The sequence below is a fragment of the Halorubrum sp. SS7 genome, from assembly GCF_005435055.1.
Lineage (GTDB): Archaea > Halobacteriota > Halobacteria > Halobacteriales > Haloferacaceae > Halorubrum > Halorubrum salinarum.
Genome location: NZ_SGXV01000011.1, coordinates 1 through 57671 on the forward strand (window position 1 = coordinate 1; position 57671 = coordinate 57671).

Below are 57671 nucleotides of genomic sequence, written 5' to 3' on the forward strand. Positions count from 1 at the left end.
CGCGGACCAGCCGCGAGAGCAGCCCCTTCTGTCGCCGAGCGGCTCGTCGACGCGTTCGCCGCGGCGGGGCGGCGCGTGGCGACGGTGAAGTCGATCCACCACGCCATCGAGCCGGACGAGCCGGGGACCGACACCCACCGCCACCGGACCGCGGGCGCGGCGGCGACGGTCGGGATCACGCCGCGACACGCCTTCGAGGTCCGCCCGCACGACCGCGGCGAGAGCGGCGACGAGGGTGAGAGCGGCGACGGCGGCGCGGACGCCCGGAAGCGCGCCGCGCTCCGGGACGCGCTCGACCGCTTCGCGGCGGCGGGGTACGACCTCGTGGTCGTCGAGGGGTTCGCCGAGGTGGCCGTCCCGACGGTCCTCGTCGGAAACGCCGACCCCGAGCGCGTCGCGGGCGAGGTCGTCGCCGACGGCGACGAGCCGTTCGACGCGGTCCGCGAGGCGGTCCGCGCCGTAGGCCCGCCGGAATCGCTCGGCCGAGCGCAGGCGGCCGAACCGACCGCGACCGACACCGACCACAGATGAACGACGACACGCGCGACGAGACGGAGGCACCGGACGTGACGAACGACGAGTCGGAGCCCGAGGCCGACGGCGCCGACGGCGGGCCGCCGGGCGTCGAGACCCGCGAGGCGCCGCCGACGGACGACCCGAACCGGAACTACCGCCCGATCGACTTAGAAGAGACCGGGAAGGGCGCACTCCCGCGGAACCACCCGGCGCTGGGGGAAGGGGGCGGTCCGCAGGGGGGCAGTCCCCCGGGCGGCGCGAGCGGCCCGGGCGGCGGGTCGCCGCCCGACGCTCCGGTCGAGACCGACCTCCCGGACGCGGAGCGGATCCGGAACCGGATGGTCCGTGAGATCCGGTCGATCGACACGCCGCGCGGCGACCCCGTCTCCGCCGAGGTGCTCGCGGACCTCGACGTCGGCGACGGCGTGGTGACGGCGACGCTCGACGCCGGTGGTCTCGACCCCGCGGTCGCGACCGCGGTCGGCGAGCAGGTCCGCGGGGCCGGGCTGGCTATCGACGGCGTCGACCACGTCCGGATCGAGAGCCCGGAGCGGAGCCGCGTCGAGGGCGAACTCAGCCCGGAGGGGGTCGAGCACGTCCTCGCGGTCGCGGGCGCGAAGGGCGGCGCGGGCAAGAGCACCGTGACGATCGCCCTCGCGCGGGCGCTCCGCGACGCCGGCCTCGACGTCGGCGTGTTCAACGCCGACTTCCAGGCGCCGGACCTCACCGAGTACCTCGGCGCGAGCGACCCGGTGGTCTCGACGCCCACCGGGCGCCCCTCGCCCGCGTACGCCGACGGGATGCGGATCGTGAGCATCGACCTCGTCTCCGGGGACCGCCCGACCGCGTGGCGGGGCGCGATGACCCACGACGCGCTCGCGGACCTGCTCGGCGAGGCCGTCTGGGGCGACCTCGACGTGCTCCTCGTCGACCTCCCGCCGGGCGTCGGCGACGTGGCGCACACGGTGTTCTCGCGCGTCCCCGTCGACGGCGCGGTCGTCGTGACGACCCCCTCGGACGTGAGCGTCCGGAACGTCACGCGGACGGTCGGCCTGCTCGACGCCCGCGAGGTGCCCGTCGCCGCCGTGGTCGCGAACAAGGTCCGCGCGGGCGACGCGGTCGACGACGACGGCGGGGCGGCGGGCGACCGCGACCCGGCCGACCTCGTCGCGGAGGCGACCGGCGACCCGCCGCTCGTCTCGCTCCCGTTCGACGGTGCCCTCCGCGACCCGGCCGGGTTCGCGTTCGACGCGCTCGGCGAGGCGACCGCGGGCGGCCTCGACGACCTCCGGAGCGCGGTGACCGGGTTCCTCGACGAGGCCGGTCCGGACGTGCCCGACGACGCCGTCGACATCAGCGGCCTGCCGGACCGCCTGCGCGAGCAGCAGGCGCTCATCGAGGCGGGCGCGGCCCCGGACGGCCCGCGGCCGCTCCTCGTGGACCGCGGCGACGACCGGGTCGGCGAGGCGCTCGGCGACGAGTTCGCGGTCGAGGTCGAACCGGTCGACGACGACCGCTCGGTGGTCCGAGTCGAGGGCGAAGCCGGGTCGGTCTGAGCGGCCCGCGGGTGTCTTTTCGCGTCGCGTGTCCTCGGGAGGCAAGCGAGCGAGGAACTCCCGGACTGAAGCGAGAAGCGACGCGGACCGCGGTGCGACGCGCTCGATCGTTTAAGTGATTCACCCCGAAGGGATTCGCCGGAGTGTAGGGGAGTAGGAACGCGAGAGCCGTTATAATCGCCCGGCGGCCCATCTTCCGGGCGCGATGACCAGGAACCGATCGGTCCGGTACGGGGGGCGACGATCCGACACCCCGGCGGTTCGATGGGGGTGGTCCGGATGAGTCGCGCCGACGACGAGGAGAGCGACTACGAGGTGAGCCGGCGCGACGTGTTGACCGCGGCCGGCGCGGTCGCGGGCATCGGCGCCGCCGGCTACCTCGGGAGCACTCGACTCACGATGGGGGACGACCCCGGGCCGTTCCCGGGCCGGCGGAGCCCCTTCGAGGCGTACCCGAACGAAGAGTGGGAGTCCCACTACCGCGAGGTGTGGGACCGCGACGACTCGTTCATGCTCACCTGTACGCCGAACGACACGCACAACTGCTACCTGGAGGCCGCCGTGAAGAACGGCCAGATCACGCGGCTGGGCCCCTCGATGAACTACGGCGAGGCGACCGACCTCCAGGGGAACCAGGCCTCACAGCGGTGGGACCCGCGCGTCTGTAACAAGGGGCTCGCGATGGTCGAGCGGTTCTACAGCGACCGCCGCGTCCAGGCCCCGATGGTCCGCGAGGGGTTCCGCGAGTGGGTCGAAGAGGGGTTCCCCCGCAACGAGGACGGGTCCATGCCGGAGGAGTACGCGAACCGCGGCGAGGACGCCTTCGTCGAGGTCGACTTCGAGGAGGCGTACGACCTCGCGGCCCGCACGTTCGTCGAGTTGGCCGAGCAGTACAGCGGCGAGTCCGGCGCGGAGCGCCTGCTCGAACAGGGGTACGACGAGCGCATCGTCGAGGAGATGGACGGCGCCGGCGTCCGGTCGATGAAGTTCCGCGGCGGCATGCCGCTGCTCGGGCTGATCAAGCTGTTCGGGCAGTACCGGAACGCCAACTCGATGGCGCTTCTGGACAACTACGTCCGCGACGTCGACGAGGACGAGGCGCTCGGCGCGATGGGGCTGGACAACTACTCGTTCCACACCGACCTGCCGCCGGGCCACACGATGGTCACCGGGCAACAGACCGTCGACTTCGACCTCGCGAACGTCGAGCACGCCGACCAGCTCGTCGTCGCGGGGATGAACTACCTCACCTCGAAGATGGCGGACTGCCACTGGCTCACCGAGGCCAAGGTGAAGGGCACGAAGCTCACCGGCATCTTCACCGACTACAACGCGACCGCCTCGAAGTGCGACGAGGTCGTCACCGTCCGCCCCGCGACCGACTCGGCGCTGTTCCTCGGCGTCGCCCGCGAGCTGATCGAAAACGACCTGTACGACCCCGAGTTCGTCCGGGCGAACACCGACCTCCCGCTCCTCGTCCGGATGGACGACACCGAGCTGCTGCGCGCGAGCGACGTCTTCGCCGACTACGAGCCGGCGGACTTAGATAAGACCGAGACGGTCGCCGACGACGAGGAGCGGCCGACGGCGGGCCGTACCGACATCGCCGACCAGGTGATAGACGAGCAGCTCCGCGAGGAGTGGGGCGACTTCGTCGTCCGCAACGAGGAGACCGGCGAGCTGGAGCCGGTCACGCGCGACGACGTGGGCGACGACTTCGACGTGCCGGCGACGGTCGAGGGCGCCTTCGAGGTCGAGCTCGCAGACGGGGAGACGGTCGAGGTCCGGACCGTCTTCGACCTGATCCGCGAGCACCTCGCGGAGACGTGGGACCCCGAGAGCACCGCCGAGGTGACCGGGACCCAGCCGGAGGCGATCGAGAACCTCGCGAACGACGTGGCCGACAACAAGGAGGAGACGCTCATCCTCACGGGGATGGGGCCGAACCACTACGCGAACGCGGACCTGAAGGACCGGGCCGTGTTCCTCGTGGCGTCGCTCACCCGGAACGTCGGCTACCAGACCGGCAACGTCGGCTCCTACTCCGGCAACTACCGCGCCGCCTACTTCAACGGGCTCGAACAGTACACGAAGGAGAGCCCGTTCGACGTCGAGGACGACCCCGACGCGGACGCGACCGTCGACCAGCGGTACGACATGCACTCGGCGCACTTCTACACCAACCTCGACAAGCCGCTGAAGGTCGACGGGGAGTACTTCCAGGGCGACTCGCACATGCACACGCCCACGAAGTCGATCTGGGTGTCCGGGTCGAACTCCATCCTCGGCAACGCGAAGGGCGCGTACAAGGTCATCGAGCGGATGCTCCGGAACGGGAAGATAGAGGCGTTCTTCACCAACGAGTGGTGGTGGACGATGACCTGCGAGTACTCCGACATCGTCTTCCCCGCCGACTCGTGGGCGGAGCACAACGTCCACGACATGACCGCCTCCGTCACCAACCCGTTCATCACGACGATGCCGGAGTCGGAGATCGACCGGATCTACGACACCCGCAACGACGCCCAACACTACAAGGGCGTCGCGGAGCGGCTGGCGGAGATCACCGGCGACGACCGCTTCGTCGACTACTGGCAGTTCATCGACGAGGACGAGCACCGCGCGAAGCCGTACCTCCAGCGCATCGTCGACCACTCGAACACGGTGAAGGGGTACGACGTGGAGAACTTACTCGAAGACGCCCGGCAGGGGACGCCCGCGATCATCATGACGCGGTCGTACCCGAAGCACGTCGGCAACGAGCAGACGCTCGACGACGACCCCTGGTACACGAAGACCGGGCGGCTGGAGTTCTTCCGCGAGGAGCCCGAGTTCACCGAGGCCGGCGAGAACATCCCGCTCCACCGGGAGCCGATGGACGCGACGCCGTACGAGCCGAACGTCATCGTCGACGACAGCGACAGCCCGGTGATAGACCCCGAGACGCCGGACGACCGCGGGTGGGACGGCGACGAGGTCGAGGACACCAACGACCGGCAGGTCCGGAACGTGGTGCGCTCGCCGAACGAGCTCACCGACAGCAGCCACCCGCTCAACGACCTCGACCAGGGGTACGAGTACGTGTACATGACGCCGAAGTACCGCCACGGCACCCACTCGTTCGGCAGCGACCTCCCGAACATCGCGGTGTGGTGGTCGAACTTCGGCGACATGACCCGCCGCGACCAGCGGCAGCCGTACTTCGGCGAGGGGTACATCGAGATGAACCCCGCCGACGCGCTCGCGGAGGGGCTCACCGACGGCGACTACGTGTGGGTCGACGCCGACCCGCAGGACCGCCCGTACCCCGACTGGGAGGCGAGCGACGACTCCTACGACGTCGCCCGCGCGATGATGCGCGTCCGGTTCCAGCCGAGCCTCCCGCAGGGGGTCACCCGCAGCTGGATGAACGTGACCAACGCCTCCCACAAGTCGGTGGCGGCGACCGAGAGCCGCGACGACGGGATGGCGAAGGCCGAGGACACCAACTACGTCGGGATGTACCGGCAGGGGGGCCACCAGTCGGCGACGACGACGTGGCTCCGCCGCACGTGGCTCACCGACACGATGCCGCGGAAGAACCTCGCCGGGCTCAACCTCGACGACGGGTTCGAGCCCGACGTCCACGCCGCCAACGGCGCCCCGAAGGAGGCGTTCGTGAAGGTCGAGAAGGCCGCGGACGGCGGCGTCGACGGCGAGGGCGACTGGCGCCCGGTCGAGGAGGGCGTCCGCCCGACGAACGAGGACGAACGGATGGAAGAGTACCTCGCGGGCGGCTTCGTCGGCCGCTCGGAGTCCGACTGACCGACCACACACCGACACCACCACACCAGACCAATGCCAACCGTCTACAACTGGCAGATCGGCCGCGAGATGGAGTACCCCTACGCCGAGAACCGCCCGGACCGACAGTGGGGGGCCGTCTTCGACCTCAACAAGTGTATCGCCTGCCAGACGTGTACGCTCTCGTGTAAGACCACCTGGACCCACGGCGAGGGCCAGGAGCACATGTTCTGGAACAACGTCGAGTCGAAGCCGTACGGGGCCCACCCGCTCGGCTGGGACCAGGAGATCTTAGACCGGCTCGGCGTCCAGGAGTGGGGCTCCGACGGCGTCTACGACGGCGACACAATCTGGGAGGCGAACGACGTCGACTGGGAGGAGACGAGCCCGACCGAGGAACACGTCGCCAACGAGGGCCACGTCGCGAGCTACATGCCCGACGACGCCGACTGGGCGCACCCGAACCTCGGTGAGGACGAGCCCGCGGGCGAGGCGTTCGCGGGCGACACCCACATCGAGGGCGAGGAACACCCGATGTGGTTCTTCTACCTCCCGCGGGTGTGTAACCACTGTACGTACGCGGGCTGTGCCGGCTCCTGTCCGGTCCAGGCGATCTACAAGCGACAGGAGGACGGGATCGTCCTCATCGACGAGGAGAGCTGTCAGGCGCAGCTCCAGTGCGTCCAGGCGTGCCCGTACAAGAAGTCGGTGTTCAACCAGGCGAAGGGGAACTCCCAGAAGTGCGTCGGCTGTTACCCCAAGGTCGAGCAGGGGCTCGTCCCGCAGTGCTTCGAGAACTGCCTCGGGAAGATCCGCCAGCACGGCTGGGTGAACCCGCCGGAAGAGGCGGACCCGACCAACCCGATCGACTACCTCGTCCACGAGGCCGAGGTGGCGCTGCCGCTGTACCCGCAGCTGGGCTTGGAGCCCAACGTCTACTACATCCCGCCGATCAACGTCCCGGACGACTACCTCTTCCAGATGTTCGGGCCCGGCGTCGAGGAGGCGAAGGAGACGTACCGCCGCGCCCGCGACGGCCGCGCCGACCAGCGCAAGCTCCGCGGCCTGCTCCACCTGATGGGCAGCACGGAGTGGCGCATCGAGGAGTTCGAGGTGACCGAAGACCAGGCGATCGGCTACGACGCCGACGGACGGACCGTCGCGAAGGTGCCGATGGAGGAACCGCGCGCCGAGCGCCCCAAGTTCGAGCAGGGGGTCGACGCCTACCGGCTCGACGTGACGTGATCCACCCATGAGCGATACCGACGCGACCCACGACGATCCGCCCGTGGGCTGGGGCGGGAACCTCTCCTCCGCCTCGGAGCGCGACGTCCACCGCGGGCGGCTCTACGAGGCGCTGGCGACCGCGTTCGACCGCCCGCGGGGGACCGCGGCCGACGCGGAGCGCGACCCGGACCCGACCGTGCTCGGGGAGGTGATCGGCGAGGCGGCCGCGGCCGTCGCGGACGGCGACGCCGACGGCGACGACGGCCGATCGGATCTGACCGGCGCCGCCGCGGCGGTGGCCGACCGCCTCCCGGACGACCCGACGGCGCTCGAACGCACGTTCGCGCGGACGTTCGGCGTCGAGACCGACGGCGCGGTCGACCGGTACGAGGTGGCGTACGCGCCCGGCGGCGTCACGGTCAACACCGATCGGATGGCGGACGCCGCCGGCTTCTACCGGGCGTTCGGCCTGGAGAACGCCGACGGCGCGCGCGACCGGGCCGACGCGATATCGGTCGAACTGGAGTTCTGCTCGCACCTCGCGGCCCAGCGCGCGTACCTCCGCGAGGAGGGCGACGGGACGGGCGTCGAGCGCGTCACGGACGCGACGGCCGCGTTCATCGAGGACCACGTCGGCCGGTGGGTGCCGCGGTTCGCGGCCGACGTGCGCGAGGCGGCCGACGGGGGCCCGTTCCCCGCGCTCGCGGACGTGCTGGAGGCGTTCGTCGACCGGGAGGCCGACCGCTTCGGCGTCGATCCCGAGGTGTTCGAGGCGCGGCCCGACGGCCCCGTCGAGAGCCTGACCGGCGTCGACACCGACGCCGACGGGCGGCTGAACGTCAGCTGCGGCGCCGGCGGCGGCGCCGACGCGAGCGGGCCGGCCGACCACCCGGCGGCGACCGGCTGCGGCGCCGCCGGCCGCGAGGACTTCACCGGCTCGCCCGGCCAGCGCGCCGCGACGCCGACCGCGGGCCGGGGGACGCCCGAACCGAGCGACGGGGCGTCGGAACGGCCGGGTGGCACCCCCGATCCGGAGCAAGAAGGGACCGCCGGCGCCGCGGACGACGACCGCTCGGCCTCGGAGGGGCTCCCGAGCGAGCCGCCGTCGGGGTGAGCGCCGCGAAAGTCCGTGCTACTCACCCCCATGGTAACGAACTTTTAAGTTAAACCGATTGGATAGCATATAAATGCGATGACACGGCCCACCCGGCAACGGGATCACGACCGGCAGCGCGTGGGGGACGAGGACGCCGAGGAAGCGGAGATAGACATCGAGGACGTCGACGAGTTGGACCCCGAGGACTTCGATCCGGAGGACCTCACCCGGACGGCCGACGGGGAGCTGATACACGAGGAGACGGGGATGATCATCGAGGACGAACAGATCGATCCCGGCCCGGAGTGGCGCGCGTTCAACCACTCGGAGCGGCAGGAGAAGTCGCGCGTCGGCGCCCCGACGACGAAGACGATGCACGACAAGGGGCTGACGACGACCATCGACTGGAAGGACAAGGACGCCTACGGCCGCTCCATCTCCTCGAAGAAGCGGTCGCAGATGCACCGCTTACGGAAGTGGCAGGAGCGAATTCGGACGAAGGACGCGGGCGAGCGAAACCTCCAGTTCGCGCTCTCCGAGATCGACCGAATGGCCAGCGCGCTCGGCGTGCCGCGCTCGGTACGCGAGGTCGCCTCCGTCATCTATCGCCGCGCGCTCAACGAGGACCTCATCCGGGGGCGCTCGATCGAGGGCGTCTCCACCGCCGCCCTGTACGCCGCCTGCCGCAAGGAGGGGATCCCCCGCAGCCTCGAGGAGATCTCGGAGGTCTCGCGGGTCGACCGCAAGGAGATCGGCCGGACGTACCGCTACATCTCCCAGGAGCTCGGCTTGGAGATGCGGCCGGTCGACCCGAAGAAGTACGTCCCGCGCTTCTCCTCGGAGCTGGAGCTCTCCGAGGAGGTCCAGTCGAAGGCCAACGAGATCATCGAGACGACCGCCGAGCAGGGCCTCCTCTCCGGGAAGTCGCCCACCGGCTACGCCGCCGCCGCCATCTACGCCGCGTCGCTGCTCTGTAACGAGAAGAAGACCCAGCGGGAGGTCGCCGACGTGGCGCAGGTCACCGAGGTCACCATCCGCAACCGGTACCAAGAGCAGATCGAAGCGATGGGCATCCACAGTTAGGCGGCCTCGGTCCCGCGGTCCCTCTACTTTCCCCTCTCTGCCGTGCTGAACGGCGCCCGCGCCGGAAACGTTCAAGCCGGTGCGCCGCCAACGCCGATCCGAATGCGGCTCGACGAGTTCATCGAGTTCGAGGCGAACGAGCGCGCCGAGCGGCGGCGCCTCGCCGCGGAGAAGGACTACGGCATCCTCGATCACCTCGACTCCTTCGAGCGGCGCTTCGACGAGCACGTCTCCGACGACGCCGTGGTCGGCAGCGTCTCGCCCTCCATCTTCGTCGGCCGCGCGGACTACCCGAACGTCTCGACGGGGCTGCTCTCGCCGGTCGGCCGCGAGGAGCGCGCGGAAGCGTTCGAGACCTCCGCGGCGTGGTACGACGAGGGCGTCTCGATTTCGGACGTGTTCGACCGCCGGACCAGCCTGCTCAACTCGACCCGCGGCGTCGACGTCGCGGACGCGGGCGCGACGGGCGGGGCGAAGTCGGTCGGCACGGGGGACGGCCCGGCCGAGAGCGTCCACGACGCGTGGGACGGCTGGCTGGGCGTCCAACGCGAGGTCGCCATCGCGGACCGCCCGGTCGACGTGGAGATCGGGCTCGACGGCAGCCCGGACCTCGACTTCGAGGTGGGGACGGAGGACATCAAGACGCCGACCGGGCCGCGCGCCGCGGCGCAGCGCGCCGACCTCGGCGAGAACCCGCACGTGCCGCGCCCGGTGAAGAAGACGCTCGAAGACGACGACTGGCGCGCCGAGGGCGCGATGACGTACCTCTACCGCCGCGGGTTCGACGTGTACGAGATCAACACGATCCTCTCGGCGGGCGCGCTGGGGCGCGGCGAGAACCGCCGGCTCGTCCCGACGCGCTGGTCGATCACGGCCGTCGACGACACGGTCGGCCAGTTCCTCCGCGGCTCGATCCGCGACAACCCCGCGGTCGATCGGATCGAGGTCCACCGCAACGAGTACCTCGGCAACGCCTTCTGGGTGATCTTGGTCCCGGGGCGCTGGGAGTACGAGCTCGTCGAGATGAAGTCGCCCGGCTCCATCTGGAACCCCGACCCCGAGGCGGGGGTGTACCTCGCGGCCGCCAGCGAGGGGCGCGAGGGCCGGACCGGCTACGTCGAGGAGACGGCGGGCGCCTACTACGCGGCCCGGCTCGGCGTCTTAGAACACCTCGACGACCGCGGCCGGCAGGCGAAGGCGCTCGTCCTCCGCCACGTCTCCGACGACTACTGGGGGCCGGTCGGCGTCTGGCAGGTCCGCGAGGCCGTCCGGAACGCCTTCGACGGCGAGTTCGGGGCCGCGGAGACATTCGGCGAGGCGGTCCGCGGCGTCGCCGACCACCTCCCTGTCTCGCTGGGTCGCCTCCGGCGGAAGTCGACGCTCGCGGCCGGGCTCCAGGCGAACCTCGCGGACTTCGTCGACGCGGACTGAGCCGCGGAGCGACCCCTCCCCCGATCAGCTTTAGTCGCGCCGTCGAGTGGACGGCACATGGTCTCTCTCGTCCCCGCGTTCGGCGGCGTGCCCGGCGGTCCGGAGCTGATAATCATCATGATCATCGCCGTGCTCCTCTTCGGCGTGCCGCTCGTCCTCGTCGCGGGCGCGGTGGTGTACCTCACGACGCGCTCCGACGACGGAGGGGCGGACGCCGACCGAATCGCCGAACTGGAGGCGGAGGTCGAGCGCCTCCGCGAGCAGGTTGGCGACGAGGGGGACGACCTCGAGGAAGAAAAAGAGAGCTCGTGAGCGGCCGAAACGGTCGGCGCGTGCCTGCGAGGTCGCCTTGCGGCCGAGCAGCACGCGCGAGGGAGTCGGTGGCCCGGAGCGAAGCGGAGGGCCAGCGACGAGGCTGGGGAGGCGTGAGGCGCTGTGCGGGGCGGGACTCGAAGGGGCAGTCGCGAGGGCGCCGCAGACGACGTAAGCACCGCAGGGAGCGAACGGAGTGAGCGACTGAGGAGCGCAGCGAGTGTGCGGCGCCCTCGCGGCTGGGGCTTCGAGGGTGTCAGCACTGTCTACGAGGTCAATCAATTATAAGTAGATGACAGGGAAACGAGGTCGCTTCCCACGGCCGTCCGCTCAGTCCTCGGCCCAGTAGTACAGCTCCTCGCGGGGCGCGTCGCAGTTCGGGCAGTTCGCGGGGAGCTGGTCGCCGATCTCGCCCATTTCGCCGCACTCCCAACAGCGCCACATGACGTACGCGGTGCCGAACACGTCGCGCGCGTCGGTGAGCGTCAGCGTGTCCGTGCCCGACGGCGACGCGACGTAGAAGCCGTCGTCGTCGACCCCGCGGATCGAGCCGAGCCGCTCCCCGTCCTCGTTGTACACCGCCTGTCCGATGCTCACGTCGGCGAATACGGGTTTTTCGGAGGCCATACGCGACCGTACGTGTTTATCACTTATAATTGTGATAGTAGGGGGCACGACGCGGACAGGATATCGGACCACTACTCGATGGAGAACACCGTCAAAGCCCCAGCCGGGAGGACTCGCGCGGCTTGTTGCGCTCCTCGTCACTCGCTCCGCTCGTTCCTGCGGTGCTTACTGCGCCGTGCTTCGTCCTCCCGACTGCCCCTTTGAGTCCCGCCCCGCACAGCACCGCGGCCTCACGCCTCCCCAGCCTCGTCAGTCGCCGTCGCTCCGCTCGGCGACTGACTCCCTCGCACGCGCTGCTCGGCCGCAGGGCGGCCTCGCAGGCGCGCGCCACCGCCGTTCCTGCGGGTAAGCACCGGGAATCTTCGTCAGAAGAATCGGACCGCGCCCGCTCAGGCGACCGGGGTGCGCTCGACGACCGTCCCGTCGACGGTCGGGTACTGCTCGACGATCTCGCCCTCGTCGAGGTCGCCGTCCTCGACCATCTCTTCGAGCAGCCACCACGCCACCTCGACGTGGTTCGACTTCACCGTGTAGAACTCCTCGGGGACGCCGAGCGCCTCGAACCGCTCGGGGTCGGCGAACGCCTTCCCGTAGACCAGAGTCCCGTCGTCGGTCACCTCGTCGAACTCGCGGCGGATGTTCCGCGCCATCCGCTTGAGGCGGTTCCGGTGCTGGGCGGCGTCTTTGAACACCGACGTACAGAAGTACACCTTCTCGTGGCTCGCCATCTCTTCGAGGATGGCGTCGTCCTTCGACCCCTCGACGGCGGACATGTGGCCCTCCTGGAGCTCGAACCCCTCCTCTTGCATCCGGCGGTAGTTCCCGTCGGACATCTCGAACTCGTTGATGTTACAGAACTCCGCGGCGCCCTCGTCTAAGAACTCCAAGAACTCCGGTTCCGCGCGGATGCCGGGGATCTCGAAGGCGGGCGTGAGCCCCTCCTCGCGGGCGATGTGGAGGATCTCCTCCCACTCGGTGCCGTGCATGTCGCCCCACATCTCCAGCGGCGGGTGGAAGCGGATCTCGTCGAGGCCCGCCTCCGAGAGGCGACGCATGTTCTCGCGGCCGCCCGTGATCCCGGTGTAGAGGTGGGTGTGGTGGTCCTCGCCGAACTCGTCTTTCAGGAGTTCGAGGTACCGGGTCGTCTTCGCCATCGCCTCCTGCGGCTCGCCGCCGGTGATCGAGGTGCCGAGCGCGCTCATGCGCTTTGCCTCCTCGATCACGTCCTCGTCCGACTCGACTTTCCGCTCGTTGGCGTACACGTCGGTGACGTTCTTCCGGTTCTCTCCGAGGGGGCAGTAGAAGCAGTCCCGCTGGTCGCAGTACCCGTAGACGAAAAGCACCATCTTCCCGCCGTTGGCGCACTGTTCACAGCCCTTGGAGATCATCTATCCCCCTCTACCGGCCGCGACGTGAAAAAGCGTGCGAAGCGCGGAGTCGGGCGAGAGCGGTTGTCACGGCGGCGTGACGGGACGACCGAACGGGCGGCGGTCCGACCCGCCCGAACACAAAGTATGTACCCCCGCCGCCGTCAGTGACGGCCATGAACCGAGACCCGACCGCCGAGCACGACGCCGAGAACAGCGACGCGAGCGACGCCGTCACCCGTCGCCGGGCGCTCGCGGCGGGCGGGGCGGTCGGCCTCGCGAGCCTCGCCGGCTGTACCGCGTTCGAGGTCGCCACCGGCGAGGGGCCGGCGGAGTTCGCGGCCGGCACGGCCACGGTCGCCGACGCCACGCTCTCGGAGAGCGGGTACGAGCTCAACGAGGTCTCGGAGGAGACCCTCTCCCGGGAGGTCGAGGCGGCCGGGCAGACACGCGAGGTCCGCGTAACGAACACGGTCGCCGAGTACGACAAGGCCGTCGAGCTGTTCGGCGAGCGCTACCAGGCCGCGGTCTTCGCCGCGGTGACGACGCCGCAGATCGAGGTGCTCGGCGAGGCGCTGAACCCGATCGCCGAGTTCAGCACCCGCGAGCGCGCCGAGCTCATCCTGAGCCGCTTCGAGGGCGTCGGGGACCTCGAACGCGGCTCGGAGTACTCGACCGAGGTCCTCGGCTCGGACGCCGGGGTCGTCGTGTACACGGCCGACGCGGAGATCGAGGGGACGGGCGTGACCACCGAGCTGGAGCTCCACATCGGCGAGCCGGTCGGCGTCGGGAGCGACTTCGTCCTCCCGCTCGCGGCGTACCCGAGCGCGTTCAGCGACGGCGAGAACGTCCGCCGGATGATGAACGGGATCGAACACGAGCCGAACGAGGAGAACTGACGGACGCGGCGGCGCGGGGCGACGCGCACAAACGCGGCCGCGCGCATCGGCCGCGCGGGCCGACGCGGTCGCCGGGTTCGACGCGAGCGAGCCGAGCCGAAAACATATGCCGTCCCCCCGCGTAGCCTCGACCGATGCTGCTCGTCCTCTGCGTCGACCTCGACGACGACCTCGGCCGCAAGACGGGGATCCCCACCCCCGTCATCGGCGACGAGGACGTCACGGAGGCCGCGGTCGCGCTCGCGACCGCCGACCCGGAGGACTCCGACGTGAACGTCCTCTTCCAGGGCGTCAACGTCCACGACGAGCTCGCCGCGGAGGGCGAGGCCGTCGAGGTCGCCGCGGTCACCGGCGTCGACGGCCCCGACGTGAAGGCGAACCGCGCGGTCGGCCAGGAGGTCGACCGCGTCCTCGCCGAGCTGTCGACCGGCGAGGAGGTGTCGGCGGTCGTGATCACCGACGGCGCCCAAGACGAGTCCGTCCTCCCCGTGATCCGGTCGCGGATGCCGATCGACGGGATGCGCCGCGTCGTCGTCCGCCAGGCGCAGGACCTCGAGTCGCTGTACTACACGATCAAGCAGGTCCTCGCGGACCCGGAGACCCGCGGGACGATCCTCATCCCGCTGGGCGTGCTCCTCCTCATCTACCCGCTCGTCGTCGTCGCGAACCTCTTCGACGTCGCCGGCGCGGCCGTGCTGGGGATCCTCTCGGGCGCGGTCGGGCTCTACTCGCTGTTCCGCGGGCTGGGGCTCGAAGAGAGCGTCGACGGCGCCGCCGAGAGCGTGCGCAACGTGTTGTACACCGGCCGCGTGACGCTCGTCACCTACGTCGTCGCGCTCGCGCTGATCGTCGTCGGCGGCGTTCAGGGGGTCGACACCGTCGACACGGTCCGGACCGCGCTGGGGAGCCCGCTCGCCGCCGGCACCGCCCTCGCGGCGTTCGTCCACGGGTTCGTCCAGTGGCTCGGCGTCGCGGGCGTCACCTCCAGCCTCGGCCAGATCACCGACGAGTACCTCGCCGGTCGGTTCCGGTGGCGCTACCTCAACGCGCCGTTCTACGTGGCCTCGATCGCCGTCGTGCTGTTCGCGGTCTCCGGCTTCTTCCTCCCGGACGCGCCGGGCGTGACGGCGCTCGGCCTCTCGGAGTTGGCGTTGGCGCTCGCGGCGGGGACGCTCATCGGCGTGTTGAGCACGCTCGCGTTCGCGGTCGCGGAGTCGCAGCTCCCGTCCGCGGAGCCGGTGTAGGGCGGGGAGAAAACGGGCGTCCGTCGCCTACCGCGGCGTCCAGGAGTCGCACGCCTCCATGTCGTCCATCAGCTCGTCGTAGTGCGCGCAGTAGGGGCGCATCCCGTCTTCGGTCCGGACGTAGTCGAACTTCTCGCAGTTGCCGCAGTAGGCGTCGCCGGGGCCGTCGCGCGCGGCGGGGGAGCCGGGGGAAGGGGTCGACGGCGAGGCCGGTCCCTCCGGCCCGGAGCCGTCGAGCGGGGAGCTGATGTCGGTCTCGGCGCTGCCGCCGTCGCTCACGCCCGCCGAGCCGGGGCCGGGGGCGCCGCCCGTGCCCGACCGGCCCGACCCGGACGGTCCCGTGCCGTTCGACCGGTCGCCCGCGGCGGAGCGGTCGTTCGACCGACCGCCCGATCGGTCGGACGCCCCGGAGGCGACCGTCGTACCCGACCCGTTGGTCGCACCCGATCCGTTCGTCGCACCGGTGCCGGCCGCCGCGCCGGCGGGGTCTCGATCGGCCGGCCGGGACGCGCCGGGCGTCGGTCGGTTCGCGTCGTCGGGGCGGTTCGTCTGCGTCTCGACCTCGCCGTCGGGGGTGCCGCCGAGGAGGCCGACGCCGCCGGGGCCGCTCAGTTGGTCGCGGGGGACCTCGACCACCTTCGTCTCCCCCTTGTGGGTCACCTCCATCGAGACGGTGCCGCCGGGGTCGTTGCGGGTCTTGAAGTTGGCGACGCCGACGAACACGCTCCACAGCGTCGTCGCGGCGCCGAGGAAGTAGACGCCCGCGGTCGGGAGGGTGAGGTCGGTCAGCTCCGGGCGCGGCCCGCCGACCCACTGCTGGGGGTACGCGTGGGCGAACAGGGCCACGCCGAGACACATGACGGCCGCGCCGACGGCCGCCGCGGCGTAGGTGTTGCGGTCGGCCGGGAGGACGGCCATCACGCCGAGCAACACGAGCGGGACGCCGACGCCGCCGAGGATCCCGCCGACCTCCCTGGCGGTCCCGGACGAGAACCCCGACGGCATCGCCACCTCGGCCGCCACGAGGATCCCCGCGACGACGAGCAGCGCGCCCGCGACGAACGACCCCACACCGAGGTACAGCCGACGCGGGTCGACCCCGGAGCGCCCCCGTCCACCGTACGCCTCCGAGAGACTGGTCATGGGCGGGGTACGTCGTCCACCGTGAAAACAGTACGTCAGACGATCACCCGCGGGGCGGGCGAGCGCGCGCCGTCCGACGGCGGCGACCGCTCGTGAATGGACGCGCTGTCGGGCGAGCGGTCGAGCGTCGAGCGTGGGTCGATGCGAGAAAGCCGGAGAGGCGACCGGCGTCGGAGACCGGAGGCGCGAGATGCGGGCGTCCCCACGGATTTATGTCTTCCAGATGTGATTATTCGACAATTGGTAGCACAGATGGAGCCGATAACCGACTCGATCCGCGTCCTGTACGTCGACGACGAGCCGGAGTTCGCAGAGATGGCTGCGACCTTTCTCGGACGCGAAGACGACCGGTTCGACGTCGAGATCGTGTCGAGCGGGACCGAGGGGTCGGCCAGGCTGGCCGACGAGTCGTTCGACTGCGTGATCTCCGATTACGACATGCCGGGACAAAACGGGATCGAGTTCCTCGAGACCGTCCGCGACGACCACCCCGACCTCCCGTTCATCCTCCACACCGGCAAGGGGAGCGAGGAGGTCGCCAGCGACGCGATCTCGGCCGGCGTCACCGACTACATTCAGAAGTCCGGAAGCGCCGACCAGTACGCGCTGCTCGCCAACCGGATCCTGAACGCCGTCGAGGCGCATCGGTCGCGACGCATCGCCGCGGAACGGACGCGGCGGTTGGAGACGCTCATCAGCAACCTGCCGGGGATGGTGTACCGGTGTCGGAACGAACCGACGTGGCCGATGGAGACCGTCAGGGGCGAAGTCGAAGATCTCACGGGGTACAGCGTCGGCGCGATAGAGGGCGACGACGGGGTCGTCTGGGGCGAGGACATCCTCCATCCGGACGACAGAGAGGAGATGTGGGCGACCGTCCAGTCGGAGCTTTCCGCGGGCGACACCTTCGAGGTCACCTACCGCATCGTCACCGAGGACGGCGAGACGAGGTGGATGTGGGAGCGCGGGCGAGGCGTGTACGCGGACGACGGCGAACTGGACGCCCTGGAGGGGTTCATCACCGACATCACCGAACGGAAACAGCGCGAACAGGAGCTCGCGGAAAGCGAGTCCCGGTACCGGACGCTCGCGGAGAACTTCCCGAACGGCGGCGTCTTCTACGTCGACCGCGAGTTTCGGTACCAGATCGTCTCCGGGAGCGGCTTCGACCCGCTCGACACCGACCCCGACGACATCGTGGGGCGCACCGTCTCCGAGGTCGAGCGGTTCCCCGAGGAGCTTATCGAGACGATCGAGGCGGTCCACGAGACGACGCTGGCCGGGGAGTCGGAGCGCATCGAGGTGCCGTACGAGGACCGGGTGTTCGAGATACGGACGGCGCCGGTTCGCGAGGACGGCGACGTCGTCGCCGGGCTCCACATCGCGCGGGACATCACCGAGCGGCGGGAGCGCGAGGAGGAGCTCCAGCGACAGAACGAGCGCCTAGAGAAGTTCGCGCGGGTCGTCAGCCACGACCTCCGGAACCCGCTGAACGTGGTCGAAGGGCGGCTCGAACTGGCCCGGTCAGAGTGCGACAGCGACCAGCTCGTCGAGGCCGAGCAGGCGCTCGAACGCGGGCAGGCGCTGGTCGACGACCTGCTGTCGCTGGCGCGCGAGGGGAAGGTCGTCACCGAGACCGAGCCCGTGCCCCTGAAGGAGGTGGTGGAGGGGCGCTGGGCGGGCGTCGAGACGGGCGACGCGACACTGAACGTCGACATCGATCGCGCGGTGATGGCCGACCGGGGACGGCTGAAACAGCTCCTCGAGAACCTGATCCGGAACGCCATCGACCACGTCGGTCCGGAGGTGACCGTCGAGGTCGGGCGCCTCGCGGACGGGTTCTACGTCGCGGACGACGGCCCCGGGATCGCCGCGGCCGACCGGGAGGCGGTGTTCGAGTCGGCGTACTCGACGGTGCCGGACAACACCGGATTCGGGCTGGCGATCGTCGGCGAGATCGCGGACGCGCACGGCTGGGACGTGACCGTCGCGGAAAGCGCGGCCGGCGGCGCGCGGTTCGAGATCACCGGGGTCCGGTTCGCCGCGTAGGCTCGGCGCGCGCCGCTCAGACCAGCGCGTCGACGTCGACGTGGTCGCCGAGCAGCTCCGCCATCCGGTCGACGGTGCGGACGTCGCGCGTGCGGCCGCCGCGGACGACCTCCTCGGCGCGGTCGATGGCCGTGACCGTGTCGGTGTTCACGGCGAGGACGGGCTTGCCGGCGTCCGCGGCCTTGCCCAGCACCGCGCCCGAGGGGCGGTGGCCGCCGGTCAAGACGAGGCAGGCGACGCCGGAGGCGTCGAGCGCCGCGGTCTGGACGTCGGCGCGGTCGCCGCCGGTGATGACCGCGGCGTCGCGGGCGCGCCGGAAGTAGCGCAGCGCCTCGTCGCCGCCCATCGCGCCGACGAGGAAGCGCTCGACGAACGCGTCGGTGGGCGCGTCCGTGAGCAGCTCGGCGCCCAGCTCGTCGGCCAGCTCGCCGACGGTGACGCCGGCGAGCTCCTTCTCGTACGGCAGCGCGCCGAAGACGGTGATCCCCTTCGATTCGAGAAACGGGATCCCGTCCTGGTCGAGCGACTCGAATGCGTCGTCAGACACCTTGTTGAACACGACGCCGGCGAGGCGGTCGCCGAACGCGTCGGCGGCCGCCAACACCTCGTCGAGGTCGTTCGGCGAGTCGTAGTCGGCGACGAGCACCACCCGCGCGTCGAGCAGTTCCGCGACGTCGACGTCGGTGAGGTCGACGACGCCGCCGGTCGTCCAGCTGCCGCCGCCCTCGACGAACACCTGGTCGTTGTCGGCGGCGATCCCCTCGTACTCCTCGCGGATCCGGTCGCGTAAGGCGTCGGGGTCCTCGGTGCCGCGGACCGCGCCCTCGACGAACGTCGGCGAGTAGACGACGGGCTCCATCTGGTGCATCTCGGCGTCTAAGCCGAGCACCTCGCGGGCGAGCATGGGGTCCTGGTCGAGCGTCTTGCCGACGTTCGACTGGAGCCGCGTGCCCTTCGGTTTCATGTAGCCGACGCTGCGGTCGCGGTCGGCCGCGAGCCGCGCTAAGGCGACGGTGATCGCTGTCTTTCCGGCGCTGTCTCCGGTCGCGGTGACGAGTGTGGTGGGTGTGTCAGTCATCGGTGGGTGCCTCCGGGTCGGTGGCTTCGGGGTCGAGTGCCTCCGGGTCGACGGTGAGTCTCACGTCGACGGCGGCGGCGTTCGTGCCGCCGTCGTCGTCGGGCAGTGCGACGAGGGGGTTGATGTCGAGTTCGAGGATGGCCGGGAAGTCGGTGACCAGCTGCGAGAGCCGGCCGATCGTCTCGATCACGGCGTCGACGTCGACCGGGTCGCGGCCGCGGGCGCCCCGCAGCAGCGGTGCCGACTGAATCTCCTCGGTCATCTCGCGGGCCTCGGGCTCGGAGACGGGCGCGACGCGGAAGGTGGTGTCCTCCATCACCTCCACGAAGATGCCGCCGAGCCCGAACATCAGCAGCGGGCCGAACTGCGGGTCGCGGTTCATGCCGACGATGGTCTCGACGCCGTCGTCTAGGTCGACCATCTCCTGTACCTGGACGCCGAGGACGGTCGCGTCCGGCTGGTAGTTGCGGGCGCGGGTGACGAGGTCCTCGTAGGTGTCGGCCACGTCCGCGTCGGCGACGCCGACGGCGACGCCGCCGATGTCGGACTTATGGAGGATGTCCGGCGAGACGATCTTCATCACCACGTCGCCGTCGACGCGCTCGGCGACCTCGCGGGCGCGCTCCGGCGAGTCGACGATCTCGCCGTCGGGCGTGGGGATGCCGTACGCGTCGAGGAGGTCCATCGCCTCGACGCCGAGGCGGTTGTCGTCGCGGTCGCGCACCGTGGCGAGGATCTCGCGGGCGCGCTCGCGGTCGACGTCGAACTCCATGGGCGGCGCGTACTCGCGGGCCTTGATGTCGCGGTAGCGCGCGAGCGTCGCGAGGCTGTCGATGGCGCGCGCGGGGTCGAAGTAGCAGGGGATCCCCTTCGCCTGGAGCTGCTGTTTGGGCTCGCGGGTCCGGTCGCCGCCCATCAGGCAGGCCGCGACGGGCGCGTCCATCTCCTCGCTGACGGCCTCGATCGCGTCCGCGAGGTCGCCGAAGTCGATCGTCGCCGTCGGCGCGGCCAACACGAGGGCGGCGCCGACGTTGTCGTCCTCGACGGTGATCTCCAGCGCCTCGCGGAACCGCTCGACGTCCGCGTCGCCGATCACGTCGACCGGGTTGTGGATGTTCGCTTCCTCGGGCATCGACGCCGCGAGCGCGTCGCTGGTCTCGCGGGTGAACGACGCCATGTCGAGGTCGGCGTCGCCCACCGCGTCGGTCGCCATCACGCCGGGGCCTCCGGCGTTGGTGACGACCGCGACGCTGTCGGTGTCGGGCAGCGGCTGGCTCCCGAGGATGCCCGCCGAGTCGAACAGCTCGTCGACCGACTCGGCGCGGATGACGCCCGCCTGGTCGAGGCCGGCCTCGTACGCCTTGTCGGAGCCGGCGAGGGTGCCGGTGTGCGAGGAGGCCGCCTGCGCGCCCGCGCTCGTCCGGCCGGACTTCACGGCGACGATGGGGGTGTCCTGGGTGGTCTCGCGGGCGGTCTCGATGAACTCGCGGCCGTCCTCGATCCCCTCCAGGTAGCCGATGATCACGTCGGTCTCCTCGTCGTCCCCCCAGTGGTCGACGAAGTCCGTCTCGTCTAAGACCGCCTTGTTGCCGAGCGAGACCACGTCCTTGAACCCGATCCCGTTGTCGTTGGCCCAGTCGAGGACCGCGGTGACGAACGCGCCGGACTGGCTCATGAAGGAGAGCCCGCCGGGGAGCGCGTTCTCGGGGCCGAACGTCGCGTTCATCCCCGAGGGCGTCGACATGATCCCCAGGCTGTTGGGGCCGACGAGGTTCAGGTCGTACTCGTCGGCTAGCTCCGCGAGGCGACGCTCCCTCGCCGCTCCGTCCTCCCCCGTCTCGCCGAACCCGGCGGTGATCACGACGACGTTGCGGACCCCCGCCTCGCCGCACGCCTCGATGGCGTCCAAGACGATCGAGGGGGGCACGACGATCACGGCGACGTCGGCGTCCGCGTCGGCGACGTCGTCGACGCAGGGCGTGCCGAGCACCTCGTCGTAGTTCGGGTTGACGGGGACCGTGTCGCCGTCGAAGTCGTCGAGGAGATTCGACGTGACGGCGCGGCCGACGGCCCCCTCGCGGGTGGTGGCGCCGACGACGGCGACCCGGTCCGGGTCGAACAGCTCGTTGAGCGTACCCATCAACGCGGGAGTACGCGAAGCGCCGGCTTAAGATCGGTGGGAGGTTCTTCGAAATCGAATCCAACGGTGAACGATCGATCGGGTTTCGGTCACCCGTCTGTCGATCCCGGCGACGCCTCGGGAGACGCGTCGGACCCGTCCACCCCGCCGTCCGCGGCGGACGCGGCGACGGCTCCCCCGTCGGCGTCGGACTCGGAGACCGTCCCGGAGCCGGAGACCGGCGCCGTCGACCCGCGGTCGATCCCGGCCGCCGACGGACTGACCGGCGCGGCCGCCGGGTGCCCCCGCTCCGCCACCGAGAAGGAGGGCTCGCAGTCGGCGTCGGGGACGCTGATCGTCACCTCGTTCCCGTCGGGGCCGGGGTCGAACGCGAGGTCCCCGCCGGAGCGGTCCGCGATCCAGTAGACGAGCCACAGCCCCATCCCGCCGGTGTGTCTGAGGTCGTCCATCTTCCACCGGTCGGTGATGGGGTCCCGCTCGGCCGCCGGGATCGGCGGCGCGTCGTCCCGGACCGCGATCTCGACGCGGTCGCCGGGCGCCGTGACCTCGATCTCGACCGTCGCCGTCCCCTCCGCGTGTTCGATCGCATTCTCGATCAGCTCGGCGATCGCGTAGTCGAGTTCGGGGTGCGTGAACGCCCGCGCGCCCTCGGGACAGATGACGGAGACGTCGGCGGGCGAGTCGCTCGGGTCCCCCACGGCATCCGCCACCGCGCGCTCGACGAGGGGGGCGACCCGGAGCCGCTGCGGCGGCTCGTGCTGCCGCAGGAGGTCGATCACGCCGCGCTGCTTCTCCGCGGTCGTCAGCAGGTCGTCCGCGACGCGGCGGACCGTCTCGGCGTGGTCGATCAGGTCGGCGGCGAGGCCGGCGAGGTCGACGTCGGCCGCCTCCTCGTCGCCGGACGGCACGGCGTCGCCGACCCGCTCGGCGATCCGCTCCGCGGTGCCGTCGACGATGTTCATGTCGTTGCGGATCGTGTGCCGAAGCAGGTTGTCCATCACCGTGAGCTGTCGCTCGCGGCGGTACTCGTCGGTGACGTCGCGCGCGAACCCCGTGACCGCGACCACCTCGCCGTCCTCGATCACGGGGCGGGCGGGCACCCTGACCCAACTGGTCGGGCCGTCGCGCGACCCGATCCGGTAGTCGAGGTTCGTCGGCTCGCCGGCGGAGAGCCGCTCCATCGAGTCCTCGACGGCATCTCGGTCGTCGGGGTGGACGGCCTCCAAGAACGCTCGCGGCCGTGTTTCGAGCGTCTCCGGGTCGATCCCGAACACCGACTCGACCGCGCCGTTGACGAACAGCAGCTCCGACCAGTCGGCGGTGAACATCCACAGCACGTCCGGCGAGGTCGAGGCGATGGTCTCCAGGCGGCGCCTGGACTCGACTTCGAGGGTGATATCGCGAGAGCTCAGCGCGTAGCCGTCGAGTCCGGTGTCGGCGGGCGGGAACACGCGGGTGCGGAACCACACCCAGTCGCCGTCGGCGGTCGCGTAGCGGTACTCCAGCGGGGCGTCCGGGCGTTCGCCGTCGACGACGAGACGCTCGAACGCCGCCAGGACCCGGTCGGCGTCGTCGGGATGGACCAGGTCGAAGGCGTTCGTGCCGACGAGCTCGTCGGGCGCGTACCCGAGCAGGTCGCGGGTGGCCGCGTTGAGGTACCGGAACCGACCCGTCTCGTCGATCACCGCGATTTTGTCTTGCGCGAGATCGATGAGGGTCCCTGGTTCCGGCTGCCGAGACATACCAAATCCGTCCGCGAACTGACCTAAAACGTTGACCGTTCGATTATCAGCGCCGAGAACAGTTGGCGCGGATCGAGGGGGCCTCCTCGCCGTGCGCGCCTGTTAGTCGGCCGACACGCCGGGGGCATCGAGCGCGCCGGTCAGCGGGTCGCTCCCGCCGTCGTCGACCGTGAGCGCGACGCCGTCGTCGCCGAGTTCGATCGCGGCGTCGGCGGCGTCGCGGACGTACTCCGCGGCGTGGTCGCCGTCCGGGTCGAAGCGGACCCCCTCGGCGAGCAGCGGCGTCTCGCTCAGCAGCTCGACCTTCCGGTAGGCGGTCGAGAGCGCGATGTCGCAGTCCTCGGCGAGTTCGCTCGTCGTCTTCGGCGTCGTCGCGGCCGCGAGGATCGCCCGGCAGTCGGCGTCGGCGAGCGCCTCGAACGTCGCGTCGAGCGCCGCGTCTCCCTCGGTCGTCGTCGTGCCGTCGGTCGTGCGCGGGGGGCGTTTCATATCTGTATGTACCCGCTCCAGCCCCCCGAACGGTGGCCCATCATATGCGGGGAGTTTTATACCGCGGCCGCGCGCCCGCCAACGTTTTTGCCCGGGACGGGTACGGACGAACGAGATGGGTTCGGGAATCCGGGCGGAGGTCTCGCTGCCGACCGCGTCGCCGTCGCCGTTCGACGGCGTCGTCGACGGGGCGACGCCGGTCTCCGAGGTGGTGCGCTGTACGCCCGCGGCCGACCGCGACCGCGTCGTCGTGGAGTTCATCGCGGACGCCGACCTCGCGGTCCCAGACGATGTCGAGGTCGTCTTCGACTACGGCGGCCGGGCGGCGTACCGCTTCGACGCCGCGGTCGACCCCGACTCGCCGTTCGCGGTCCTCGACCGCCACGAGACGCCCGTCTCGGAGGCGACGGTCCGCGACGGCCGGCTCCGGATCACCTTCCACGCGACCGACCTGCCGACGCTGCGGTCCGTCTTGGAGGCGTTCCGCGACGCGTGTCCGGACATGGAGGTGAAGCGCCTGCTCCAGTCGACGACGACGCCGACGGAGTCGGACCTCGTCACCGTCGACCGGAGCGAACTGACTGAGCGGCAGCGCGAGGTGCTGGCGGCCGCCTACGAGGCGGGCTACTTCGACCACCCCAAGGGCGCCAACGCCGGCGAGGTGGCCGAGTCGCTGGGGATCGGTCGGTCGACGTTCACGGAGCACGTCGCGGCCGCCCAGCGGAAGCTGTTCGGGTCGCTGTTGGAGTAAGGATCGTTCATGGCATTTCGAACTCCCGAGAATCCGAGGCCCGTTTGATGGGCGTGGGGACCGTACGCACAGGTATGACGGGGCGATCCACCCACACCTTCGTCTGCCCGGAGTGTCGGCGCTCGATCGAGGTGGACGACGCGATGCGGGCGACGCTGCTCGAGACGGGCTGTGTCGTCTGCGGAGCGCCGGTCACCGAGGAGGACGTGGGCTCGGCGCCGGCGATGAGCTGAGCGCCGCCGGTAGCGTTCGGTTCGCGGCCCTCACCCGGCGGCAGCGTCGCCCGCAGCGACGCCACAGCCCGCCCGAGACCCGCCCCGTCGCGCGTCGTCTCGTGTCCTTTATCACCTCGTGCGAAGAAATTCGGGTATGCCGACGAACAGCGAGGTCGAGATGTCGCCGGCCGAGGTGGACGCGCACCTGTCCCGCCACGAGACGGGCGTCCTCGCGCTGGCGCGCGACGACGCGCCGTACGCCATCCCGATCTCTTACGGGTACGACGCGGACGACCGCGCGCTGTACCTCCGGCTGGTGTCGACGCCCGACAGCGAGAAGCGCGAGTTCCTCGCGTCGACGCCGCAGGCCCGCGTGGTCGTCTACGACGACGCGGACGACGAGTACGCGAGCGTTGTCGGCGTCGGCGCCTTAGAGCGGGTCGACCTCGACGAGCTCACCCCCGAGACGATCGCGCAGTACGGCGAGGCGCGGCGGCCGCTCTTCGAGATCTGGGCCGACGACAAGCCGGACCTGGACATCGAACTCTACCGCTTCGAGCCCGAGACGCTGACCGGGCGAACGGTCGTCATCGAGCGCGACGAGGCGTAGCGGGTTCTGATTAGCCGGCACCGGTATTGCGTTTTCGGCAGGCTACGGCGATTACTTGACACGCCGTTTGTCTTGGAATTTCGATCCGGCGAGCGCCGCTAACTGCTCTTCTCGTCAGTTAGACGTAGTCTTGGCGGCTGTCCATCGAGTCGGATTCAGTGGGTCTTCCGAGAATTGAATCCTCGATCTGACGAGCGCCACCGCTCGCTGTCGCTCAGTGAGCAGCGCGATAAAGAAAGACCGCGTGTGGGTCGACCCGCGAGGGCCGATGGTTGGAAGCTACGAGTCGCGACCGTCAGGCAACGATGTTACTCGTTGCGGCGGGTCGCGAGCAGCGCAGCGGCGATGAGCGCGACGAGCGCGACGATGGCACCGAAGCCAGGCGTCTCGCTGTCGGAGGAGCCGTCGGATCCGTCACTACCGTCGGAGCCGTCGGAACCGTCCGAACCGTCGCTACCGTCGGAGCCATCGGAGCCGTCGGATCCGTCACTACCGTCGGAACCGTCCGAACCGTCGCTACCGTCGGAGCCGTCGGACCCGTCGTCCGCGGCTTCGAGGGTGAGCGTGGCGGTCTGCTCGTCGTCGTCCGTGAAGACGCCGTGCTCGTACTCACCAGCGTCGAGACCGGACGTGTCGACGTCCGCGAACTCGACCGTGGTGGACTCGCCACCCGCGAGGGTGACCTCCTGACTGGCGACCGCGTCACCGCCGACGCGGAACTCGACAGTCTGGGTGACCTCCTGGCCACCAGTGTTCTCGACCGTGGCCGTCACGGTCAGCGCGTCGCCGACCGTCGCGGTCACGTCCTGCGGGTTCAGCTCGGAGACTTCGAGGAAGGCGGCCTCGCCGACCGTCTCGACGACCGTACCGTCTTCCTCAGCCTCGAAGGTCGCCTGCTGCGCGGTCACGGTGAACGTGTCGTTCACCGAGGCCTCGCTCAGGTCGAGACCCGTCGCCTCGAACGTGCCGTCGGCGCTGACGGTCACGTCCTCGGCGGTCTGGACGAAGCCGGGCGAGACGTCAGAGTCGGAGCGCACGCGCACGTTGAACTCCTGACCGGGCGCGACGTTCGTCGTACCCGTGATGGACTGGTTCTCGGCGGCCTGCACTTCGACCGGCGTGTCGAACTCGCCCGTGGCCTCTTCGACGACGAAGGAGGCCGAGGCGGACTCGTAGAACGCTTCGAGCCCGTCATCGTTGTCTTCGAGTTCCTGGCGGTCGGGGCTGAGGAGCCGCTCGTCGCGGACCTCAACGGTCACTTCGAACCCGTCGTCGAAAGCGACGTCACGGGAGCCGACCGTCTCGATGTTCTCCTCGTTGAAGGCGATGAAGTACTCGCCCTCAGTGGAGATGAACTGAACGTTGTCGTTGCTGATCATGCTGCCGATGGCCACGACCTTCGGGTCGCGGTTCGGCGCAGTCGTGTCAGACGTCTGCTCGATGGTGACGTTGACTGCGTTCGAGGTGACAACGTTCTCGAAGCTACCTTCCGCCTGGATGGCACCTTCGAGACCGGTCGCGGTGACCTGGTGGATGAGGACGTCGCCCTCGGTCAGGGAGTCGGTCTCCTGGACGAGGTCGTTCTCGACGCCGCTCGTGATGTCGTCAACGTTGTCAACGTCTTCGAAGACGTCAGCCGAGGTCGTCCACAGCTGGAAACTCTCGACGGACCGCTCTTCGAGTTCGAGGTCGCCGACGGCATCAACGTCGTCGTCGTTGATCGCGGCGGCGTTCTCGCTGGACAGCGCGAGCGGGTACGTACCCGTCGCGAGCATGTTCGCGAGGTCGTCAACCGACTCGTTGAATCCGGTGACCTCAGCGTCACTGTCTGCGTCAGCGACGTACGCGAGGTCAGCACTACTCAGAGTGCTGGTGTTGCCAGCGACGTAGGTGTTGAAGGCGACCGTGACACTGTCCTCGCCACCGGAGTCGACGGTGATGTTGGACTCGTATCCAACCTCATCGTCGTCGCCGACGCGGAGGGTTGCGGTCTCAATGTCGCCCTGGAAGTTGATTGTGATGTTCGCAGTGTCACCGCGCTCCTCAGTGATGAAGCCCTGTTCGAAGGAAACGTCGCCCTCGGGGGCTTCGTTGATGTCGAAGTCACCGGACTCGGCGGTGACTGCCGAGTTGACGTCAGTAACTTCGATCGTGTAGGTACCCGTCTCGCTCTGGGTACCGAAGTCGACGGAGACCTCACCGTCACTGTCAATCGTGGCATCGACCGTGTCGACAACGTCGCCGTCAGAGTCGAGCAGGTCGGCCGTGATCTCACGATTGATCGTATCGGACGTGACTGTCGCAGTCACGGCGTCGTTGGTGGTGAAGTTACCCTCGTCGGCCTCTACGCTGAGACCGAGGCTGCGGATGTTGAGAACGACTTCTTCGTTAGCCGAGTTGGTGATGTTGTATTCACCAACCTCAAAGTCGTCCGTATCGAGGACGTAAATCTGGCTGTTCGAACCGGAACCACGGGTCCGGCTGACGCCGGGGCCGTCGATGTCGAACGCGTCGTCCTCAGCACCTTCGATCGCGACGTTCTCACCGGAGAACGCGTCGAAGAAGTCAGACTCGGCCACGCTGTTCGTGGGCGTGTAAACCGTGGACGGCGCGAAGGTCACGTCGAACGTGTCGTCGATCGTGTTTCCACCGTTGTCATCAACGCCGGAAATGGAGACGTTCTGGACGTTGTTGTAGACGGTGTTCGACGTGTTGACGAACAGTTGAGAGCTGGACGCACCAGCTGACGTGGCGCTACCGAGGTTCAGCGTGTTGCCGTTGTCAAGCCCGACAGTAATGTCGGAATTAGCGATCGTACTCGTGTCGACGTTCTCGTCGAAGACGAGTTCGATCGTCGCACCGATACTGCTGTCACCGCTGACGTAGTGGGTCGCCTTCTGTAGGTTCGGCGCCTCACCATCGTTCAGCGTGAGAGCGGAGCTCGCTGCGGAGGTCGAGGTGTAACTCGGCCCCGAGAACGCCTCAACCGTGGATCCGGATTGGGCGTCACTGAGAAGGTTGACAGTGGTCGTAGTTGACAGAGTGTCACCGTCAACTTCCGCGTCGGAAGTGAACGTGACGACGACGTCAATTACTTCAGATCCACCGTCGTCGAGGACAAGCTCGTCCTCGCTGTCACTGTCGGTGTCGGTGTTAGAGAACGCACCGTTCGAGCTAAATTCGGTGCTGCTCGTACCGAAGCGGACATCACTGAGGCTGGAGACAGAGTCGTTCGTCGCGATGGTCTGTCCCCCAACGACCAGCTCGATCTGGTCAACGTCAGCCGCAGTGATGGCACCGCCGCCAGTTTTGGCGACGCTAATGTTGTCAATCTCTACCTGATTACCATTACCACCGTTAGCGTCAGCAACGGTGATATTCTGAATTGTTGCCGATTCTCCCGGACCAGCACTGACTGCGGTGCTGCCTTCCGTAATGGAAGCGCCCGTGGTTGCTGCAGCGGCACTACCCGCGAAGCCAGCAGCAAACATGGACACGACCATTACCGCCGCGAAGAAGACCGCATTAGCCTTCTTGCGCGTATTTGTGTCGTTTGTCATTGTTGAGTTGTGTTCTGCGTCGCGACAGCCTGCTTTGTCCGCGTCTGGGTCGCCCGCTCGTCGTCGCCAACTATCTCGTCGGAGGGCAACCGGACTCGACTCGGATTACTCGCTTCTTGTCGCATTATGGGGTAGGGGCTGCGTCAGTGTGTTGAAGCGGTTACTATAAATGCTTTGTGTGGTCCTTCGAAGTGTGTGAACGCATCTCACAGACGTTTCAGGGCGTGAGACGCCCGTTTTCGAAACTGGATCCGATCGAGGTGGAGGGTATCTGGTTGGTGGGGTGTAATAAAAGGTGTCGGCTGGGGAGGTGCCGGTGGAATCTACGTGAAACACGTCGCGTCAAAGACTGCCGGTTGTCGTCCTCTGAGCCGGCTTTAGGCATAACGTGGCCGGTGTCCTGCGACGAGAATATCTGGCTTCTTGTCGTCGACAGACCCCGTCAGCGCGGGTGGTCGTACACACCGCGAGGGGACGCTGGGGGAATCCGACCGAGAGCGGTTACTGTGGCAGCGAGGCGAAAGATCACGCGTTCACAGATGGGATGAAGCTGGCAACTGGGACTCTACCTACGTCCGTAACCACGGTTGTAACCAGATGCTTGCGTAACATCTTTAGATAAATAATATCTATATGACGATGATGCCTCGTGGGTTCGACAGGGAACGTACCGAGATCCACAAACTTCGGTACCACTTTGTTTGGTGCCCGAAGTACCGCAAGCCGGTGCTTGAGGGCGAGGTACGTGACCGTCTCGAAGAACTCATCGAGGACAAAGCCGACGAACTCGGGTTAGAGATACTGGAGTTATCGATTCGCCCCGACCACGTACACCTGTTCATTACCGGCGACCCGACACTCGCCCCGAACAAAATCATACAACAGGTCAAGGGCTACTCCTCGCGCCAGCTCCGCGACGAATTCGATTTCGGCCTTCCCTCGCTGTGGACGCGCTCGTACTTCGTCTCAGGTGCGGACGACGTGTCCAGCGGGGTCACCGAGGAGTACATCGACGCCCAAGCAGGTGCGTAGTATGGAGCGGACCCTCTCGACCACGGTGCGGGTCAAACTCCACTCGCTGACCAACAGGAAAGCGGAACTGCTCACTCGTGAGTACGAGGCGTTCCAGACCGAAGTACACGGCGGAGACGCCGACCTCTACTCCGCGACCAAGCAGCAGGCGTCGAAGGTTCAACAGCAGAAAGACCCGAACCCAGGCACGGAACAACCCGTCGTCCTCCGGAACGACGTATTCGACGTGTCCCACGACGCGGATACCGTTCTCTCGTCGTGGTGGGTGAAGGTTCCTGTCTACGACCCCGAGCGCGGACGGGGCAACTCCATCTGGTGTCCAGCACACGTTCCACACAAGGACGAACGACTCGTCCGCGAGGCAGAGATTCGAGACAGCGAACTCGTGCGCCGTGACGGTGACTGGTACGTCCATCTCGTCGTCAAGCGGTCTGTGACCGTGGCCGACGAGTACGACGATGTATTGGCGATCGATATGGGCGCGCGGTGGGTCGCTACCTGTGCGTTCCTCTCCGATCGCAAGACCACATTCTACGGCGAGGAAATCCGTCGTGTCCGCGAACACTATAAACAACTGCGGAAATCGATCGGGAAGTCGAAGCCGCGAGGAGGACAGCAGGTCGTCGGGCGTGTCGGTGGCGCTGAGGCGCGAAAGGTGGACGACCGCCTCCACAAGATTTCGCGCCGAATCGTGGAGGACGCCGAAAGACGGAATGCGGTGATCGTCGTGGGCGACCTCAGCGGGATTCGCGAGGACAACGACAAAGGGCGGTACGTCAACGACAAGACCTTCAAGATGCCGTTCGCCCGCCTGCTCAACTACATCGAGTACAAAGCTCACGACGCAGGCATCGACGTACAGGTGGTCGACGAATACGGCACGTCGCAGACGTGTAACCGCTGTGCGCGCGAAGGTATCCGTGAGACGCAGGGGCGATTTGAGTGTCCTGAGTGTGGGCTGGACGACAGCGCCGACAAGAACGGTGCGCTAAACATCGGCAAGCGAGCCTTGGGCAAGTTCTCGAAACCGCTGTCCGAGGCGGGGGCCGTACTGGCACGGCCCGAAACGCAGGTCATCGTCCGCCGTGACGAGGAACCTGCGAACCTCTCCGTTTCCGTGGATTCAACCTCCAGTGGGGGAAATCCACGGTCGTAACTGTGGGAGGATGTCAGTCGCGTTGTGTCGCATTGGTAATAATTTCTGTATTTCTTATTAATACAATTAAATAGATCATTTGTGTGGTTCCCCGAAGTGTGTGAACGTGTCTCACAGGCATCTGAGTGGGGTGAGACGCCCGTTTTCGAATTCGAACCTGAACTCGGGTTCCACCGATCACGGGGCTGCGAAGAGCCCGGCACCTGCCGCGAAACTACTCCGCTGGCAGCGAGCGTGGGGTCGGCGCGGACCGCCACCGAACAGAATAAACTGTTCGCGCAACTATCAGACGGTGGAGCGTTTTCGCTCCCGTAAGCGACCGGGCACGGTAGGGGATTTCGCCCGGTCGCGTGCGGTCGATACTACTCACCGGTAGCGGGTACGCCCTGCCCGGCTCCGAGACGGAATCGCGGGAAGGAGGTTGGTCGCCTCGCGTGTGTGTGCGCAAGGAGTAAACAGAGGAACTCAGTCGGCACTCGCCGCCGCTCCGCTCTGCCCCCGTCCGGGCGACCCGGCGGTGTCGCTCGCGTCCTCGTCTACCTCCGCCGCAAGCGTCTCCACGTTCGCGAACACGAAGCCGGCGAAGCCGACCCGGAGCAGGAGGTCCAGATACTCCAGCGTGACCGCCGCGGTGAACTGATCGAACAGCCCGGCGATCTGGAGCATCGCCCACGCGATCAACACGCCGAACGCGAACAACGAGAGGTTCCGCGTCTTCTTGAAGAACAGTTCGCGGGCGGGCGGCTGCCGCGCCGCCGCGCTCGCGAGCGGGCCGAAGAACAGCCCGAGCAAGATGACGTAGCCAACGAGGATCGCGAGGGTGCCCGCGGTCGCGAGCGGCCCCGCGAACACCGCCGCGACATCGTAGCCGAGCCGCATCACTGCGGTGAGCGCAACCACGCCAGCCACGTACCGCTGACTCGCCCCCGAAACAAACGCCGCGAACCCGAACAGGAACGGGTACGCCACGTAGTCGGAGAGCAGCTGGCCGGCCTCCAGCGTCCCGTTCGCGACCGCGAACGTGCCGATCCCGGCGGCCCACGTGCCGATCCCGACGCCCGCGAGCGCCACGACCGCGACGAACGGGTAGCAGTACCGCCGCAGGGCGGGGGGCTTGCGCCGCGCCAGCGCGAGCAGCACCACGGCAGAGATCGCGTACACGCCCGCGGAGGCGAAGCGCACCGTCGACGGCTCAATCATCGGCGCTCACCTCCGCGTCGCCGGCGGTCGGACTCACGGCGGCCCCCGCCGCGCCGCCGGCCTCCCCCGCGTCCGATCGCGTCTCGAACTGCGCGAGCCGCTCCGTGAGCGACGCGGTGCGCTCGGAGAGCGCGGTCGCCGTCTCCGCGAGGTCGCCCACCGTCTCCGCGGTCTGGTCGGCGGTCTCGGCGAGCGTCCGGGCGCGGTCGGCGGCGTCGGTCGCCGAGCCGTGGACGGCCTCGACGCGGGCTGCGACCGACTCGATCCCCTCGGCGCCCTCGTCGGTCGCCCGCGCGATGTCGCCCATCGCGACGTCGACGTCCTCGACGGTACCGGTGAGCTCCTCGATCGCCTCGCCCGCGGCCTCGACCGCCGCGGTCGTCTCGTCGAGCTCCGTCATCGTGCGGTCCATCTCGCCGGCGACCGCCGACACGTCCTCGGTCACGTCGCCGATCGTCGCTTCGATCTCCGTGGTGGACTCGCGGGTCTCCTCGGCGAGCCCCTTCACCTCGTCGGCGACGACCGCGAAGCCGTCACCGTCGCCGCCCGCCCGCGACGCCTCGATCGAGGCGTTTAACGCGAGGATGTTGGTCTGCTCGGCGATGTCGGCGATCACGTCGGTCGTCTCCGCGACGCCGTCCATCCGGTCGTCGAGGCCGGCGACGAGGTCGTCGAGATCTTCGAGGAGGTCGGCGATCGCGGCGATCGCTTCGACCGCCTCGGTCGCGCGCTCCTCGCCTTTCTCGCCCAGCTCCGCCGCGGCGCTCGCGTCGCCGGCCACCTCGTCGGTGGTGGAGGCGATCTCCTCGACGGTCGCGGAGAAGTCGTCGGTGTCGTTGGCCGTCTCCCGTAACCGCTCGGTCTGCGCGTCCAGCTCGTCGGCCAGCTCGCGCATCTCGGCGGCCACCTCCTCGTTCATCGCGGCCACGTCGTCGGCCTCCGCGGCCATCTCCTCGCTCGTGGCCTCCACGTCGCCCGCGAACGCCTGGATGTCCTCGACGGTCGTCGAGAGCCCGCCGGTCATCTCGTTGTACGCGGCCGTGATGCGCTCGATCGCGTCGACCTCGCTGTCGGCGTCGAGCCGACGGGTAAGGTCGCCCTCGGCGGCGTCCTCCATGGCGCCGCCGATCTCCTCGGCGCGCGTCAGGAGGGTGTCGGACAGCTCCTCGGCCTCCTCGCGGGCCGCCTCCGCTTCGGACTGCGCCCGCTCGGACTCGGCGACCGCGTCCCGGAGCGACCGCCGCGTCTCGTCGAAGGCCTCGAAGAGCCGCCCGATTTCGTCGCCGCGGTCGGAGGTCGCGCTCGCGTCGAACTCGCCGCGCCCGACTGCCTCCGCGGTCTCCGTCAGCCGCCGCAGTTCGACCGCGACGTTCCCGATGAGGACGATGCCCAGTAGGCCGAGGTTCAGCGTGACGACGACGCCGACCGACGCCAGCGCCGCCGTCGCCGCCGCCGCGGTTCCGACCGTCGCCACGTGCCCCGCGAAGAGGGCGATGAAGCCGAGGGTCACGGCGAGCGTCAGGAGGACCGCCGCCCCGACGCGCCGCCCGTACCGTGCGGTGATCGCGTTCAACATCTGTTGTTCGTCCGAAGAAAGCTACCCTATTTAGGAGTAAAGGCCAAATTATATGAGCCGATAATTCGGTATGCTCGCGGACGCGCCCGAGCGGAACCGCTGCGACGCCTCGGAACGCCGGGTTCGAACGCCTCTCAGGCCGGGGGCGGTGTTTTTCCCGCGGCCGCGCGACGGGGGCCCATGCCCAGCGTCAGCGAGACGTACATCGAGAACCGCCAGCGCGTCCAGCCCACTCACACGAACAACTACGCCTCCGCGCACGGGGGCAACGTCGTCAAGTGGATGGACGAGATCGGCGCGATGTCCGCGATGCGCGCCGCCGGCGAGACCTGCGTCACGGCCAACATCGACGAGCTCGATTTCAAGCGGCCCGTCCCGCAGGGCGACACCTGCGTCATCGAGTCGTACGTGTACGCGGTCGGGCGCACGAGCCTCCGGACGCGGATCCGCGCGTACCGCGAGTCCCCGCGGACGGGCGAGCGCGAGCTCACGACGGAGTCGTACTTCGTGTTCGTCGCCGTCGACGCCGACGGCAGCCCGACGCCCGTCCCGGAGCTGGAGGTCGCGGGCGAGCGCTGCCGCGAGCTCCGCGAGGAGGCGCTGGCCGGAGAGCCGGACGAGGACCGGTGAGGTCAGTAGTCGCCGAGCACGCCGAGCCGCCGCGCCCGCCCCGTCGCGTACTGGAAGACGAGGTACCCGCCGACCAGGTAGCCGACCGCGACCGCGACGAGGAGCGCGAGGTCCGCGAGCGGGAACTCCCACAGCCGCACCCCGTCGACCATCACGCGCTGGAGCATGGCGCTGCCGTGCGCCAAGGGGAGCACGCGCGTCCACGGGAGGTCGAAGACGGGCGCGGAGATCAGCGCGACGAACCCGAACTGAAGCAGGTTGAGCCAGTTGCCGATCCGCTTGTATAACACCGTCACCCCGCCCGCGGCGAAGCCGAGGCCGAGCACCGAGACGATCGACAGCCCCGCGACGACGACCACCGTCACGGGCGCGAGGCTGAGGCGCGTCCCGGTCGCGACGAGCATCACGGCGAGGATCACGGCGCTCGTGAGGAACGTCCGCACCACCTTCGCGACCCCCTTCAGCAGCGCGACGGGCGCGAAGCCGAACGGCGTGGTGATGTGGCGTTCGAGGGTGCCCCACTGCACCTCGCTGCCGATGTCGTTCGACACCGACGAGTACGCGCCCACCGACAGCGTCCACAGGAAGTAGCCGACGACGATCCCCTCGATCGAGTCGGCGAGCGCCTGCCCGGCGAGCAGCTGGCCGCCGAGGAACAGCGCGGCGAAGAAGAACAGCGACACCACGATCCCCCCGATCGCGTTGGCCGGGTACCGCACGAAGATGAGGAACTCCCGGTAGAGGACCGCCCGCGCGAGGTGGTAGTAAGTGGCCGGCCGGGGGTCGTCAGTCGCCCGCGCACCGTCGGCGGCGTCGGCGTCGCCGGTCGGCTCCGCCGTCGACGCCGGTCCCGCGGAGGCGTCCCCGCTCACGGTGACTCACCTCCGAGCCCCGACCCCGTGCGTTCTAAGAACACCTCTTCGAGGTCGGGCTGGACCGTCCGGATGTTCGAGACGGTGACGCCGGCCGCCCGGAGCGCGTCGGTCAGATCGTACAGCCGGTCGCCCCCGGCCGCGACCGTCACCGCGGGCGGCTGCGCGTCGCGGTCGACGCCGACGACTTCGAACGCCTCGCGCAGGCCCTCGACCGTCTCCGGCGTGAGGTCCGGGCTCGCCACGCAGACCGCGTCGCTCGCGGCCGCGCCGAGCAGTGCCTCGACGGTGTCGTCGGCGACGATCCGCCCGTTCGACAGCATGACGACGCGGTCGCACACCGCCTCGATCGTCGTCATGTCGTGGCTGCTGACGACGATGGTGAGCCCCTCCTCGGCCGCGAGCCGGCGAAGCTCCGCCCGGAGCGTCCGCGCGCTCTCGACATCGAGCCCGAGCGTCGGTTCGTCCAAGAACACGAGTTCGGCGCCGCCCGCCAGCACGCTCGCGAGCGACACCTTCTGTTTCATTCCCCGCGAGAGATCCCGGACCGGCGTGTCCGCCTTGTCCGCCAGGTCGAGGCGGTCGAGCAGGCGGTCGTGACGCGCCGCCACGGAGTCGGGGGCGACCCCGCTTATCGTCGCGAAGTAGCGCAGGTTCTCGCGGACCGTGAGCCGCCAGTAGTCGTTGCGCGCGCCCTCCAGCATCGCGTCCACGTCGGCGTAGGCCGCCCGGCGCCCGTCGCGCACGTCGGCGCCGAACACCCGGACCGAGCCCGCGTCGGGGATGACGATGCCGAGGGCGCACTTGATCAGCGTCGTCTTGCCGGCGCCGTTCGGACCGAGCAGGCCGACCACCGACCCGCGCTCGACGGTGAGGCTTACGTCGTCGACGGCGACGACCGCGTCGTCGCCGTCGCCGAACCGCTTCGTGAGCCCCTCGACCGCGAGGGCCGGCGGGCCGGGCTGGTCGTCGGGCGGTTCCGCGCCGCCGTCCGCGTCCGTCTCGTCGCGCTCGCGGGGACCACCGCGCGCGCTCGTCGCGCTCCGTGCCATCGCCCTCTGGTACGGGCCGGCGGCGGATATATCCGCGCTCGCCGGCGACCCCTGGTGTGGACCTCGACCGCTTCGCCGCGGACGCCCCGGACGACGACGCGCCCGGCGACGCCCGCGTCTGCGTCGTCGCGACCCGGCCGGACACGTTCGAGCGCTGCCGCGACGGCTTCTACCCCGCGCCGCGCTCGTACGACCGCACCCGCGGCGAGTTCGACTACATGGCCTTCTACCGCACCGCGCCGGTGTCGGCGATCACCCACTACGCCCGCGTCGTCGACCGCACCGAACAGGCGCGCGGCGACCCCGGACCGATGGACGAGGGCGACTGGGCGGCGCTCATCGACCCCTTCTCCGAGGAGCGCGTGGTCGTCGTCTTCGCGTTCGACGACCTCGTGCCGCTCGATAGCCCCGTCGAGAACGACCTGAACGGCGTGCGCGGCGCGTGGTACTGTTCGGTTGCCGACCTGCGCGAGGAGACGACGCTGTCGGGGTTGCGCGACCGGTCCGAGACCTGACCGGTCGGCGGAGACGGGCGTCGCCGTTCAGATCGCCATGAGCCCGAGGCTGTATTCGAGGGCGGTGTCGACCTCGTCCAGCCGTTCCTGCGGGATCGATCCGAGGTTCTCCGTAATGCGATGCTCGATCGAGACGGTTCGAATCTGACTACAGAGCGCGACGGAGTCCTCCCGAAGCGCACTCTCCTCGGCCGGGACAAGTACCTCGAACGGGTACAGTTGGTCCCCGAACGAGGTGGTGAACGGGACGACGATCGTCGTCGGCGCGTTCGCGTTCCCGATGTCGTTCTGAACGACGAGACACGGCCGGGTTCCCCGCTGTTCGGACCCCCGTGTCGGGTCGAGTTCGACGATGACCACGTCGCCTCGGCGGACGGAGACGACCATTACCACTCCGGGGCGTCGCCGAGGTGGTCGTTCGCCTCGGCCGAAACGCCCTCCAGCTCTTCCGTGAGGTCGCCGTCTCGGTGGGCTCGCCGGCGGTACCCCTCCGCGATCTGCTCTCGGGTGACCGATCGCTCGATGACGAGCTTTCCCCCTTCTTCGTGAATCACGACCTCGTCACCGCCCTCAATGCCGAACCGCTCTCGAAGCTCCTTCGGAATCGTCACCTGACCTCGTTCACCGATTTTTCTTCGCGCGTCGTTTTCCATACATATTCATATCGTATTCATACTCGTAAGCCCTTCGGTGGGAGCGGAGAGTGCGTTGCGACCGCGCCGGCGCTCCGTCGCGACGATTTGGCGAGCCGCCGTCCGCTCACCCGCCGTCGGGACGGACCGACGGCCTCGCGGTCATGTCCCCGCGCGTGACGCGGTCCCGCTCGTCGGGCGCAGTCGGGGCGTGGTCGGGATGAAGACAGGCAAACAGCGTTTCCAGCGAGTCGACAAGCCGGTGGCTCGGCCGGTTGAACAGGGCGTTGCCGTCGACGGCGTAGACCCGACCGTCCGCGACCGCTCGGAGGTCGTCGAACCCCGGCCGGTCGGCGAGGTCCCCGACTGCGTCGACGGCGCGGTCGCGGTCGAAGCCGCAGGGCGCGACGACGAGCACCTCGGGGTCGAACTCGCGCACGTCCGCCCACGCGACCGGCTCGGAGGGGCCGTCGGGCTGGAACGCGGGGTCGCCGCCCGCGATCTCGACCATGTCGCGCACCCAGTGGCCCGCGCGGATCGGCGGGTCGGTCCAGTCGAGGACGGCGACGCGGGGGCGTCCCTCCTCGGCGACCGCGCGCTCGGCCCGCTCGCGGACCGCGTCGACGCGCTCGCGGAGGTCGGCCCGGAGGTCGCTCGCGGCCGCCGCCTCGCCGACCGCGGTGCCAACCCGCTCCACGTCGTCGAGCGCGTCGCGGAAGGAGTGCGGGTCCAGAGCCAGCACCTCGGGCTCAGGGTCGAGGCGCGCGGCGGCCACGCGGACCTCGGTCGCGTCGACCGCGCAGACGTCGCAGGTCGCCTGCGTGACCAGGAGGTCGGGATCGAGCGCCGCGAGGCGGACCTCGTCGAGGTCGTACACGGCGCCGTCGACCTCGCGCATCTGTGCGTCGATGTCGGCCGCCGAGCGGTCCGCGTGGTCGACGACCGTGCTCGTCAGGGTCGGCAGGTCGCGGGCGGCGGGCGGGTGGTCGCAGCTGTGCGAGACGCCGACCGGTTCGACGCCGAGCGCGAACAACGTCTCCGTGGCCGAGGGGAGGAGGGAGGCGACGCGCATACCGGAGAGGAGGCGCTCGGGCGACTAAAGTGAGGGGCCCGACGTCGGTCGCTACCGGGCCGGGAGCCGCGCGAGGACTGGCCGCGCGACCGCGTAGCCGACGTAGAGCAGCACGCCGGCCGCCAGCGCGAACGACGCCGTCCGGAACCACGCCGCGGTCGGCGCGTCGAGCGAGTTCAACAGCGTCACCGCGAGCAGCGTGCTCAGGAGGAGGAAGCGCGCGTCTCGCGTCTCCATATGCCCCCGTCTGTCCGTCGGGCGGAAAACTCTCCCGCTCCCGCGGGCTGGCAGGTCGAGACCGTCACTCGCCGACCGCGTCGGCGGTCGCCGACGCGTACGCGGCCGCAAGATCGCCGTTCGGCAGGGCGTCGCGCGCCGCCGCGCAGCCCCACCGAATCCGGTCGCGCCGCTCGCCGGCCGGGAGCTTGTTCGTCGCCACCGTCTCGGCCGTGTCGAGGGTCGCCCGCGCGGTGTCGACGTCGCCGCGCTCGGCGGCCGTACGGGCCGCCGCGAGCAACTGAGTGAGGCTGGCGCGCACGTCGTGGGGAACCTCGTCGGGGTCAGTCACGGCTGGGAGCGGTCGTCGTCGGTCCGGTCGGCCGCCAGCCTCGCGAGGACGAACTCGGTGCTGCTCCCCAGCGGGTCGGTCGCGGTCCGCGTCTCGAGGTCGGCGAACCCGGCCGCGCGGAGCTGGTCGAGCGTGCGCTCGCGGCCGGGCGCGGAGAAGAACATCTCCCCGCCCATCCAGCCGCGCCGGACCGTCTCGAAGCGCCCGCTCGGCAAGGTCATCAAGAGCCGGCCGCCCGGCCGGAGGACGCGGGCAAACTCGTCGTACACCGTCGGGTGGCGCTCGCGCTCGACGTGAAACACCGCGTGGTAGGCCGTGATTGCGTCGAAGCGGTCGGCCGCGAACGGGAGCGCGGACATCTCGCCGTGGACGAGCCGCGCGTCGGGGACGGTCTCGCGGGCGAGGTCGAGCCCGCGGCGCGAGACGTCGAGCCCGACGCTGCCAGGCGGGAGGTTCGCCAGGGTGCGGGCGCCGTCGCCGCAGCCGACGTCGAGGACGAGCGGGTCGCCGTCGGTCGCGACCCGCGGGTCGCTCGCCAGCGCGTCGAGCAGGTCGTCGATCAGCGCCGCGTCCGAGCCGTCCGGGTCGCGGCGCTCTGCGTACGTCTCGGCGACCGTGTCCCACGCGCGGCGCACCGCGTTGCGGTCCATACGGACGCGACGGGCGCGAGCGACATGATTGCTCGGGCGGATTGGCGACGCGCCGCCCGCGCCGGCCGACCGGCCACGACAGCCGCGACGGCCGCGCCGAGCGGGGAGCCGGCGGTCGGGAATTTATGCCGGCGGGCCGCGAGGGCGACGCATGGAGATTCTCCACACCTGCCTGAACGTGGCGGACGCGGACCGGACCGCCGACTGGTACGTCGACGCGCTCGGCTTCGAGCGCTCGTGGGAGTTCACGGTCGCCGACGGCGACACTCGCAACGTGTACGTCGCCGACGGGAACGGCGTCGAGTTCCAGCTGTCGGACACGCCGGGCGAGGAGCCGAGCGCGGACGGCGACCGCTACGACCACGTCGCCGTCGGCGTCGACGACGTGGACGCGGCGTTCGCCGATATCGACCACCACGGCGTCGTAGAGGCGCCGACCGACCACCCGGAGGCCGGCGCGCGCGTCGCCTTCGTGAAGGACCCCGACGGCCACGTCGTCGAGCTGATCGAGCCGCTCTGAACGGCCGTCTCGGGGGGTTCGAAAGAAGAGTGAGAGCGCGTTAGCCGTCGGCGCGGCGGACTGCGACGACGACGAGCAGCGCGACGGCGACCGCGAGCGCGACCGCGCCGAGCGTCGGGATCGAGAACAGCCCCGGCTCTTCGACCGGCGACGCCGCTCACGGGACGGCGACGCGCGATAGAAAGTCGGGGTTCGAGGCGGGGTCGTGCCCGACCGCGTCAGTCGTCGGCCGGGACGCGCGGCTCCGCCGGGGGCTCGGACTCCTCCGTCTCGCCCGCCGGCTCGTCGACCGCGTCGACGTCGGGGGTGTCGTCGAGTTCGTCCGCCTCCTCGGACCGGTGACGCGCCTGGACCTCCTCCCAGGTCATCGCCTCGTCGTAATGATGGCACATGACAACTACCAACACGGACTGGGCGCTTCTAAAAGTTACGCCGAATCTGTCGAAAGAGGGCCTCTGAGCCGCCTACGCGTCGGCGTGGGGTTTGACGAGCACCTTGATCGCCTCCCGCTCGTCCATCATGCGGTAGCCCTCGGCGACGTCGTCGAGACCGACCGTCTCGGTGAAGATCGGCGCGGGGTCGAGCGTCCCCTGGAGCACGTCCGCCATCAGCTCCTCGGCGTAGGCGCGGACGGGAGCGACCCCGCCCGCGAGCGTCACGTTCTGCCCGAACATGCCGAACACGTCGAGGCCCTCGTCTTCGACGCCGTAGGGGACGCCGACGTACCCGATCGTGCCGCCGGGACGGACCGCGTCGATGGCGGTGTTCATCGCGCTCGCGGCGCCGACGCACTCCATCACGTGGTTCGGCCCGCCGTGGGTGAGCTCGCGGATCCGCTCGACGGCGGCCTCGCCGCGCTCGGAGACGGTCTCGGTGGCGCCGAACTCCTCGGCGAGTTCGAGGCGGTCCTCGTGGTGCCCGACGGCGACGATCCGCTCCGCGCCGAGCCGGCGCGCGGCGAGGACGCCGCAGAGCCCGACCGCGCCGTCGCCGATGACGGCCACGGTCGACCCCGCCTCGACGCCCGCGCTGACGGCCGCGTGGTGGCCGGTGCCCATCACGTCGGTGAGCGGGAGCAGCGACCGGAGGGTGTCCTCGTCGTCGGCGTACCGATCGGGCACGCGGACGAGCGTGCCGTCGGCGTGGGTCGAGCGGACGTACTCGCCCTGGCCGCCGCCGTTGTCGCCGCCCCACGAGTCGCCGTTCTCGCAGGAGGTATGGAGCCCCTTCCGGCAGAACTCGCACTCGCCGCAGGAGATCGCGAAGGGGGCGAGCACGCGGTCGCCGGGCGCGACCGAGGTCACGTCGTCGCCCACTTCCTCGACGATCCCCATCGGCTCGTGGCCGACCGGGGAGCCCGCGTCGCGGTCGCTGTCCCCGCGGTAGAACCAGAGGTCCGAGCCGCAGATCGCGGTGTGGGTGACGCGGACGATCGCGTCCGTGGGCGCCTCGATCTCGGGGCGCGGTCGCTCTTCGACGCCGATGTCGCCGGGTCCGTTGAAGACGGCTGCGCGCATGGCGTCCGCTACCGTCGCGCGCGGCAAAAATGAGCGGGTGTCGGAAGCCGAGGCGGACGGGACCCGATCGACCGATCGCCGGGCCCGTCCGGGGTCGGGCGACCGCTCAGGCGGCGGTGCCGTTCGTCGGCGGCTGCTGGCCGCCCGGCGGCGTCGGGCCGGTCGAGCCGCCCGCGCCGGGCGGCGTCCGGTCGTTCGTCACGAGGAAGTCGGCCAGATTCCCGATCAGCGCGTCGTTGTCCGCGCGTCGGGCGTTCTCCGGCGACAGGAAGTCGCCGTCGCCGATCATCACGACCTCGTCGTTGCGCACGAGGAGCGGCGCCTCGGTCGCCTCGCGGGTCGTGGAGAGCTCGCTGCCCTCGATCGGGCGCAGCACGTCGCTGCCGCCGACGGCCGTGCCGACCGGGGTCGCCGACGGGAACACCGCGCGGTCGACGCCCTCGGTCAGCGCCGAGTCGCCGGTCGCCTCGGCGTACACGCGCTGGTAGTTCAGGTCGTTCTCCGCCATGTTGTACACGTAGCCGGGCCGGGTCGTGACGTCGAGCGTCGCGTCGAGCGACGCGGCGCCGGGCTGGGAGTACGCCGCGTCGGGCTCGGTGGCGAGCACGACGTGGCCGCCGGACTCGACGAACGACTCGATCTCGTCGAGCTGCTCCGGCTCGTAGTCCGTCCGGAACGTCACGAACGCGTCGGCCTCGGCGAGCCGCTCGCCGAGCTGCGTCGGCCGGTCGGCGCCGGGCCGCGCGGGCGGTCGGCGCTGGTCCGGGTCGGGCACGTACACGTCCACGTCGTGGCCGTTCTCGATGAGCGCGTTCGCGAGCGGTCTGATGTCCCGGTCGTCGACGCCGCCGCCGCCGAGCCCGAGGAGGCTGATGGGGAAGGCCGGACCGGGACCGCTCGCCTCGACGCCGGGGTCGACGAGGACGGTCTGGGACGCCGCCGAGGCGTCCATCTCGACGGTCGCCTGGCCGGGGTCGTCGTCGACGACGACGTCGTCGTCGAGGTAGTGGTCGTTCTGTATCTCCGGGGCGGGCGCCGCGCCGTCGGCGGTCGCGAAGCCGACGGCCGCGGCGCCGCCGAGGACGGCCGCGAGGGTCACGACGAACGCGACCGCGAGCGTGGCGACGCGGGTCACGCGCCGACACCCCCGCTGAGCCGCGCCGTCTCGTTGCCGGTCGCCGTCCACTCCGTCGACGCCGCGCCGGCGTCACGGAGGTCGGGCTCGGAGAAGCGCTCGATCGTGTCCACGTGCGGCACGGCGGGCGTGTAGACGTACGTCGAGGGCATCGGCTTCACCTCGGCGTACCCGGGGTCGTTCGCGTGGATCGCGACGAGCCCGGAGTCGGTGCGGACGAGGAAGGGGATGCCGAACTCCTGTCCGGTCTCGCGGGTGTCGACCGTGTACTCGCCGAGGTTCTCCTCGGTGGCCGCCGCGTGGATCGCCTCGTTGAGCGAGCCGATCTCGTCGGCGAAGCCGTTGTTGACGGCCTCGGTGCCGAGGTACGTGTCGGCCTTCGCGACCTCTTCGCGGGGCATCTGGAACTCCTCGCCCCGTTCCGCCATCATCGCGTCGATGAACGTGTCCGCGAGCGTCTCCTGTTCGGCCCACGCCTGGGTCGGGTTGCTGCCGGCCTTGTCGGGGCCGCTCGGACCGAAGGGCGTCGAGCGGGCCGACGGCGCGGGGGCGTTCAGTCCGATGCTGCCGACCGTCGAGGTCGGCATCACGTAGATCTCGTCGGCGGGCGCCATCGCGTAGTAGCCGCCGGAAGCGCTGATCGATTGGACGCTCGCGATGACGGTCATGTCCTGGCTCGTCCGCTGGACCGCCTTGTACATCCGCTCGGAGGCGACGGGCGCGCCGCCCGGCGTGTCCAGTTTGAGGACGACCGCGCCCACCGAGTCGTTGGCGCGGATGTCCGCCAGTTCGCTCTCGACGTCGTCGGCGAGGGCCGTGTTGATCGGTCCCTCGATCTCGACGACGGCGACTGTGTCGTTCGGGTCGTTGGTCGCCGCGTACACGCTCGGAGCGAGCACGGCGCCGACCAGAGCCGCGGCCAACACGACGACAGCCACCTGCTGTCGCGACGTGAGGGCCGTGGAGGGCTTGTCTGCTGACATCGCCGTGTAACAACTGCGGCAAATGTGTGAAAAAAACAACGATGGAGCGCCGGCGGCGAGCGCGGTACGTCGCCGACGAATCGAGAAGCGCTACGGGCCGCGCCGCCGCGGGACGCGGCTCAGATCCCGCCGCCCGCCATCGCGAACAGCGCGACGGCGATGATCGCGAACAGCCCGCCGACGCCGGCCTTGATCGTCCCCGTGTCGAGCGCGGTCGAGACGTACGGCGCGATCTGGCCGCCGAGCGTCGTCGCCGGGACCGTCCAGACGACCATGTTCCACGGGGTCGTCGCTAAGTCCATCGTGTGGCCGCCGACCAGTCCGCCGCCGAACACGTGGACCACCGAGGCCAGCACGGCCGTCGTCGCGACGACGATGTGGTTCGTGCCGATGGCGACCCGGACCGGGACCTGCGTGCGGAGCATCGAGATGATCCCGAGCTCGCCGATCCCGAAGCCGGCGAGCCCCTGGAACACGCCGCCGACGCTGTAGTTGAGGAACCGTTCGAGGTAGCCGCCGCGGGAGTAGGTGTAGTCGTCGCCGTCGCGGTCGACGCGCGTGACGGTGCCGGAGTCGTCGGTGTCGACGCCCGCCGGGCCGAGCTTGTTGTCGTCGTCCGGGAGGTCGGGCGAGGGGCCGCCGTCGGTCGCGACCTCCTCGTCGTCCGCGCCCCCGGTCGGGTCGCCGTGACCCAGGTTGGCCTTGAACAGGAGGTACGACGCCGCCAGCAGCGCGATCCCGAGCAGGGCGTGGAACAGCGGCTCGGGGATGACGAACGAGAGGAGCGCCCCGCCGACGACGAAGGGGACGCCGCCCAGCACGAGCGAAAGCGAGAGCCGCCGGTCGACGAGCCCGTACTGGATGAACGCGAGCGACGAGCTCGACAGCCCGAACGACTCGCTGATGAGCCCGATCTTCACCAGCGTCGTCGGCTCCAGGGGGTACGCGACCAGCGGGAAGACGAAGATGAGGAACGGCACGAACAGCGCCGACCCGCTGATCCCGACGGTGTTGACGATGGTGGCGCCGGTGACGAAGGCCAGGAACAGCCACCAGTACTCGGTCCAGTAGTCGACGCCGGCGTCGGCCGGCGTCGGCGCGAAGGCGTACACCCCCGCGACGAACAGGAGCGGGGCGAGGAACACGAAGACGTGTTGGTAGCGCAGAAAGGCGCGCTGAAGGTCGCTCGACAGTGACGTGCTCATTGAGGCGTGGAACGCGAATTACGTGGGATATTATAAATGCGTTTCCACACGTCACGATAGTGATGAACGATCGTCAACGTCGCGGAGGTCGCCACAGCGGCCGCGAGGCCGGCGAAATACGGATCGCCGTCCGAACGTTTCCGCAGCCGTAAATGAATACTCTGTGACAGAAAGAAACGGTTAAACGGAGCCGTCGGTCAACCCGCGGATCGAACGATGACGCGGGAGCTCGGGACCGCGGCGCGCGGCGGCTCGGGAACGGCGGCGTCCCCGACGCGCGCGACGACCGCACGGCAGCGAGCGACGACGGCGGATCGAGGAACGCGGGGGACGGCGCGGTGAACGACGGCGCGACCCTCCGGATCGTCGACGAGCCCGACGAGGACCCCGGCGGCGCGGTCCCCGCGCCGGTGCCGCCGGCCGACCCGGAGGCGTGGTACGCGCCGGACGTCCGGGCGCAGTACGAGGCGGCGCCCGGCGTGGTCGCGACCGTCCGCGAGCGCGACGGCGGCCGGTTCGGCTACGACGTCCGCGAGCCGCCGCTGTCGCCGGCCGACGAGCGCGCGCTCGACCGCGTCCGCGACCGCTTCTCCGCCGTGCGACACCGCCGCCCGCTCACGCGGGTCGGGGTCGTCGAGCGCGCCGAGCGGGGGTTCGAGCCGAAGTACGCGACCGCGATCGACCGGTTGGTCGACGCGACCGCGGCCGCGCGGCGCCGGATCGACTACCACGCGCTGCGGGAGTTCCGGCTGCTCGGCGAGCTCACCCCGGTCGCCTTGGACGACCGGATCGAGGTCGCGGACGTGGGCGACGACCGCGAGCTGGTCGTCCACACCGAGACGTTCGCGCCGCTGGAGACCGGGATCGACGCCGACGCCGACTACGTCGAGCGGGTGGCCGCCGAGCGGCTCGCGCAGTACGCCGTCGAGTTCGCCGGGCTCGCGGTCGAGGTGGTCGTCTACCGCGAGCGGCTGCTCGGCTCCGACGCGTTCGAGACGAAGTACGCCGTGCTGGAGCCGGACCTGCTCCCGGGCGACGAGGCGCTCATCGAGGAGTGTAAATCGCGGATCTGGGAGACGACCGTGAGCGACGTGATCGAGGACCGCGAGTCGTTCGTCGCCGCCCGCGCCCGGCGCTTCCTCTCGCGCCGGCTCACCGCGCGCAACACCCGCGCGTGGCTCGACGCCGCGGTCCACCGGGCGCGGGCCGCGCTCGCGGACCGGGGGCTCGCCGCGCCGCCGGTCGACTCGCGGTACGCCCGGGACCGGCTCGACGACCTCGCGTACTACGTCCTCCGGGACTTCGTCGGCGAGGGAATCCTGACGGTCCCGATCCGCGACCCCCACCTGGAGGACGTGGAGGCGAACCGCGTCGGCGAGCGCGTGAAGGTCGTCCCCCGCGCCTCGGTCCTCTCGGGGACGGCGGACGACGGCTTCGGTTCCGGGGTCGACGGCGCGCCTGAGGCCGGGACCCGCGTCCCGACGAACCTCGCGTTCGAGGACGAGTCGACGTTCGTCGACGTGGTCACGGGGATCGCCGCCCGCGACGGCACGGAGCTCAACGCCTCGACGCCCTCGGCGAAGGTGAACCTCGAACTCGACGGGGTGCCGCAGACGATCCGGTGTGCGGTCGCGCTGCCGGTCATCTCCGAGGGCGGGCCGCACGTCTCGATCCGGAAGCAGCGCGCGGACGCGCTCACCCCGGTCGACCTGATCGAGCGCGACACCCTGTCGGTCGACCTGGTGACGCTTCTGTGGCTGCTGTACGAGCACCGCGGCGTCGTCCTCTTCGCGGGCCCGACCGGCGTCGGCAAGACGACGCTGCTCAACGCCCACGCGCCGTTCATCCCCTTCGACGCCCGCCCGGTCTCCGTCGACGAGGGCTCCCGCGAGGTCCGCTTACCCCACGAGACCGGCGTCTCGCTCACCACCCGCGACCACGAGGACGCCTACAAGTCGGTGGGGATGGCGGAGCTGATGACCGAGGCGAACTACCTCAACCCCGACGTGGAGGTGATCGCCGAGATCAACACCCCGGAGAGCTTCGAGACCTTCGCCGAGAGCCTGAACACCGGCCACGGCGTGATCGGGACGACGCACGCCGAAGACGCCGAGGCGCTCGCCAACCGCCTGCGCGAGCGGGACCTGCCAGCCCGCCTGCTCCGCGAGGTCGACCTCGTCGTCTTCCCCCGGCAGGTCGACGGCGAGCGGTACGTCTCCCGGGCGATCGAACCGCTCTCCGAGGCCGCGTACGACGACCTCGACCCGGCGGCGAAACGGAGCCCGAGCGGCGACCCGAAGCGGGGCGGCGCGGGCGTCGTCGAGGCCGGCGGCGAGTCAGTGCGCTACAACACGGTCGCGTGGCGCGACGGCGACGGGGCGTTCCGGTTCCCCGGCGCGCCGGGCGGCGACGCGGAGGGGTCGAGCGGGGGCGCGACCGCGGCGGGCGACGCTCCGAGCGACGGCCGCGGCGGCCCGCGGTTCCGCGTCTTCGACCGGATCGCGGCCCGGACCGACCGCGACCGCGAGGCGGTCGCCGCCGAGTTCGCGTCGAAGCGCCGCTACGTGGAGTACCTCGTGCGCGACGGCGTCGACGACCCCGAGGCGCTGTTCGAGTTCCTCGCCGACCTCCGCACCGACGAGGCGGCGACCGTCGAGCGCGCCGCGCGGACGATGGACCGGGACGGCGACGGTGACGGCGACGGGACCCGTGACGGCTCAGCGGAGCGGGGGCGACCGTGAGTCGACGGCGCGCGACCGGGACGGTCGGAGCGAACGCGGGCGAGGGGAGAACCGCAGAGTCGGGCGCGGGCGAGGAGAGGACTGTCGAGGCCGGCGCGGGCGACGCCGACGCGGCCGACGCGCTCGCGGCGGGCGGCCGCCTGGCGGTCGTCGACCGCGTCTGCTACGCGCTGTTCGCGCGCCACGCGAGCGACCGCCGGCACGACGCCGACCGGAAGCGGTACCGCGGGACCGCGCTCGGGACCGGCTTCGAGACGTACCTCGCGCGGGCGTACGGCCTCTCGTGGGTCGTCGCGGCCGCCGCCTTCTTCCCCGCCCTGGTCGTCGCGGCGGGCGCGGCGCCCGCGGTCGCGGCCGCGGTCGAGGCGCGGTTCGGCGCGGCGCTGCTCTCCGCGGGGTCGACGGCCGTCCCCGCGCCCACGCCGGACTCAGTGGGGCCGCTCCGGACGGACCACGCCGCGCTGCTCGTCGCGGTCGCGGTCGCGCTCTGCGCGAAGCGCGCGACGGTGGCGGCCGCCGGGCTCGGCCTCCGGTGGGCGGTCGCGACGCGGCGGACGGACATCGAGCGCACGCTCCCCGGGGCGGTGCGGTACCTCGAGCTGCTCTCGTCCGGGAGCGACGCGCCGCGGGCGATGCTCCGGAAGGCGGCCGACGGCGAGGCGTACGGCGCCACCGCCACCTCGCTGCGGAAGGCGCTCAACGCCGCCCGGCTCGCGGGCAGCCTCGACGAGGGGCTCCGCCGCGTGGCGCGGGACACGCCCTCGCGGGAGCTGCTCGCGCCGTTCCTGCTGAAGTTCCGGAAGCACGCCGCGACCGGGGACGAGGCGCTCTCCGAGTTCCTCGCCACCGAGCGCCGGATGCTGTCCCACCGGCAGGACCGCGCCCGGAAGCGTGCCCGGCGGTTCCTCGAACTGCTGACGGGGCTGTTCGTCGCCGTGCTGGTGTTGCCGGCGCTCCTCGTCATCGGCGCGACCGCGCTGTCGGTCGTGATTCCCGAGCTGCTCCCGCCCGTCTCCACGCCCGTCGGCGTGGTGCCGACGCGGGCGGTGGTGCTGTACGGCGCGGTCGCGTTCCTCGTCGCGTTCGGCCTCGCGGCCGCGGTCGCGGTCGGCACGCTCCGCCCGCCGAGCCAGCGCGCGAGCTACGAGGCGCCCGCGGACCCGCGGGCGCTCGTCGCGACCGCCGGCCGCAACCCCGCGAGCACGGCGGTCGTCGCCGCGGGGCCGGCCGTCGCGCTCGCGATCTGGCTCGCGGTCGCGGGCTACACGCTCGTCAACGTCGTCCTCGTCGGGTACGCCGCCTTCGCGGTGCCCGTGGGGCTCGTCGCCGCGCGGCGCACCCGGATCGACGACGCGAAGGACCGCGAGCTGGCCGACTTCGTCCACGCCGTTTCGGGCCACGTCGCGCAGGGGCGCCCGCTCGAAGCCGCGGTCGCGGCGGTCGCGCGCGACGCCGACCTCGGCGTCCTCGACGACGACGTGGCCGACCTCGCGTTCGCGCTGCGCTCGACGACGGCGCCCGACGGGGCGGCCCGAGCGAGCGCCGGCGCCGGGGCGGACGGCGTCGACGTTCGGGCGGCCGCGATCGAGCGGTTCGTCGACCGCGTCGACACCCCGCTCGCGGCGCGGACGCTCGGGCTCGTCACGGGCGCGCTCGACGCGGGCAGCGACGCCGACGCGGTGTTCGAGACGCTCCGGATCGAGGTCGGGCGGCTGTACAGCGAGCAGCGCGCGCTCCGCTCGGCGATGCAGCCGTACATCGCGGTGGGGTGGGCCGCGGCGGTCCTCGTCGCCGGCGTCGTCGCGGTCGTGAACACGCAGGTGGTCGACGCCGCGCGCTTAGCGGAGATCGCCGCCACCTCGGAGGCGGTGACGGAGCCGGAGGGCGTGTACCCCGAACTGGAGCGCTTCCGGCTGTACGTCGTCACGCAGGCGACGGTGCTCGCGTCCGGCTGGTTCGCCGGGACCGCCGCGCGAGGGCGGTACGCTGCGCTGCTCCACTCGGGCGCGCTGGTGGCGTGCTGTTACGTGGTGTTCACGGTGGGGGGGCTAGTGTAAAGAGAGACTGGGACCCGTTGGACAGACGGCTCAGTCGACAGAGTCCCAGTTGACCTCGTCGGCGTATTCCTCGCGCATAAGGTGACAGCCGATCGTCTCGCCGTCGACCTCGTGGTCGGTCGGCTCCTCGCGCTCGCAGACCTCCCCGATCTTTCGCGGACAGCGCGGGTGGAACCGGCAGCCGGACGGCACGTCCGACGGGTCCGGCACGTTCCCCTCGAGGATGATCCGGTCGTCGCCGTCCTCCAACCCGGGGATCGCGGACAGCAACGACTCGGTGTACGGGTGATACGGCGGCTCGAACACGTCCGCGGTGCGGCCGTGTTCGACGATTTCGCCGAGGTACATCACCGCGACGCGGTCGCAGACGTACTCGACGACGGAGAGGTCGTGGCTGATGAGCAGGTACACCAGACCCAGCTCCTCCTGGAGGTCGGCCAGCAGGTTCAGGATCTGCGCCTGGACGGAGACGTCGAGCCCGCTGACCGGCTCGTCGAGGATCAATACCTCAGGGTTCACTGCCAGCGCGCGGGCGATTCCCACGCGCTGCTGCTGGCCGCCCGACAGCTCGTGCGGATACCGCTCTAGGTGCGACTCGTCAAGGCCGACCGCATCGATGAGCTCGGTCACACGCTCGGGCCGCTCAGTCTGGTCGTCGATGTCGTGGAGGTCCATCGGTCGGCGGACGATCTGCCGGACGGTCCGACGCGGGTTCAGACTCGACTGCGGATCCTGGAAGACGATCTGGAGGTCGCGGCGCAGCGATCGGAGCTCGTCGGAACCTGCGGTCGTGACGTCGCTCTCGCGGTACGTCACCGATCCGTCGGTCGGCTCGATGAGGCGGAGCAGCGTCCGGGCGGCCGTCGACTTGCCGCAGCCGGACTCGCCGACCAGCCCCAGCGTCGATCCGGCTTCTATCTCGATGTCGATCCCGTCGACCGCCCGCACCGGCTCCGGATCGCCGAGGAGGCGACCGAGCAGGCTGCCGGTGTCGAAGTGCTTCGTGAGGTTCTCCGCTTCGAGCACCGGACCGGGCTCGCCGTCGCTCCGGTCATCGATGCGATCCGTCTGCCAAGAGAGCGACCGCGACTCGTGGTCGTAGTCGTACTCCATCTTTTCGACCTGCTCGTGACGGTAGCAGGCGACGGAGCGCCCCGTCTCGTTCGGGACCGGCTCCAGATCGGGGTGTGCCTCGCGACACTCCTCGGTCGCGCCCGGGCACCGGTCCGCGTACTTACACCCGGCCGTGGAACCGGTGAGATCCGGCATCTGCCCCTCGATCACGTCGAGCCGGTCGCGGTCGTCGGGGTCGACGGCCTCGTCGACGCTCGTGATGCTCGCGAGCAACCCCTTCGTGTACGGGTGACGCGGGTCGGTGAACAGCACCTCCGCCGGTCCGGACTCGACGATGCTCCCGGCGTACATCACTGCGACGCGGTCGCAGATCTCGCGAACAACGCCGAGGTCGTGGGTGATGAAGAGGATCGACATCCCCAGGTCCTCGCGGAGGTCGTCGAGCAGTTCGAGGATCTGGGCTTGGATCGTCACGTCGAGCGCCGTCGTCGGTTCGTCCGCGACGAGCAGGTCCGGCTCGGACGCGATCGCGATCGCGACGACGACGCGCTGTTTCTGTCCACCCGAAAACTCGTGCGGATAGTCGTCGGCGCGCGTCTCCGCGTCGGGGATCCCGACACGGTCGAGGAGGTCGACCGCCTCCTGCCGCGCGGCGCTCCGCGAGAGGTCGCGCGCCGCTTCGACCGCCTCTGCGACCTGTCTCCCCACCGTCATCGTGGGGTTCAGCGTCGAGGTGGGGTCCTGAAACACCATCCCGGTGTTTTCCGCGCGGAACTTGCGGAGGCGCTCGGGAGAGAGCGAGAGGACATCCGTACCCTCGAACTCGACGCTCCCGTCGACGATCTCGCCCGGGTCGTCGATGAGGCGGAGCACGGAACGAGCGGTCGCGCTCTTGCCCGCGCCGCTCTCGCCGACGAGCCCGAGGATCTCTCCCCGATCGAGATGGAAGTCGACGCCGTCGACGGCGTTGACGACGCCCTCGTCGGTGCGGAACACCGTCGAGAGACCGTCGACGGTCAAGACCCTGTCACGCGTCTCTGTGCTGCCAGCCGACGCCATCGGCGTCGACGCCTGCCGTGGGGATGCTGTGTGCTCACTCGTCATGGTCGGCTCCGAGTTCCGTGCTCACGGTCGGGTCGAGGACGTCGCGGATGCCGTCGCCGAGGAGGTTGAACCCGAGGACGGTCGCGGCGATCCCAAGCCCCGGGAAGATAGCCATCCACGGGGCCTGCGTGAGGTACTGTTTGGACTGCCTGATCATTAGCCCCCACGACGGCTGCGGCGGCTGTGCGCCGAGTCCCAGGAACGAGAGCCCGGCAGCCGCGAGGATGGCGAACGCCAGGCTGATGGACGCCTGAACGATGATCGGGGCGGCGGCGTTCGGGAGGACTTCGCGGAACAGGACGCGACTGTCCCGCTCGCCGAGCGCCTGTGCGGCCTCGACGAAGTCCTCCTCGACGACCGAGACCACCTCGCTGCGGGTGACCCGGGCGAAGTAGGGAATGTACGTGATCCCGATCGCGATCATCGCGTTCGTCAGCGACGGCCCGAGGACGGCGACGACCGTGAGCGCCAGCAGGATCGGCGGGAAGCTCATCAGAACGTCCATCGAGCGCATGATCGCGTCGTCGATGTTCCCGCCGACGTACCCCGCGGCCGCGCCCAGCGGAACGCCGGCCGCGGTGGCAATGCCGACGCTCAGCCCGCCGATGTACAGGCTGATTCGGGCGCCGAGGACGATTCGGAGGAGGATGTCTCGACCCAGGTGGTCGGTCCCCATCGGGTGTGCGAGGCTCGGCGGCTGGAACCGGTTCGCGACGTTGAGGGCGTTGGCTTGCTCCAGTGAGACGAAGAGCGGGCCGAGCAGACCGACCGCGAGCAACAGGCCGATGAGCACCGTTCCGGCGATAGCTTTCGAATTCGACCGGTACCGGTCGAACAGCTCGCCGATCTTGCGGCGGCGAGCGTCGTTTAACCACCGCGTCCCGTCGGCGTTCTGGGTCGCCATCAGGCGCCACCCCCGGCCTGGACGCGCGGGTCCAAGACCGCGTACAGGAGGTCGACCACGAGGTTACTGAGCATGAACACCGTCGCGATCGTCAACACCGACCCTTGGATGAGCGTGGTGTCGCGGTTCAACAGCGCTTGGAACGCGAGTCGCCCCAGTCCGGGATACGCAAACACCTGCTCGATGATGACGATCCCGCTGAACAGGAAGCCGATCTGGAGCCCGATCACGGTTAACACGGGAAGGAACGCGTTCCGAAGCGCGTGGCGGTAGACGATGTCGCGGTCTGGAATCCCCTTCGACTGCGCGAGCTTGACGTACCCCGACTTGAGCTCCTCGATAAGCGACGAACGCGTCATCCGGGTGAGGTGCGCCATGAGCGCGAAGCCGAGCGAGAGCGCCGGCAATAGCACGTGCTTCACGCCGGCGATCGGGTCGACCGCCGGGTTCACGTATCCCGATGGTGGTAAGATCGCGAAGAACTCCGCGAAGACCAGGATCAACACCAGTCCCCAAAAGAAGTCCGGGAGGCTGATCCCGGTGAACGCGACGACGCTCGTCGTGAAGTCCTTCCACGTGTTTCGGGCGCGGCCGGCGATCACGCCGAGGGGGATCGCCACCGTGACCGCGATGACGACGGCAGCGCCCGCGAGGAACGCGCTCGCCGGCAGGCGCTGGACGATCAGCTTGGCGACCGGGTCGCCGAAGCGGAGGGAGTCCCCCATGTCGCCCGTCAGGACTCCGGCGAGCCAGTCGAGGTATCGCACCCAGATCGGACGGTTCAGCCCGAGGGTCTGCCGGAGCGCATCGAGCCGCTCCGGACTCGCCCGGTTGCCCAAGATCAGGAGTGCGACATCGCCGGGGAGCACGTTGACGATGCCGAAGGTGACGATCGACACGCCTAGAAGCGAGACGATCAGGAGCCCGACCCGCCGAGCCGCGTACCGGACGAACCCCGCGTCGATGGCCGATCTCATTCGTCAAGCCACGACTCGCTGAAGTTCACCTCGGTGTTGTTCGGCGCTAACACCGTATCGAGGCCACCGACGGAAGGTGTCGCCCCCATCGCGCCGTCACGGAACCACAGCATCGGCGACGGCACCTCCTCGTGGAGGACACGCTGCGCCTCGCGGTAGTACTCTACCTCTTCCTCCTCCGACGGGGCGCTCTCCGCGTTCTCGATGGCGGCGTCGAAGTCGTCGCTGGCGTACGCGAAGGAGTTGAACGACCCTTCCGAGTGGAACAGGCCGCGGTACATCTGTGCGGGCTCCCAACCCCCGAACCAGTTGACCATCGCCATCCGGTAGTCCATGTTCGCGGTGACCTGTGTGAGCCAGTCGCCCCACTGAAGCTCCTGGATCTCAACCTCGAGGCCGAGCTCGGAGAACGACTGCTCCATGATCGTCGCGGCGGTGATGTGCCACGGGTAGTTCGTCGTCACCTTGAACTCCAGCGGCGCGAACTCGTTCATCCCGTACTCCGATTCCTCGATGAGCGCCCGGGCCTGCTCGATGTCCTGTGGCCGCGGTTCGAGCTCCTCGTTCCGGTACGGGCTATTCGGGAAGCTCGGGGTCGCGAGCGTCGATCCCTGACCGAAGAGTGCGCCCTCCACCAGCTCCTGTTTGTCGATCGCGAAGTCGATCGCCCGGCGCCAGTTCACGCTGTCGAACGGCGGGCGGTCGTTGTGGAGATACATATGGTTGAACGCCAGCGGCCGCCACGTGGACGTCTGAACGTTGTCGTTGGCCCCGTCCACGTAGTCGGTCATGTCGTCGAGCGGGATGTCGTTGATGTAGTCGAGATCCCCGTCAGTGAGCCCCGTGAGCCGGGTGTCGGGGTCGGTCATCGTCCGCTCTTCGAGCGCGTCGACGTACGGGCCTTCGCCCCAGTAATCGTCGAACGCCGACAGCTCGGCCCGGTTCCCCTGCTGGCGGGACTCGAACACGAAGGGGCCGGTGCCGACTGGGTTCGATGCCTGGTCCGGACCAGAACCCTCCGGGATGATCGCCGTGCCGGAGAACGCCAACTGTCGGAGAAGGGGATTGTACCGCTCGCTCATCTGGAGAACGACCGTCGAGTCGTCGGGCGTCTCGACCGACTCGACCGACGTGAACACGCCGCTGTACCGCGCTCCGACGTCCGGGTCCGTGATCCGCTCGATCGTGTACTGAACATCGCTGCTAGTCAGTTCTGACCCGTCGTGGAACGTCACGCCGTCACGGAGGGTGAACGTGTACTCGGTCCGGTCGTCGTTAATCGACCAATCGGATGCGAGGCCCGGACGTGTGATGTCGGGATCGGAGGAAATCTCCAGTTCGCTCGTCAGCCCGACCAGCGTCTCGTGGACGTTGTTCAGAAACCGCGACGAGGCGGCCGTCTGTGCGATGTGGATGTCGAGTTCCTGGGTTACCTCGCTGTGGCCCCATATGAGCGTGCCGCCCTCTTCCGGCTCGCCGGTCGGACCAATCGGTCCGTCGTCGGAGCCACCGCCGCCTCCCCCGTTCGAGCCGTCGGAGCCGTCGCCACCGGAGGTACAGCCCGCAAGCGTCGTGCCAACGCCTGCCATTCCCGTGGCAACGAGGAACCGTCGCCTGTCGATACTCTCGGTCGTGTCTTCAGAGGTGTCGCGCATTGTTGCGTGTGCGTAGCAAGTAGTTCGTTAACGTTTCAGTCCAAAGTCGACGATCGCGTCGGGGTACTCACCGAGCTGATCCTCGGCGACAGCCGGGAGTTCCTCCTCCGTTTCTACGGCGAGGTCGTACGCCTCGCGAAGCTCTGAAATCGGCTCATCACTGTTGTCGACCCGGAGGTTGTGGTACAGCTTCGGCTCCGGACCCGCGATGAGCAGCGCCGCGCTGATCTTCCCGCGTTTGTCGCCGCCGGCTGCCTGCCCCGCTTCCAGCGCGGCAATGAGCCGGTCCGCGAACCCGCCGTCCGCGTCCGCGTAGCCGCTGCTCACCGCGTCGATGACATCCGCGCCATCGAGCATATTGCCGGCAACCGTGTAGTCGTCTCCGGCGGAGTCGCCGGCCCAGTCGACGCAGTCCGCACCGGTGTATCGGAAGGAATCCTCCGCCGTCACGCCGTGGAGTTGACGGTACGTGTCGTGAGGATCGTCTGCGAGAAGCGCCTCGCAGGCGGTCGATACGGAGACGCCCCTATCGGCGAGTTCGACCGCGTTTCGTCCGTGCGATACGTTTACGTACGATTGGGTCGCGACCGCCGCGTTCTCACTCACGAACGGACACAAGGCGCCGACGCCCACGAGCGCCGTACTGACTGCGACGCCGAACGCTCCGGTTTCAGGATCCTGTGCGGCTATCGAGAATGTTCCGGGAGCGAATCGCTCCGCGGGCGAGGTGTGGTCGGGACCGGTATCGGAACGGCCCGTGTCACTTATTGTATTGCCAGTCACAGCCATGGTAGTACATAACAAGATATAAAATAAATCTTATTATTAAAGAGAAAACGCCCGCTTATGTACGTAGAAGATGACTTTCCTCGGTGAATGATATGCTTTCAGTAGTTCTGAGAGATTTATTTTCAAATGCGAGATTTCAGACTGGGGAGTCAGCGAGTTGCGAGCGCCTCGCTCGATGCGAACGTGTGACCGCAACACGACCCTTTTCTGCCGCGCCCGCGTAGGTCGACTCCCATGGACGAGAAGACCGCCGAACTCCGCGACCTGTTCGTCGAGGCGACCGGCTCGGAGACGGTCACTGAACGCCAGGAGGCGGAGCGCGGGACCCTCGTCGACCGCGACGACGAGTCTGTCGGCGAGGCGGTCCGCAATCTCGTCGCCGCGATGCGCGAGCGGTACGGCTTCTCGACCCCGCTCGGCGACGCCGCCTACGCGCTCGTCGCCCGCGGCCGGTTCGCGGACGAGGGCGACGAGTCGATCGCCGCGGCGCTGCGCGACGAACTGGCGGACGGCGACGGCGACTCCGAAGTCGACCCCGCGGACGTGGACGCCGAGACCGTCCGGAAGGCCCGCTTCGACCTCCACCTCGTGCGCGAGTCGGACCGCGAGGTCGACGCGGACGAGGGCGACGAGCCGCCGTTCGCGTACGGCGACCTGAAGCGCCTGACTGCGGCCGGGAACTCGATCGTCGAGTGCGCCGAGGAGCTGGACGCGCAGCCGGACGCGGTCGCCCGGTACGCCGCGGTCGCGCGCACCGACATCGCCTCCACGCGGGCGAACGACCGGTTCCGCGACGCGTTCCGCGACCTGCTCACCGACGCCGACATCCAGGGGTCGCTCGCGAGCGACGCCCGCGAGGACGGCCTGCGCGAGGCGACCGAGGACATCGAGACGGACGTTTCCTTATAAGTAGTCGACCGTGGAGCGGTGACCGACACCGCCAACGCCCCAGCCGCTCGGTGATACGCAGTTGACGGTAGAACAACAGCGAACACCGCCAAAGCCCCAGCCGGGAGGACTCGCGCGGCTCGCTGCGGTCCTCGTCGCTCGTTCCACTCGCTCCTGCGGTCCTTACGTCGCCGTGCTTCGCCCTCCCGGCTGCCCCTTTGAATTCCGCCCCGCACCGCACAGCGACCG

At 69.7% G+C, this 57671-nt stretch carries 50 protein-coding genes; 22 read left to right on the forward strand and 28 right to left on the reverse strand.

Translation table 11 applies throughout. The annotated features are described in order from the left end of the window. The 8 genes from EXE44_RS11170 to EXE44_RS11205 all read left to right on the forward strand — a co-directional run. Positions 1-531 (forward strand): molybdopterin-guanine dinucleotide biosynthesis protein B (locus EXE44_RS11170; RefSeq protein ID WP_137717197.1); only part of this gene is annotated, 531 nt, incomplete at its 5' end. After that, entirely contained in the window at positions 528-2072 is a 1545-nt protein-coding gene (locus EXE44_RS11175; protein ID WP_137717198.1) for a P-loop NTPase, read from the forward strand. The genes EXE44_RS11170 and EXE44_RS11175, both read left to right, overlap by 4 nt. Before the next feature lie 279 nt (positions 2073-2351). Beyond that, on the forward strand, positions 2352-5876 hold the full coding sequence (locus EXE44_RS11180) for a molybdopterin-dependent oxidoreductase (protein ID WP_137717199.1): 3525 nt from the start codon (positions 2352-2354) through the stop codon (positions 5874-5876). 33 nt (positions 5877-5909) lie between these two features. Continuing rightward, the gene (locus EXE44_RS11185; RefSeq protein ID WP_137717200.1) at positions 5910-7100 is read left to right on the forward strand and encodes a 4Fe-4S dicluster domain-containing protein; all 1191 of its coding nucleotides are present in this window, start codon (positions 5910-5912) and stop codon (positions 7098-7100) included. A gap of 7 nt (positions 7101-7107) precedes the next feature. After that, a complete protein-coding gene (locus tag EXE44_RS11190) occupies positions 7108-8196 on the forward strand; it encodes a molecular chaperone (RefSeq protein ID WP_137717201.1) in 1089 nt (362 codons plus the stop codon). Between the two features lie 78 nt (positions 8197-8274). Next, positions 8275-9261 carry a transcription initiation factor IIB family protein gene (locus EXE44_RS11195; RefSeq protein WP_121561476.1) on the forward strand — a complete coding sequence of 329 codons (987 nt, stop codon included), beginning with the start codon at positions 8275-8277 and terminating at the stop codon, positions 9259-9261. A gap of 102 nt (positions 9262-9363) precedes the next feature. Continuing rightward, positions 9364-10692, forward strand: a complete 1329-nt coding sequence (locus EXE44_RS11200) for an Nre family DNA repair protein (RefSeq protein ID WP_137717202.1) — start codon at positions 9364-9366, stop codon at positions 10690-10692. A gap of 57 nt (positions 10693-10749) precedes the next feature. Beyond that, positions 10750-11004: a preprotein translocase subunit TatA gene (locus tag EXE44_RS11205; RefSeq protein ID WP_137695146.1), complete on the forward strand. Its 255-nt coding sequence runs from the start codon at positions 10750-10752 to the stop codon at positions 11002-11004. Between the two features lie 330 nt (positions 11005-11334). Here EXE44_RS11205 and EXE44_RS11210 read toward each other — a convergent pair whose 3' ends face one another. Further along, the gene (locus tag EXE44_RS11210) at positions 11335-11631 is read right to left on the reverse strand and encodes a hypothetical protein (RefSeq protein ID WP_137717203.1); all 297 of its coding nucleotides are present in this window, start codon (positions 11629-11631) and stop codon (positions 11335-11337) included. Between the two features lie 389 nt (positions 11632-12020). Then, positions 12021-13019 (reverse strand): radical SAM protein, encoded by a 999-nt coding sequence (locus tag EXE44_RS11215; RefSeq protein ID WP_137717204.1) that lies wholly within the window; start codon positions 13017-13019, stop codon positions 12021-12023. A gap of 155 nt (positions 13020-13174) precedes the next feature. Here EXE44_RS11215 and EXE44_RS11220 point away from each other — a divergent pair, with 155 nt between their 5' ends. Then, positions 13175-13897 (forward strand): DUF6517 family protein, encoded by a 723-nt coding sequence (locus tag EXE44_RS11220; protein ID WP_121561471.1) that lies wholly within the window; start codon positions 13175-13177, stop codon positions 13895-13897. Positions 13898-14031: 134 nt separating this feature from the next. Continuing rightward, on the forward strand, positions 14032-15141 hold the full coding sequence (locus EXE44_RS11225) for a DUF373 family protein (RefSeq protein ID WP_137717205.1): 1110 nt from the start codon (positions 14032-14034) through the stop codon (positions 15139-15141). A gap of 27 nt (positions 15142-15168) precedes the next feature. Here EXE44_RS11225 and EXE44_RS11230 read toward each other — a convergent pair whose 3' ends face one another. Further along, on the reverse strand, positions 15169-16284 hold the full coding sequence (locus EXE44_RS11230) for a hypothetical protein (RefSeq protein WP_137717206.1): 1116 nt from the start codon (positions 16282-16284) through the stop codon (positions 15169-15171). 240 nt (positions 16285-16524) lie between these two features. Between EXE44_RS11230 and EXE44_RS11235 the strand changes: the two genes are divergently transcribed. Beyond that, positions 16525-18333 carry a PAS domain S-box protein gene (locus EXE44_RS11235; protein WP_158293454.1) on the forward strand — a complete coding sequence of 603 codons (1809 nt, stop codon included), beginning with the start codon at positions 16525-16527 and terminating at the stop codon, positions 18331-18333. A 16-nt stretch (positions 18334-18349) separates the two neighbouring features. On the opposite strand, the gene EXE44_RS11240 is transcribed toward EXE44_RS11235, so the two are convergent. The 4 genes from EXE44_RS11240 to EXE44_RS11255 all read right to left on the reverse strand — a co-directional run bounded on the left by EXE44_RS11240 (position 18350) and on the right by EXE44_RS11255 (position 23782). Continuing rightward, positions 18350-19411, reverse strand: a complete 1062-nt coding sequence (locus EXE44_RS11240; RefSeq protein WP_137717208.1) for a phosphotransacetylase family protein — start codon at positions 19409-19411, stop codon at positions 18350-18352. Continuing rightward, on the reverse strand, positions 19404-21551 hold the full coding sequence (locus tag EXE44_RS11245) for an acetate--CoA ligase family protein (RefSeq protein WP_121561466.1): 2148 nt from the start codon (positions 21549-21551) through the stop codon (positions 19404-19406). Before EXE44_RS11245 ends, EXE44_RS11240 begins: the two co-directional genes overlap by 8 nt. 89 nt (positions 21552-21640) lie before the next feature. Further along, on the reverse strand, positions 21641-23293 hold the full coding sequence (locus EXE44_RS11250; RefSeq protein ID WP_137717209.1) for a PAS domain S-box protein: 1653 nt from the start codon (positions 23291-23293) through the stop codon (positions 21641-21643). A gap of 102 nt (positions 23294-23395) precedes the next feature. Next, positions 23396-23782 (reverse strand): helix-turn-helix domain-containing protein, encoded by a 387-nt coding sequence (locus tag EXE44_RS11255; protein ID WP_137717210.1) that lies wholly within the window; start codon positions 23780-23782, stop codon positions 23396-23398. A 115-nt stretch (positions 23783-23897) separates the two neighbouring features. Between EXE44_RS11255 and EXE44_RS11260 the strand changes: the two genes are divergently transcribed. The 3 genes from EXE44_RS11260 (at position 23898) to EXE44_RS11265 (ending at position 25358) form a co-directional block, all read left to right on the forward strand. After that, a complete protein-coding gene (locus EXE44_RS11260; RefSeq protein ID WP_137717211.1) occupies positions 23898-24533 on the forward strand; it encodes a helix-turn-helix domain-containing protein in 636 nt (211 codons plus the stop codon). A 74-nt stretch (positions 24534-24607) separates the two neighbouring features. Next, on the forward strand, positions 24608-24766 hold the full coding sequence (locus EXE44_RS20785) for a hypothetical protein (protein ID WP_199241206.1): 159 nt from the start codon (positions 24608-24610) through the stop codon (positions 24764-24766). A 136-nt stretch (positions 24767-24902) separates the two neighbouring features. Further along, on the forward strand, positions 24903-25358 hold the full coding sequence (locus EXE44_RS11265) for a pyridoxamine 5'-phosphate oxidase family protein (protein WP_137717212.1): 456 nt from the start codon (positions 24903-24905) through the stop codon (positions 25356-25358). Between the two features lie 308 nt (positions 25359-25666). Here EXE44_RS11265 and EXE44_RS11270 read toward each other — a convergent pair whose 3' ends face one another. Next, positions 25667-28918 carry a BGTF surface domain-containing protein gene (locus EXE44_RS11270; RefSeq protein ID WP_137717213.1) on the reverse strand — a complete coding sequence of 1084 codons (3252 nt, stop codon included), beginning with the start codon at positions 28916-28918 and terminating at the stop codon, positions 25667-25669. A 642-nt stretch (positions 28919-29560) separates the two neighbouring features. Between EXE44_RS11270 and tnpA the strand changes: the two genes are divergently transcribed. Both tnpA and EXE44_RS11280 read left to right on the forward strand, forming a co-directional pair. Further along, the gene (tnpA, locus tag EXE44_RS11275) at positions 29561-29950 is read left to right on the forward strand and encodes an IS200/IS605 family transposase (protein WP_137717214.1); all 390 of its coding nucleotides are present in this window, start codon (positions 29561-29563) and stop codon (positions 29948-29950) included. Position 29951: 1 nt separating this feature from the next. Then, positions 29952-31106 (forward strand): RNA-guided endonuclease TnpB family protein, encoded by a 1155-nt coding sequence (locus EXE44_RS11280; protein ID WP_137717215.1) that lies wholly within the window; start codon positions 29952-29954, stop codon positions 31104-31106. A gap of 465 nt (positions 31107-31571) precedes the next feature. On the opposite strand, the gene EXE44_RS11285 is transcribed toward EXE44_RS11280, so the two are convergent. Both EXE44_RS11285 and EXE44_RS11290 read right to left on the reverse strand, forming a co-directional pair. Then, on the reverse strand, positions 31572-32306 hold the full coding sequence (locus tag EXE44_RS11285; RefSeq protein WP_137717216.1) for a bacteriorhodopsin: 735 nt from the start codon (positions 32304-32306) through the stop codon (positions 31572-31574). After that, on the reverse strand, positions 32299-33882 hold the full coding sequence (locus tag EXE44_RS11290; protein ID WP_137717217.1) for a methyl-accepting chemotaxis protein: 1584 nt from the start codon (positions 33880-33882) through the stop codon (positions 32299-32301). The genes EXE44_RS11285 and EXE44_RS11290 overlap by 8 nt, the downstream gene beginning before the upstream one ends. Positions 33883-34062: 180 nt before the next feature. Between EXE44_RS11290 and EXE44_RS11295 the strand changes: the two genes are divergently transcribed. Beyond that, positions 34063-34512, forward strand: coding sequence for an acyl-CoA thioesterase (locus tag EXE44_RS11295; protein WP_137717218.1), 450 nt, complete (start codon positions 34063-34065; stop codon positions 34510-34512). Between the two features lie 2 nt (positions 34513-34514). Here the strand turns inward: EXE44_RS11295 and EXE44_RS11300 are convergent, their stop codons facing one another. Both EXE44_RS11300 and EXE44_RS11305 read right to left on the reverse strand, forming a co-directional pair. Then, positions 34515-35384, reverse strand: coding sequence for an ABC transporter permease (locus tag EXE44_RS11300; protein ID WP_137717219.1), 870 nt, complete (start codon positions 35382-35384; stop codon positions 34515-34517). Further along, on the reverse strand, positions 35381-36436 hold the full coding sequence (locus EXE44_RS11305; RefSeq protein WP_137717220.1) for an ABC transporter ATP-binding protein: 1056 nt from the start codon (positions 36434-36436) through the stop codon (positions 35381-35383). Before EXE44_RS11305 ends, EXE44_RS11300 begins: the two co-directional genes overlap by 4 nt. Before the next feature lie 56 nt (positions 36437-36492). Here EXE44_RS11305 and EXE44_RS11310 point away from each other — a divergent pair, with 56 nt between their 5' ends. Next, the gene (locus EXE44_RS11310) at positions 36493-36951 is read left to right on the forward strand and encodes a hypothetical protein (RefSeq protein ID WP_137717221.1); all 459 of its coding nucleotides are present in this window, start codon (positions 36493-36495) and stop codon (positions 36949-36951) included. Positions 36952-36978: 27 nt separating this feature from the next. Here the strand turns inward: EXE44_RS11310 and EXE44_RS11315 are convergent, their stop codons facing one another. The 6 genes from EXE44_RS11315 to EXE44_RS11340 form a co-directional block, all read right to left on the reverse strand. Beyond that, positions 36979-37338: a type II toxin-antitoxin system PemK/MazF family toxin gene (locus EXE44_RS11315; protein ID WP_137717222.1), complete on the reverse strand. Its 360-nt coding sequence runs from the start codon at positions 37336-37338 to the stop codon at positions 36979-36981. Continuing rightward, a complete protein-coding gene (locus tag EXE44_RS11320) occupies positions 37338-37604 on the reverse strand; it encodes an AbrB/MazE/SpoVT family DNA-binding domain-containing protein (protein WP_137707053.1) in 267 nt (88 codons plus the stop codon). The genes EXE44_RS11315 and EXE44_RS11320 overlap by 1 nt, the downstream gene beginning before the upstream one ends. 106 nt (positions 37605-37710) lie before the next feature. Further along, positions 37711-38655: an ABC transporter substrate-binding protein gene (locus EXE44_RS11325; protein ID WP_137717223.1), complete on the reverse strand. Its 945-nt coding sequence runs from the start codon at positions 38653-38655 to the stop codon at positions 37711-37713. 51 nt (positions 38656-38706) lie between these two features. After that, on the reverse strand, positions 38707-38892 hold the full coding sequence (locus EXE44_RS11330; RefSeq protein ID WP_121563736.1) for a hypothetical protein: 186 nt from the start codon (positions 38890-38892) through the stop codon (positions 38707-38709). Positions 38893-38956: 64 nt separating this feature from the next. Further along, positions 38957-39223, reverse strand: a complete 267-nt coding sequence (locus EXE44_RS11335) for a hypothetical protein (RefSeq protein WP_137717224.1) — start codon at positions 39221-39223, stop codon at positions 38957-38959. Continuing rightward, positions 39220-39873, reverse strand: coding sequence for a class I SAM-dependent methyltransferase (locus EXE44_RS11340; RefSeq protein WP_137717225.1), 654 nt, complete (start codon positions 39871-39873; stop codon positions 39220-39222). The genes EXE44_RS11335 and EXE44_RS11340 overlap by 4 nt, the downstream gene beginning before the upstream one ends. A gap of 151 nt (positions 39874-40024) precedes the next feature. On the opposite strand from EXE44_RS11340, the gene EXE44_RS11345 reads away from it, so the two are divergent. Then, positions 40025-40393 (forward strand): VOC family protein, encoded by a 369-nt coding sequence (locus tag EXE44_RS11345; protein WP_137717226.1) that lies wholly within the window; start codon positions 40025-40027, stop codon positions 40391-40393. A 218-nt stretch (positions 40394-40611) separates the two neighbouring features. Here the strand turns inward: EXE44_RS11345 and EXE44_RS20790 are convergent, their stop codons facing one another. The 5 genes from EXE44_RS20790 to EXE44_RS11365 all read right to left on the reverse strand — a co-directional run bounded on the left by EXE44_RS20790 (position 40612) and on the right by EXE44_RS11365 (position 45233). Then, positions 40612-40785, reverse strand: a complete 174-nt coding sequence (locus EXE44_RS20790; RefSeq protein ID WP_173228915.1) for a hypothetical protein — start codon at positions 40783-40785, stop codon at positions 40612-40614. A gap of 72 nt (positions 40786-40857) precedes the next feature. Continuing rightward, complete coding sequence (locus EXE44_RS11350; protein ID WP_137717227.1) at positions 40858-41910, reverse strand: zinc-dependent alcohol dehydrogenase family protein; 1053 nt, start codon at positions 41908-41910, stop codon at positions 40858-40860. 106 nt (positions 41911-42016) lie between these two features. Next, entirely contained in the window at positions 42017-43045 is a 1029-nt protein-coding gene (locus EXE44_RS11355; RefSeq protein WP_137717228.1) for a DUF4350 domain-containing protein, read from the reverse strand. After that, entirely contained in the window at positions 43042-44028 is a 987-nt protein-coding gene (locus tag EXE44_RS11360) for a S49 family peptidase (protein ID WP_137717229.1), read from the reverse strand. Before EXE44_RS11360 ends, EXE44_RS11355 begins: the two co-directional genes overlap by 4 nt. A gap of 119 nt (positions 44029-44147) precedes the next feature. Continuing rightward, the gene (locus tag EXE44_RS11365; RefSeq protein WP_137717230.1) at positions 44148-45233 is read right to left on the reverse strand and encodes a sulfite exporter TauE/SafE family protein; all 1086 of its coding nucleotides are present in this window, start codon (positions 45231-45233) and stop codon (positions 44148-44150) included. Between the two features lie 338 nt (positions 45234-45571). Between EXE44_RS11365 and EXE44_RS11370 the strand changes: the two genes are divergently transcribed. Both EXE44_RS11370 and EXE44_RS11375 read left to right on the forward strand, forming a co-directional pair. Further along, positions 45572-47974: a type II/IV secretion system ATPase subunit gene (locus EXE44_RS11370; RefSeq protein WP_137717231.1), complete on the forward strand. Its 2403-nt coding sequence runs from the start codon at positions 45572-45574 to the stop codon at positions 47972-47974. Then, complete coding sequence (locus EXE44_RS11375; protein WP_137717232.1) at positions 47971-50031, forward strand: type II secretion system F family protein; 2061 nt, start codon at positions 47971-47973, stop codon at positions 50029-50031. The genes EXE44_RS11370 and EXE44_RS11375 overlap by 4 nt, the downstream gene beginning before the upstream one ends. Before the next feature lie 30 nt (positions 50032-50061). Here the strand turns inward: EXE44_RS11375 and EXE44_RS11380 are convergent, their stop codons facing one another. From EXE44_RS11380 to EXE44_RS11400, 5 genes are read right to left on the reverse strand one after another with little or no spacing between them, the layout of a single operon-like run. Beyond that, positions 50062-52164 (reverse strand): dipeptide ABC transporter ATP-binding protein, encoded by a 2103-nt coding sequence (locus tag EXE44_RS11380; RefSeq protein ID WP_394348230.1) that lies wholly within the window; start codon positions 52162-52164, stop codon positions 50062-50064. Positions 52165-52198: 34 nt separating this feature from the next. Beyond that, on the reverse strand, positions 52199-53113 hold the full coding sequence (locus tag EXE44_RS11385) for an ABC transporter permease (protein ID WP_137717234.1): 915 nt from the start codon (positions 53111-53113) through the stop codon (positions 52199-52201). Then, positions 53113-54090 carry an ABC transporter permease gene (locus tag EXE44_RS11390; protein WP_121563708.1) on the reverse strand — a complete coding sequence of 326 codons (978 nt, stop codon included), beginning with the start codon at positions 54088-54090 and terminating at the stop codon, positions 53113-53115. The genes EXE44_RS11385 and EXE44_RS11390 overlap by 1 nt, the downstream gene beginning before the upstream one ends. Then, complete coding sequence (locus EXE44_RS11395; RefSeq protein WP_241991822.1) at positions 54087-55745, reverse strand: ABC transporter substrate-binding protein; 1659 nt, start codon at positions 55743-55745, stop codon at positions 54087-54089. The genes EXE44_RS11390 and EXE44_RS11395 overlap by 4 nt, the downstream gene beginning before the upstream one ends. 27 nt (positions 55746-55772) lie before the next feature. Continuing rightward, the gene (locus EXE44_RS11400) at positions 55773-56534 is read right to left on the reverse strand and encodes a DUF1028 domain-containing protein (protein ID WP_199241207.1); all 762 of its coding nucleotides are present in this window, start codon (positions 56532-56534) and stop codon (positions 55773-55775) included. Between the two features lie 234 nt (positions 56535-56768). Between EXE44_RS11400 and EXE44_RS11405 the strand changes: the two genes are divergently transcribed. Then, a complete protein-coding gene (locus EXE44_RS11405; RefSeq protein WP_137717235.1) occupies positions 56769-57443 on the forward strand; it encodes a hypothetical protein in 675 nt (224 codons plus the stop codon). Positions 57444-57671: the final 228 nt, after the last annotated feature.

Coding starts and splice junctions, on each gene's coding strand:
- EXE44_RS11175 (WP_137717198.1), top strand. CDS start 528: ATGAACGACGACACGCGCGACGAGACGGAGGCACCGGACGTGACGAAC.
- EXE44_RS11180 (WP_137717199.1), top strand. CDS start 2,352: ATGAGTCGCGCCGACGACGAGGAGAGCGACTACGAGGTGAGCCGGCGC.
- EXE44_RS11185 (WP_137717200.1), top strand. CDS start 5,910: ATGCCAACCGTCTACAACTGGCAGATCGGCCGCGAGATGGAGTACCCC.
- EXE44_RS11190 (WP_137717201.1), top strand. CDS start 7,108: ATGAGCGATACCGACGCGACCCACGACGATCCGCCCGTGGGCTGGGGC.
- EXE44_RS11195 (WP_121561476.1), top strand. CDS start 8,275: ATGACACGGCCCACCCGGCAACGGGATCACGACCGGCAGCGCGTGGGG.
- EXE44_RS11200 (WP_137717202.1), top strand. CDS start 9,364: ATGCGGCTCGACGAGTTCATCGAGTTCGAGGCGAACGAGCGCGCCGAG.
- EXE44_RS11205 (WP_137695146.1), top strand. CDS start 10,750: ATGGTCTCTCTCGTCCCCGCGTTCGGCGGCGTGCCCGGCGGTCCGGAG.
- EXE44_RS11210 (WP_137717203.1), bottom strand. CDS start 11,631: ATGGCCTCCGAAAAACCCGTATTCGCCGACGTGAGCATCGGACAGGCG.
- EXE44_RS11215 (WP_137717204.1), bottom strand. CDS start 13,019: ATGATCTCCAAGGGCTGTGAACAGTGCGCCAACGGCGGGAAGATGGTG.
- EXE44_RS11220 (WP_121561471.1), top strand. CDS start 13,175: ATGAACCGAGACCCGACCGCCGAGCACGACGCCGAGAACAGCGACGCG.
- EXE44_RS11225 (WP_137717205.1), top strand. CDS start 14,032: ATGCTGCTCGTCCTCTGCGTCGACCTCGACGACGACCTCGGCCGCAAG.
- EXE44_RS11230 (WP_137717206.1), bottom strand. CDS start 16,284: ATGACCAGTCTCTCGGAGGCGTACGGTGGACGGGGGCGCTCCGGGGTC.
- EXE44_RS11240 (WP_137717208.1), bottom strand. CDS start 19,411: ATGACTGACACACCCACCACACTCGTCACCGCGACCGGAGACAGCGCC.
- EXE44_RS11245 (WP_121561466.1), bottom strand. CDS start 21,551: ATGGGTACGCTCAACGAGCTGTTCGACCCGGACCGGGTCGCCGTCGTC.
- EXE44_RS11250 (WP_137717209.1), bottom strand. CDS start 23,293: ATGTCTCGGCAGCCGGAACCAGGGACCCTCATCGATCTCGCGCAAGAC.
- EXE44_RS11255 (WP_137717210.1), bottom strand. CDS start 23,782: ATGAAACGCCCCCCGCGCACGACCGACGGCACGACGACGACCGAGGGA.
- EXE44_RS11260 (WP_137717211.1), top strand. CDS start 23,898: ATGGGTTCGGGAATCCGGGCGGAGGTCTCGCTGCCGACCGCGTCGCCG.
- EXE44_RS20785 (WP_199241206.1), top strand. CDS start 24,608: ATGACGGGGCGATCCACCCACACCTTCGTCTGCCCGGAGTGTCGGCGC.
- EXE44_RS11265 (WP_137717212.1), top strand. CDS start 24,903: ATGCCGACGAACAGCGAGGTCGAGATGTCGCCGGCCGAGGTGGACGCG.
- EXE44_RS11270 (WP_137717213.1), bottom strand. CDS start 28,918: ATGACAAACGACACAAATACGCGCAAGAAGGCTAATGCGGTCTTCTTC.
- tnpA (WP_137717214.1), top strand. CDS start 29,561: ATGCCTCGTGGGTTCGACAGGGAACGTACCGAGATCCACAAACTTCGG.
- EXE44_RS11280 (WP_137717215.1), top strand. CDS start 29,952: ATGGAGCGGACCCTCTCGACCACGGTGCGGGTCAAACTCCACTCGCTG.
- EXE44_RS11285 (WP_137717216.1), bottom strand. CDS start 32,306: ATGATTGAGCCGTCGACGGTGCGCTTCGCCTCCGCGGGCGTGTACGCG.
- EXE44_RS11290 (WP_137717217.1), bottom strand. CDS start 33,882: ATGTTGAACGCGATCACCGCACGGTACGGGCGGCGCGTCGGGGCGGCG.
- EXE44_RS11295 (WP_137717218.1), top strand. CDS start 34,063: ATGCCCAGCGTCAGCGAGACGTACATCGAGAACCGCCAGCGCGTCCAG.
- EXE44_RS11305 (WP_137717220.1), bottom strand. CDS start 36,436: ATGGCACGGAGCGCGACGAGCGCGCGCGGTGGTCCCCGCGAGCGCGAC.
- EXE44_RS11315 (WP_137717222.1), bottom strand. CDS start 37,338: ATGGTCGTCTCCGTCCGCCGAGGCGACGTGGTCATCGTCGAACTCGAC.
- EXE44_RS11320 (WP_137707053.1), bottom strand. CDS start 37,604: ATGGAAAACGACGCGCGAAGAAAAATCGGTGAACGAGGTCAGGTGACG.
- EXE44_RS11325 (WP_137717223.1), bottom strand. CDS start 38,655: ATGCGCGTCGCCTCCCTCCTCCCCTCGGCCACGGAGACGTTGTTCGCG.
- EXE44_RS11330 (WP_121563736.1), bottom strand. CDS start 38,892: ATGGAGACGCGAGACGCGCGCTTCCTCCTCCTGAGCACGCTGCTCGCG.
- EXE44_RS11340 (WP_137717225.1), bottom strand. CDS start 39,873: ATGGACCGCAACGCGGTGCGCCGCGCGTGGGACACGGTCGCCGAGACG.
- EXE44_RS11345 (WP_137717226.1), top strand. CDS start 40,025: ATGGAGATTCTCCACACCTGCCTGAACGTGGCGGACGCGGACCGGACC.
- EXE44_RS20790 (WP_173228915.1), bottom strand. CDS start 40,785: ATGTGCCATCATTACGACGAGGCGATGACCTGGGAGGAGGTCCAGGCG.
- EXE44_RS11350 (WP_137717227.1), bottom strand. CDS start 41,910: ATGCGCGCAGCCGTCTTCAACGGACCCGGCGACATCGGCGTCGAAGAG.
- EXE44_RS11360 (WP_137717229.1), bottom strand. CDS start 44,028: ATGTCAGCAGACAAGCCCTCCACGGCCCTCACGTCGCGACAGCAGGTG.
- EXE44_RS11365 (WP_137717230.1), bottom strand. CDS start 45,233: ATGAGCACGTCACTGTCGAGCGACCTTCAGCGCGCCTTTCTGCGCTAC.
- EXE44_RS11380 (WP_394348230.1), bottom strand. CDS start 52,164: ATGGCGTCGGCTGGCAGCACAGAGACGCGTGACAGGGTCTTGACCGTC.
- EXE44_RS11385 (WP_137717234.1), bottom strand. CDS start 53,113: ATGGCGACCCAGAACGCCGACGGGACGCGGTGGTTAAACGACGCTCGC.
- EXE44_RS11390 (WP_121563708.1), bottom strand. CDS start 54,090: ATGAGATCGGCCATCGACGCGGGGTTCGTCCGGTACGCGGCTCGGCGG.
- EXE44_RS11395 (WP_241991822.1), bottom strand. CDS start 55,745: ATGCGCGACACCTCTGAAGACACGACCGAGAGTATCGACAGGCGACGG.
- EXE44_RS11400 (WP_199241207.1), bottom strand. CDS start 56,534: ATGGCTGTGACTGGCAATACAATAAGTGACACGGGCCGTTCCGATACC.
- EXE44_RS11405 (WP_137717235.1), top strand. CDS start 56,769: ATGGACGAGAAGACCGCCGAACTCCGCGACCTGTTCGTCGAGGCGACC.